The organism is Streptomyces sulphureus DSM 40104, from assembly GCF_000381025.1.
GTDB lineage: Bacteria > Actinomycetota > Actinomycetes > Streptomycetales > Streptomycetaceae > Streptomyces > Streptomyces sulphureus.
Genome location: NZ_KB905825.1, coordinates 1 through 56,479, shown reverse-complemented (window position 1 = coordinate 56,479; position 56,479 = coordinate 1). Strand labels below are relative to the sequence as shown.

Genomic DNA, 56,479 nt, shown 5'->3' with positions numbered 1-56,479 from the left:
CCCGTTCCGCGAGCACCCGGTCCCCCGGCTTCACCGTGGGGTCCATGGAGTCGGTCGGCACCGTGTACGGCTGGTAGAGAAGAGCACCCCAGACGAATCCGCCGAGGAAGAGGACGCAGCCGAGCGCCACGGCGACGCCCGAGAGTATGCGTCCCACGGGAGATATCCCGGCCCCGCCCGCCGCCTCGGCCATGCCCGCCCCTGATCGCTCACGCGCCACGGCGGCCGCCAACCCCGGCGCCTCCCGGTGCGCTTCGGAAGATCCGGAGCGCACACTACCCGGCGGTACGGGCGGCGTCAGCCCCGTTACACGGCCTGGCGGACCCGTGCCCTGCGGCGCCAGAGGACGAACGGGACAGCCCCGGCGAGCCCGAACGCGCCCGGGACCGCGGTGGAGGCCGCACCTGCGAGACCCTGACTGCTGAAGGTGTCGGGAACGGAGAGCGCGTCCCAGCGGTTGACCGGCCAGGCGATCACGACGGCGCGACCGACGACGTTCTCCTCCGGCACGAAACCGCCTCCGGGCTGCGTCTCGTGGTACCGCGAGTCGAGCGAGTCCTGACGGTGGTCACCCATGACCCAGAGCTTGCCGTCCGGCACCTTGATCGGGCCGAACGGCTTGTCGTTGCAGGGGGTGTTGCCGGGGAAGAGGTACTCCGACTCCTTGAGCGCCTTGCCGTTGACCCGCACCGAGCCGTTCTCCTTGCACTCGACGGTGTCGCCGCCGACCGCGATCACGCGCTTGATCAGATCCTTCTCATTGCCGGAGGGCATCAGGCCGACAAAGCTCAACGCCTTCTGGACCACGTTCTCCTCGACCTCGACCTCCGGCAGCCAGCCGCCCGGATCGTGGAAGACGACCACCTCGCCCCGGTCCGGCGTCGAACCGAACCAGGGGGTGAGCTTGTCGACGAGGACACGGTCGCCACGCTGGAGGGTGTTCTGCATCGAGTCGGACGGGATGGAGAACGCCTGGAGCAGGAAGGTCTTGATCAGCAGGGCGAGCACGAGCGCAACGACGATCAGCAGCGGCAGTTCTTTCCAGAACGGGCGCTGGTTCTTCTCGGAGCGCCCGTCGCTCTCCGCCTTCTCCTGCTCCCGGTGGCTCACGCCGCTCACTTCGCTCCCGTCTTCCCGCTCAGTCGATTCCACCGGAGGCGCGGGCGGTTGCTCGGCACCGGAAGGGGCCCGGTCATCGTGCTCCCCACCGTCGTCCGAGTCCCCGGAACCCGACCGTGCGCCGACCGCCACATCCCCCACGTTCACTCCTCACGCTGCGCTGCCGCCTGACCGTCAACCGGTGCAGGCCCACCACTCCCATAACGAGCGGGAGTTCCGCAGAGAACGGGAGTGGGGTGACCCGATTGTCGTCGGACCCGGCGGACGCCGGGGAACCCGCGGCGTCCGGTACTGAAGCATAGGTCTCCGGCTCCTCCAGTCTCCGCCAGTGGTCGAAGGGCCAGGCGATCACGACGGCGCGGCCGAGCACCAGGTCCTCGGGGACCGTCCCGCGACCCGGGTCCCGGAGGTGATACCGGGAGTCGGCCGAGTTGCCGCGGTGGTCGCCCATGACGAACACGCGGCCGATCGGCACCTCGACGTCGAACTTCACCCGGGACGGCTTGTCACCCGGATTGATGTAAGGCTCCTCCAGCGGCTGACCGTTGACGGTCACTTTGCCCTCGCTGTTGCAGCACTTGACGGTGTCCCCACCCACGGCGACCACACGCTTGATGAGGTCCTGCTCGTCGTCGGAGGGAAGCAGGCCGATGAAGGTGAGCAGCTCCTTGCCCTGCTTGATGCCGGGCGGATCGTCGGCCGGCTCCGACTGCTCCTGCTCCAGCCAGCCGCCCGGGTCCTCGAATACGACGACGTCCCCCCGCTCGGGACGGCTGCCGAACCACGGGGTCAGCTTGTCGACGAGGACGCGGTCGCCGATCCGGATCGTCTGCTCCATCGACCCCGACGGGATCACGAACGCCTGCACGAGGAAGGTCTTGAGGAGCAACGCGATCAGCAGCGCCACCCCGACGAGTATCGGCACCTCCTTGGTGGCCGAAAGCCGTCGCCTGCGCCTGTTCCGCTTCGCCCGACGGCGCCTCACCGCGCGTCCCTCGCCCGGTGGCGGCAGCGGAGTCGGCTCGGCGACGCTCTCGAGGAAGGCGTCGGCTCGGCGGTCGGCCGCCTCGGGGTCCTCCGGCGGTACCCCGAAGTCCCGCCCGTTGAAGGTCTCTTGCGGGTAGGGCTGCGCGCCGTACGGCGGAGACGGGTCGATACCCGGCGGGGGCGCGCTCGCGCCGTAGGCGCCCGGTGCCTGCGCAGGCGTCCCGTTCGGGCCAGGCGGCGCCCACGGGGCCCCGGGCTGGACGGGCCGAGGGCTGCCGTAGTCGAACGGCTCCGAGTAGTCGTACCGGCCGGGGTGGCCGTAGCCGCCCTGCGGGGGCGGCGACGAGGGTCGCCGACCGTACGTCGGCCCCTCACCGTCAGCCACGGTCGCCGCCGGCTGCCGCGGGTACCGTGGTCCATCGCCCGACGGGCCAACCGATCCAGTCCGCGCGGCCGATGACGCGGTCGAGCGGTACGGTGCCGCCGCCCGGGCCGCCGAGGTGGTCGCGCGAGTCACTGGAGTCGGAGCGGTGGTCCCCCATCACCCACAACCGTCCGTCCGGGACCTCGATGTCGAAAGGCACCGTCGACGGTGCGTCGCCGGGATGCAGGTACGCCTCGTCGACCGGCTCACCGTTCACCTCGATCCTCCCCCGCTCGTCGCAGCAGGCGACGCTGTCCCCGCCGACCCCGACGACGCGCTTGACGTAGTCGGAGCCCGAGGCGTCGGACAGTCCGACCGCAGCCCCGGCCCGCCGCAGCAGCGCGGCGAGACGGTTGCCCTCCGGTTCCTCGTCCTCGAACGAGCCGGCGCCGTCGAAGACGACGACATCGCCGCGGTCGGGACGGTCACCCGAGGTGTAGGCCAGCTTGTTGACCAGCACCCGGTCACCGACTTGCAGCGTGGGCTCCATCGAGGAACTCGGAATCAGAAAAGGCTGCACCACAAAGGCGCTGGTCAGCAAGAGCACAATCAGGAGGCCGCAGAGGGGGGTGCCCCAACGCACAGCGCGCGACCGCCGCTTCCTCCCCTGCTCGGAGACGGAAGGGCGATCGCGCTGCTGGTTCTGCTCGGATACGTCGTCCACGGTGTGTGCGACCGGGGCACCGCACCGGGACGAGCCCTGTCGGGCCGTTCGACGCGGGCCCGCGGGATCAGTTCTCGCGCTTCTCCTTGATCTTGGCGGCCTTGCCGCGCAGACCGCGGAGGTAGTAGAGCTTCGCCCGGCGGACATCACCGCGGGTCACAACCTCGATCTTCTCAACGATCGGGGTGTGCACGGGGAAGGTGCGCTCGACACCCACGCTGAAGCTGATCTTGCGGACCGTGAAGGTCTCGCGGACGCCGTCGCCCTGGCGGCGGATGCAGACGCCCTTGAACTGCTGCACACGCGAGCGGTTGCCCTCGATAACGCGCACGTGCACGTTGAGGGTGTCGCCCGGACGGAACGCCGGGATGTCGCTGCGCAGCGAGGCCGCGTCGACGGAGTCGAGTACGTGAGACATAGAAGTCCGCTTCCTCGTCGATGCCACAGGTCATCGACGGAATGCTCGTGATTCTGAAGGGGTTCCGAGGTCTGGAGAACCCGGATGCTCGCCGGGTGGGCGTCGGTCCCCCTGTGGCAGGGTCGCCACTCCCACGCGAGCGACGGCCCATTCTTCCACGCCGTCCCCGGCGGGCAAAATTCAGGGGTCCGCAGCCGCCGGACCTTCGACCGGACGAAGCCGCTGAGCTCCGCCCGGGGCCTCGGGCGGCTCCTCCAACTCCCAGCCCAGTTCCCGCAGGACGCGCAGGTCCGCCGCGTCGAGCGCGGTCGGCTCCGTGCGTCGTACGAGGTCGGGGCGGAAGGCGCTGGTGCGCCGCCACGCCTCGTCCCTGCGCCACCGGGCGATCCGCCCGTGGTGACCGCTGAGCAGCACCTCGGGGATGCCGCGGCCGCGCCATTCCGGAGGCTTGGTGTAGACGGGGCCCTCCAGCAGGTCGGCCATGGGCCCCGGCGCGAAGGAGTCGTCCTGGTGCGAAGCGGAGTTGCCCAGTACCCCGGGGACCAGCCTGGCCACGGCCTCCACCATGACGAGGACCGGTGCCTCTCCCCCGGCGAGCACGTAGTCCCCGATGGAGACCTCTCGCACGTCGAAGCGGTCGGCGTACTCGTCGATCACCCGCCGGTCGATCCCCTCGTACCGGGAGGGCGTGAAGACGAGCCACGGCGCCTCCGCGAGCTCGCCTGCGAGCTGCTGCGTGAACGGGCGACCGCTCGGCGTCGGCACGACGATCACCGGCGGCTCGGCCGGTTCCGGGCCGATCACGGTGTCGAGCGCCTCTCCCCAGGGCTCGGGCTTCATCACCATGCCGGGGCCGCCGCCGTAGGGGGTGTCGTCGACGGTGTGGTGGCGATCGTGCGTCCAGGCGCGGAGGTCGTGGACGCGGACGTCGAGCAGGCCGCGTTCACCGGCCTTGCCGAGGAGCGAGAGCCGCAGAGGCTCCAGGTACTCGGGGAAGACGGTGACGACGTCTATCCTCACGCCTGCCCCTTCCCCTCGTCGGCGTCGAGGAGGCCAGGGGGCGGATCGACGACGAGGCGCTGCTCGTCGAGGTCGACCTCGGGGACGATCTCCGTGACGAACGGGATCATCACCTCGCCCCCCTCGGGCGTCCCGACGATGAGCAGGTCCTGCGACGGCAGGTGCGCGACCTCCGAGACGCGGCCGACCGCGACACCCTCGACGGTGACCACGTCGAGGTCGGTCAACTGGTGGTCGTAGAACTCCTCGGGGTCTTCCGGCTGTTCGTCCGGATCGACCTCGGCGACGAGGAGGGTGTTGCGGAGCCCCTCGGCCGCCGTGCGGTCGTTGACGCCGGCGAACCGCAGGACGAGTCGGCCGCTGTGGACGCGGCCCTGCTCGATGGTGAGCGGGCCCGCCTCGGGCGGGTCCGTGGCGAGTACGGCACCGGGTCCGAGGCGCAGCTCCGGTTCGTCCGTACGCACCTCGACGGTGACCTCGCCCTTGATGCCGTGGGCACGGCCGATCCGCGCGACGACTAGTTGCACTCTCGTGCCCTCTCGAAATTGCCGGCCGCGATGTGCGGCTGAAACTGCTGCCGTCGACAACGGGCCGGGGACGGCTGCTGCCGTCCCCGGCCCGTGCCGGTGCTCATCTCCCGCTGCTCAGCGGACCTGGTCCACGTCGACGAGGTCGACGCGGACTCCCCGGCCCCCGAGCGCCCCGATGACGGTGCGCAGCGCCTTGGCGGTGCGGCCGTTGCGGCCGATCACCTTGCCGAGGTCGTCCGGGTGGACCCGGACCTCCAGCACACGGCCGCGACGCAGGTTACGCGCCGCGATCTGCACCTCGTCGGGGTTGTCGACGATGCCCTTCACAAGGTGCTCGAGGGCCTCCTCGAGCATCCTCAGGCTCCGGTCGACTCGTCAGAGGACTCGGCCTTGGCCTCGTCCGCCTTCTTCTCCGACTTCTTCGCCTTGGGGGTGATCGCTTCGCCCTTGGCTTCCTCGCCGGTGTCCTTGGCCGCGGCCTCGAAGACGGCGCGCTTGTCGGCCTTGGGCTCGGGGAGCTTCATCGGCTCGGGGGCGGGCAGGCCCTTGAACTTCTGCCAGTCACCGGTGACCTTGAGGATGGCCTGGACGGGCTCGGTCGGCTGGGCGCCGACGCCGAGCCAGTACTGCACGCGCTCGCTGTCGACCTTGATCCGCGAGGGGTTCTCGGTCGGGTGGTACTGGCCGATCTCCTCGATCGCACGGCCGTCGCGGCGGGTGCGGGAGTCGGCGACGATGACGCGGTAGTGCGGGGCCCGGATCTTGCCCAGACGCTTCAGCTTGATCTTGACTGCCACGGGTGTGGTGTCTCCTGGTCTTGACGTGGGTGGACACTGCGGAATCCACGTGGGGTTGCGGTCCTGGTGTCCGGTGGACGCGTCAGCCGGAGGAGAGAGGGGTCCTGTGCGGCTGTCGGGTACAGCGGCCAATGATGCCACACGGGCGCAACGCGGCCGAACCGCCCCAGGAACCGGTCCGAGCGGCTGGAGCCGCCCTCCCCGAGGCTCCGGAGGGCGGCTCCCGCGGGCGGACGGCGGCCGCTGTCCTCAGCCGACGGCGGCCACGGGCTCCGGCGCACTCGACTCGGCGGGGATGCGGAACGGCTTGCCGCACGCTCCGCACATGATCGGCGCCTGCGCCAGCACCGAGGGGACGACCCGGACGTTCCGCCCGCAGTCGCAGACGGCCTTGACGCGCACGCCCCCGCCCGAGGAGCCGTGCCGGGCCGCGGGGCCGCGGAAGCTCCTTCCGGTGTCGGACGTCGTCGCCGCGCTGTACGCCTTCAGCGCGCGCTGGAGGCGCTCCATGGTCGGGCGGTAGCGGCGTCTGGTCTCCGGGGTGAGGATCACCAGCGAGAAGCCGCTGCTGGGGTGCGGCTCCTCCGGGTGGTCCAGCCCCAACTCCTCGGCGATGCCCAGGAATCGGCGGTTGTGGTAGCGGCCGGCCCGCGAGGTGTCGCGGACTCCGCGCGCGGCGGCGATGCCGTGCACGGCCTCGTGGAGCAGCCGTTCGAAGGAGAGCCCCGTGCCGCAGGCGGACGAGGACTCACCGATGAGCGATTCGGGCGCGGCCAGATCCGGCAGCTCGGGGTGGTGCCGTTGAATGTCGGCCCAGGCGGCTGCCAGTTCGGCGGCGAGTACTGGTGGTGTCGTGCTCACGTCGTTCTCAACGAGTCGGGGTGCCCCAGTGTTCCGATTCCGGGCCATCCCAAATATTTTGCACGTACCAGTCAGTTCTCACCGATGGGTCTGGACGCGGGCGCCTGCGAAGAACTGCGGAGGACCCGTACACCTGTCGCATGCCGGGACGTATCGACGGACAGGCAGTGTGCGGTGGCACGCCTACTGGGACGGTGCGCGCGGCTTATCGGCTCCGCTCGGCCGGTGCTGCGTGGGTGTGCGGCACGTGCTAGCGGCATGAGCCCCTTGCGGCTCGGGACTGGACGCCGATCTTTGAGCTGCCCCTGTCGAGTGAGCGTACCTCGGAGATCGCTTCCCGTACCGAAGAGGCCGCGAGCATCCGCATATGCCCCTTCGCAGTCGGCACCCTGCACCCGCAAATCCCGTTGCGGAGCCGCCTCGTGGCGAAATCTGGTACGACGAGCGCGTGCGTGAGCGGCGAGGCAGCCGGCTCCACGCCGCCGTCAGCCCCTCGGCCACTCCTCGGCGGTGAGTGCGAAGCGCTCGTGGTCGCGCCAGTCGTCGTTGATGTAGAGCATGCGCGGCGAGAAGCCCTCGTGGCGGAAGCCGAGACGGCGGGCGAGCGCGAGGGAGCGCTCGTTCTCCGGCTGCACGTTGATCTCAAGCCGGTGGAGGCCGAGCCCCTCGGGGATCGGGGCGAAGCAGCGGTCGACGATGAGGCGGAGTCCCTCGGTCATGCGGCCGGTCCCCGCGTACGGGAGGTAACTGTCGTAGCCGAGGGAGGCGTTGCGGAACCTCCCGCGCGCGATGTTGGCCACGTTCACCCGCCCGACGAGGCCGTCGTCGCCGCCGTCGAAGATCAGGAAGCTGCGGAGCAGCGGGCCCTGGCGGCGCAGCAGGTCCGGGAGGCCGTCCGGCTCCACCGGGTTCCACGGGGTGAGGTGGTCGGCGGAGCGCAGGACGGCCTCGCTGTACGCCCGTTCGTCCTCGGGCTGCGGCGGGCGGATGTAGACATGCATGCCCACATCATCGTCCTCACACGGACAAGGCTCACTTGGGGGGCAGCATGTCCTTGAATTCCTTGGGGAGTTCGAACCCGCCCGGGCCCTGGCCGGGTCCCGGGATGCCGAAGGCGCTGCCCTGCTCCCCCGACTTGCGATCGGACTCGGCCTGCTCCTGCTGCTTGCGCTTCATCGGGTTGCCCGACTGGCGCTTGCCCTTCGCCTTCTTCTGCTGCTTCGCCTTCTTCTTCGCGGCGCCGCCCGGCGCCCCCGGCATACCGGGCATGCCGCCGCCCTGGGCCATCTTCGACATCATCTTCCGCGCCTCGAAGAACCGCTCGATCAGGTTCTTCACGGCGCTGACGTCGACGCCCGAACCGCGCGCGATGCGCGCCCTGCGCGACCCGTTGATGAGCGTGGGCTCGGCGCGCTCCCCAGGCGTCATGGACTTGATGATGGCAGCGGTGCGGTCGACGTCCCGCTCGTCGAGGTCGTTGATCTGCTCCTTCATCTGACCCATGCCGGGCATCATGCCGAGGAGCTTGGAGATGGAGCCCATCTTCCGGACCTGTTCCATCTGGGCCAGGAAGTCGTCGAGCGTGAACTCCTTGGGGCCCTTCGCCAGTTTGGCCGCCATCTTCTCGGCCTCTTGCTGGCTGAAGGTCTCCTCGGCCTTCTCGATCAGCGTGAGCATGTCGCCCATGCCGAGGATGCGCGACGCCATCCGGTCCGGGTGGAAAGCGTCGAAGTCGTCGAGCTTCTCGCCGTTGGAGGCGAACATGATCTGCTTGCCCGTGACGTGCGCCACCGAGAGGGCGGCACCGCCGCGGGCGTCGCCGTCGAGCTTGGAGAGGACGACGCCGTCGAAGCCGACGCCGTCGCGGAACGCCTCGGCCGTCGAGACCGCGTCCTGACCGATCATCGCGTCGACGACGAAGAGGACCTCGTCGGGGCTGACCGCGTCGCGGATGTCCGCGGCCTGCTGCATCAGCTCCTCGTCGATGCCGAGACGGCCCGCGGTGTCGACGATGACGACGTCGTGCTGCTTCTCCTTGGCGTGCGTGACCGAGTCCTTGGCGACCTCGATCGGGTCCCCGACGCCGTTGCCCGGCTCCGGCGCGAAGACGGCGACGCCGGCGCGCTCGGCGACGACGGAGAGCTGGTTGACGGCGTTGGGGCGCTGGAGGTCGGCGGCGACGAGGAGCGGCGTGTGGCCCTGCTTCTGAAGCCAGCGGCCGAGCTTGCCCGCGAGGGTGGTCTTGCCCGCACCCTGGAGGCCGGCGAGCATGATCACCGTCGGCGGGTTCTTCGCGAAGCGGAGCCGTCGTGTCTCGCCGCCGAGGACGCCGACGAGCTCCTCATTGACGATCTTGATGACCTGCTGGGCGGGGTTGAGCGCCTGGGAGACCTCGGCGCCGAGCGCCCGCTCCTTGACCTGCTTGATGAAGGCGCGGACCACGGGCAGCGCGACGTCCGCCTCCAGGAGCGCGACCCGGATCTCGCGCGCCGTGGCGTCGATGTCCGCCTCGGACAGGCGGCCCTTGCCCCGGAGGTTCTTGAAGGTCGCTGCGAGGCGATCGGAAAGAGTGTCGAACACGGCGGTCGCGGGTCCTTCGCGTTGGCGGTCAAGTGGCAGTCGACCCCCAAGGGTATCCGCCTCGCGGGGTAACGGTCAGCGCCGGGTTTGCGACGGGCGCAGGCGGACCCCGACTACGGCCGCGTCAGCGCTTCCCGGAGCGCGGCGGCGAGCGCGGCGGCGTCGGAGAGCGGCGCTCCCCGCCCGTCCGTCACGTAGAAGGCGTCCACCGCGTTGGCCCCGAGTGTGCTGACGTGTGCGCTGCGCACGCGTACCCCCGCGTCCTCCAGCGCCTTGCCGATCCGGTGGAGCAGCCCGGGGGCGTCCTGGGCCCTGACCTCCAGGACGGTGGCGAGCTCGGAGCCGTCGGGCGGCACCGTCACCACGGGCGGCGGTGCCGGCGCCCCGCGCCTCCGTCCGTACGCCGTCTCGCGCTCCGCGAGGCGTGCGGTGATGTCGAGGGCGCCGCGTAGCGCGCGCTGGAGGTCGGAGCGGAGCCGATCGGCCTGCGGGAGCGAGCCGTACTCGGCGGCGACCCGCCAGGTCAGCAGCAGAACGGGGCGCCTGTCCGCGGCGAGCTCGCCCGGCAGCTCGACGGTGCGCAGGTCGGCGGCGCGCACCGTGAGCCGGTGGAGCGCCAGCACACCGGCCGCGCACGGCAGCACTCCCGGCTGGTCGGGGACGGCGAGGAGCAACTCGACGCCGACGGGCTCGGGTTCGGACTCCTCGCCTCCGGCGTCCGTCGTGTGCGCCGGCGGTTGCGTCCGCGCGCGGAGCGCGAGTACGGGGCCGTCCGTGCGCCGTGCCTCCACGGCCAACCGCTCGGCCTCCGCCGTCGGACGGACGTCCGCGGACAGCGGTGCGGGTGCGCCGGCGAGCAGCGCGTCGGTCCGCTCGACGAGGTCCCCGACGAGCGCGGCGCGCCAGGCGGACCAGGCCGCGGGTCCGGTGGCGCGCGCGTCGGCCTCGCTGAGCGCGTGCAGGAGCTCCAACGTGCCCCTGGTGCCCACGGACTCGGCGACGGCCCGGACCGTGGCGGGGTCGTCGAGGTCGCGCCGGGTCGCCGTCTCGACGAGCAGCAGATGGTGGCGGACGAGAAGGGCGACGGTCGCGGCCTCCGCCTTGGCGAAGCCGATCCGCAGTGCGAGCCGCTCGGCGATGCCCGCACCCTCGGCGGAGTGGTCGCCGGGGAGTCCCTTGCCGATGTCGTGGAGGAGCGCGGCGACGAGCAGGAGGTCGGGACGGTGGACCCGGCGGGTGAGCGCGGAGGCACGGACGGCCGTCTCCACGAGGTGCCGGTCGACGGTGAACAGGTGCACGGGGTTGTGCTGCGGTCGGCACCGCACCTGCTCCCAGTCGGGGAGGAGTTCGGAGATCAGCCCCTCCGCTTCCAGCGCCTCCCAGACCGGCACCGTCGGGACGCCGGCGCCGAGCAGGGTGACGAACTCCTCGCGGGCCTCCTGCGGCCACGGCACCGGCAGCTTGCGCACGGCGGGTGCGAGCCGGCGCACCGACGCGGGGGCGAGCGGGAGTCCGGCCTGCGCGGCGGCCGAGGCCGCGCGGAGCGCGAGCACCGGGTCGCGCTCGGGGCGTGCGCCGCGCGCGAGCACGGCCTCCCCTTCGTGCTCGACGACGCCCTCGGCGAGCGGCGTCCGCTCCGGCGCTCCCGCCCCGGCGCCGGCCGTGCGCCCCGCACCTCCCAACACGCCGCGCCGGCCCGGCCGTTGTGTACGGGACCGCAGCACGCGCCCGACCTCGCGCCACGTCACCTCGCTCGCGTAGGAGACGCGTCGCGCGGCCTCGTAGACGCGGCGCAGCAGCGCGTCCGCGTCGGCGAGGCCGAGGTCGGCGGCGACCTGCGGCTGGTCCTGCTGCGTGAGGCGGTCGGTGGCGCGGCCGGTGGCGAGGTGGAGCGCGTCGCGTACGTCGAGGAGGGCGGTGCGGGAGGCGGCGAGCCCCTCGCGCGGTGCGTCTGCGAGCCAGGAGGAGGCGACGGCGCGGAGCGCGGTGACGTCGCGGAGGCCGCCGCGCGCCTCCTTCAGGTCGGGGTCGAGGAGGTGTCGGAGGTCGCCGTGGCGGCGTGCGCGATCCTCGTCCAGCTCTCTCAACTCCGGGAGTCTCTCGGCGGCTTGGGCACGCCACTGCGCCAGCACCGCGGTCCGCGTCGACGCGGTGAGCTGCGCGTCGCCCGCGAGGTGGCGCGCGTCGAGGAGGCCGAGCTGCACCCTGAGGTCGTCGGCCGCGGTACGCCGGGCCTGTGCGGGGGTGCGCACCGAGTGGTCGAGGTCGAGGCCGGCGTCCCAGACGGGGTACCAGACGCGATCGGCGAGTGCGGCGAGGCGTTGCCCGTCCAGGATGCCGTCGTGGAGGAGGAGCAGGTCGAGGTCGCTCCTGGGCGACAGCTCGCCGCGTCCGTACCCGCCGACCGCGACGAGCGAGGCGCCCTCGGCGTCGCCGAAAAGGGAGGCGAGCCAGCGGTCGGTGAGGGCGGCGAGCTCGGCGCGACGCGGCGCTCCCGGCTGGGAGTCGCCGTGCAGGAGGCGCAGCCGGGCCGCCGCGTAACTGCCGTCGGCTGCGGTCGGGTTGGGGCCTCGCGTGGCTGTCATCCGTTCCCCTGACTCAGTACGCAAGCCGGCGTACGCCCCGGTGAGCACGGGACGTACGCCGGGTGGTTCTAGAGCGCATCGGGACCGCGGTCGCCGGTGCGGACCCGTACAGCGGCCTCGACGGGAACGACCCAGACCTTGCCGTCGCCGATTTTGCCGGTCCTCGCCGCTTCGACGACGATCTCGGTCAACTGCTCGGCGACCTCGTCCTCGACGAGCACCTCGATCCGAGCCTTCGGCACGAGGTCGACGGTGTACTCCGCACCCCGGTAGACCTCCGTGTGGCCGCGCTGGCGCCCGTACCCGCTGGACTCGGTGACGGTGAGGCCCTGGACCCCGAAGGCACGGAGCGCCTCCTTCACCTCGTCGAGGCGGTGCGGCTTGACGACCGCGGTGATGAGCTTCATGCGTCCACCTTCTTGTCCTTCGCCGTCTGCGCGGCGTCCTGGTCGATGCCGGACCCGGTGCGGGAGCGGGAGGAGCCGCCGACCGCGCTGAAGTCGTAGGCGGTCTCGGCGTGGAACGCCCGGTCGACGCCTGCGGTCTCGTCGTCCTCGTCGGCACGGAAGCCGATGGTGACCTGGATGAGCTTGGCGAGGAGCCAGGAGACGGCGAAGGAGAAGGCCATCACGGAGAAGGCGCCGATCGCCTGCTTCCCGAACTGCCCGGCACCACCGACGCCGTCGACGGCGAGGAAGCCGACCATCAGCGTCCCGATCACGCCGCCGACGAGGTGGACGCCGACGACGTCGAGCGAGTCGTCGTAGCCCAACTTGTACTTGAGGCTGACGGCCCAGGAGCAGACGAGGCCGGCGACGACGCCGATGGCGAGCGCCCCCATGGCGTTGACGTCCGCGCCGGACGGGGTGATCGCGACGAGGCCGGCGATCGCGCCGGAGGCCGCACCGAGCGTGGTGCAGGCGCCATGGCGGAGGCGCTCGTAGACGAGCCAGCCGAGGACGGCGGCGCCCGTGGCGAGCTGGGTGTTGAGCGCCATGTTGGCGGTGGTGCCGTCGACGGCGAGCTCGGAGCCTGCGTTGAAGCCGAACCAGCCGAACCACAGCAGCGCGGCGCCGAGGACGACGAGCGGCAGGTTGTGGGGCCGCATCGGCTCCTTCGGGTAGCCGATGCGCTTGCCGACGACGAGCGCGGCGGCGAGCGCGCCGACACCGGCGTTGATGTGGACGGCGGTGCCCCCGGCGAAGTCGATGACGTCGAGCTCGGCGAGCCATCCGCCGTCGGCCCACACCCAGTGGGCGACCGGGAAGTAGACGACGGTGCCCCACAGCGCGATGAAGAGCGCCCAGGAACCGAATTTCACACGGTCCGCGAGTGCGCCGCTCATCAGCGCCGGAGTGAGAATGGCGAACATCATTTGGAAGACCACGAAAGCGAAGACGGGGATGCCGCCCTCTTCCGTGAGGCTCTCGGGTCCTATGCCCTTCAAGCCGACGAAGTCGAGGTTCCCGATGACGCCTCCGGTATCGGGACCGAATGCCAGCGAGTAGCCGTACAGCACCCACAGGACGCCCATGATGCCGAGCGAGATGAAGGACATGATGAGCATGTTGAGGGCGCTCTTGACCCTGACCATGCCGCCGTAGAAGAAGGCGAGCCCCGGTGTCATCAACATGACCAGGAACGCGCTGACCAATACGAAAGCGGTATCCGCGCCGTTCAATGGACGTCTCCTCGAAGTCGCAAGCCGTGCGGGCAGATTCTGCGGGCGGTATGCACCCAGATTCTTTGAGCCGCGTTTCCTTCGGTGCCGACGTCTGTTGCGCGCACGTGAAGATGGCGGGACCGGTGTTACGCCGGGATGAATGGCCCGTGTTTTGCGCACGGGGAGCACTATTCTCCGGGCCGGGTCTCGCGGTGGCGCCGGCGGGCGCGGGCGCCTAGGAGCCGGCCGCGGCGGACCCGGTGATCTGGCGGGGGAGCCGAATCGATTCGACCGGGCCGCCGCAACCGGCGGTTCGGGTGGCGCCGCTCATCCGGCGACGGCGGCCTCCTCGGGCAGCTCCGCCTCGAGCCGGCGGCTCAACTCGACGACGTCGGCGACGTCGCCGAACTCGTGGACGGCCGAAGCCGCCGTCGTCCGGAGCTTGTTGTGGACGCGCTCCGAGCGCAGGAGCTTCGCCAGGTCGATCGCCTCTCCCGCGCAGGAGGCGAACCCTTCCGGCTCCCTCCGCAGCAGGTGCAGGCCGGCCATACCGATGAGGTTCAGCGCGTAGCTCCGGCGATGGCCGCCGCCCTCGGACTCCGCCGCCTCGCGCGCGAAGAGCGCGACGGCGCGCTCCATCGCCGGCTGGGCCAGGGAGGCGTACGTCGGGCTGCGGCCCGAGGCGTAGGCGAGGTCGCGGTAGGAGTGGGCCGTCTCGGCGCAGAGTTCGGCCTCGGAGAAGAAGCGAATCCAGTCGGGGTCGGAGTCGGTATCGTCGGCCTCCTCGAAGGTCGCCTCCGCCATCCGCACCGCGCGCTTGCACTTGCCCGGCTGCCCGAGGTTCGCGTAGGCACGCGCCTCCATCGCGTACAGCATCGACTGGGTACGGGCGGTGGCGGCCTCGCGGCTGCCGTACTGCGCGAGGTGGATCAGCTCCAGGGCGTCCTCGGAGCGACGCAGGTGGATCATCTGGCGGCACATCTTGCTGAGTACGTACGCGCCGAGCGGGCGGTCCTCGGCCTCCTTCGCGGCGTGGAGGGCGAGGACGAAGTACTTCTGCGCGGTGGTCTGGAGGCCGACGTCGTAGCTCATCCACCCGGCCAGCTCGGCGAGTTCGGCGGTGACGCCGAAGAGGCGGCGCTGCATCCGCTCGGGGTGCTCCTCCTCGAGCAGTTCGGTGACCTCGTGGAGCTGACCGACGATCGCCTTGCGGCGGAGGCCGCCCCCGCACTGCGCGTCCCAGCACCGGAACATGACCGTCGTCTGCTCCAGCAGGTCGAGTTCGGGCGCGGAGAGGTCGGGGCGCTCGCCGACTGCCGGCGCCGACGGCTCCTCGGCGGCTGCCGAGGGGTTCGGCACGAGCCACCGCTGCATCGGCTCGACGAGTTCGGGGCCCGCTGCCATCGCGAGCGAATTGCCCAGGAAGCCGCTGCGCCCGAGCATCAGGTCTCCGCGGGTGAACTCGCTGATGAGCGTGACGGTTTGGGGCGCGGCCCACGGCAGGTCGACCCCCGAGGCCGCCGGGGAGCGGTGCGCGCTGCGCAGCCCCAGCTCCTCGACGGGGACGACGCAGCCGAACCGCTCGGAGAAGAGTTCGGAGAGGATGCGCGGAATCGGCTCGCGGGGCTGCTCGCCGTCGAGCCACCGGCGGACGCGTGAGGTGTCCGTGCTGATGTGGTGGGCGCCGAGCTGCCGCGCACGGCGGTTGACCTGCCGCGCCAGCTCGCCCTTGGACCAGCCGCTGCGTACGAACCACGAACTGAGCTGCGCGTTGGGGCACTTGCCGGACTGCACGCCCTCGACCACAGGTCCCCCCTCCGCCCCCGAGCCCGTCGGCGGCGCGTCGGCCGCGTCCGCGGCCCGGGCGCCCGCAGCCGCGGTGCCGTCTACTCCATCCACGAGGTTCACGCCATCCAGGTCATCGATGAGCGCGTGCCCGCAGCGCAACCCCCGCCGCAGGCGCCCCCGCACTGTGCGTACCGAAAGTAATCCTACGATCACGAGTCCCGCGAGAGCGAACCCGTAATCGCCACCATTCGCCACCCCTTCGGATGAACCTTTCGTCACCCACACGCGGTTGACTTGACCACGAAAGCGGAGCACGCCGGGTCCCAACGCCCCGTCGGCGCCCGGGCGTTCACCGTGTGCGACGTCCGCAGCCCCGCGGGCTCCCGCCACCGCGCGCACCCCGGCCGCCGTCCCCGGCGCCGGTTCGCAGCGCTCGTAACCATCCGCGCACGGCACCCGTTGGAGGAGGCATGGGCTTCACGATCGGCTCCATCGGCGGTCTCGGCGCCTTGCGGGAGATCAACCACCTGCGGCCCGGCGGCCGCAGGCGCGTCCGCGCCTCGGTGTGTACCGCGGTCGCCGAGTACACCGGCCTGTGGGGCTGGGCCGTGGTCCCCGGAGCCCACGCCGTCCGCGCCGGAGGAGCCCGCGCGGCATGCTCCTGCGGCGCGCCCGCCTGCCCCGCACCGGGTACGCATCCGCTCGACGCTTCCCTCGAAGTACCGGCCGGCGCCACCCTCCAGGAGGCCACCCGCGCATGGTCGACCGTCCCCGGCGCAGGACTGCTGCTGCCGACGGGCCGCACCTTCGACGTCATCGAACTCGCCGAGGCGGCAGGGCGCTCGGCGCTGGTGCGGCTGGAGCGGATGGGCCTGCCGCTAGGGCCCGTGGCCCTCACCCCGCAGGGCCGCGCCTGGTTCTTCGTCGCGCCGGGAGCCGCCGCCGAACTCCCGCACCTGCTCTACCGCATGGGCTGGGACGACGCCCGGCTCGATCTGCGCGGCCTCGGCAAGGGCGAATACATCACCGCACCGCCCTCCGATCGCGCCGGGCTCGGCCCCGTCCGCTGGCTCCGCGGCCCCTCCCCCGACGGCGTCTCCCGGCCACCCGAAGCCCGGCTCCTCCTCGGCACCCTCGCGTACGTGGCGCACAGGTCGACGCAGCGCTGAACGCTGCCCCACCGGCCGGGGCCGCGGCCCGTGCGGACCGCGGCTCCGCTTCCTCCCGGATGCGGTCGGACGCCCAACGGCTCGACGACCGCCGGCTGTTCGGGCGCCCGACCCGGGCAGCTCACCACCCCTCCCCGCCGTGGCACGCGCGGGCGCCCGTCACTCGCCCTCGACGAGCGCGTCGACGAACGCCTCGGGCTCGAAAGGCGCGAGGTCGTCAGGACCCTCGCCGAGCCCCACGAGCTTGACGGGAACGCCGAGTTCACGCTGCACGGAGACGACGATGCCGCCCTTCGCCGTGCCGTCCAACTTGGTGAGCACGATGCCGGTGATGTCCACCACCTCGGCGAAGACGCGCGCCTGGACGAGCCCGTTCTGCCCGGTCGTCGCGTCGAGGACGAGAAGTACCTCGTCGACCGGCCCCTGCTTCTCCACGACGCGCTTGACCTTGCCGAGCTCGTCCATGAGCCCCGTCTTGGTGTGCAGGCGGCCCGCGGTGTCGACAAGCACGACGTCCGCGCCGGCCTCGGTGCCCTGCTTGACGGCGTCGAACGCCACCGAGGCCGGGTCCCCGCCCTCCGGCCCGCGGACCGTGCGGGCGCCGACGCGCTCACCCCACGTCTGCAACTGGTCGGCGGCGGCCGCACGGAAGGTGTCGGCCGCGCCGAGGACGACGGACCTGCCGTCGGCGACGAGGACACGCGCGAGCTTGCCCGTCGTCGTGGTCTTGCCCGTGCCGTTGACGCCGACGACGAGAACGACGCCGGGGCGGTCGACGGGCCCCTGGGTCTCGGTGTGGACGGTGCGGTCGAGGTCGGGGCCGACGAGGGTGAGCAGCTCCTCGCGGAGCAGCGCGCGCAGTTCGTCGGGCGTACGTGTGCCGAGGACGCGGACGCGCTCGCGGAGCCGCTCGACGAGCTCCTGGGTGGCGCTCACACCGACGTCCGCGGTGAGCAGCGTGTCCTCGATCTCCTCCCAGGTGTCCTCGTCGAGGTGCTCCCGCGAGAGCAGCGTCAACAGGCCCTTGCCGAGGGAGTTCTGGGAGCGCGAGAGCCGCGCGCGGAGGCGGACGAGGCGGCCGGCGGCCGGCGCCGGCGTCTCGATCTCGGGCTCGACGGGTGCGGGGGCCGGCACTGCGGGCGCCTCGGCCTCCGCCTCGGGGAGCCCGACCTCCTCGATGGTTCTCCGCGGGGCTTCGGTGGTCTCGGCTTCCTCCCCGACCCGCGGTTCGGTCGGAGGCGCCTCGGTCGTCTCGACTGGCGCCGCGGTCTCCTTCGGCGGAGCGGCCCGCTTGCGGCGGCCGCTCACCACGAGTCCGCTGAGCGCGCCGAGCAGAATCACGGCGATGACTACAACAAGGATGACGGTTTCCATAGCCCGACCAGTATCAGCCACCGCTCCGCGATCACCGTCCAACCCTCCCCCGCCGGATGTCCCGGCCGCGGGTCAGGCGAGCCGCTGGCTGATCACCTTCGAGACGCCGTCGCCCTGCATCGAGACGCCGTAGAGGGCGTCGGCCACCTCCATGGTGCGCTTCTGGTGCGTGATGACGATCAGTTGGGAGCTGTCCTTCAGCTCCTCCATGATCCGGATCAGGCGCTGAAGGTTCGTGTCGTCGAGCGCCGCCTCGACCTCGTCCATCACGTAGAAGGGGCTCGGTCGCGCCTTGAAGATCGACACCAGCAGCGCCACCGCGGTGAGCGAGCGCTCCCCGCCGGAGAGGAGCGAGAGCCGCTTCACCTTCTTGCCCGGAGGCCGCGCCTCGACGTCCACGCCCGTGGTGAGCATGTCGTCCGGGTCCGTGAGCACGAGGCGACCCTCACCGCCGGGGAAGAGGCGCGCGAAGACGCCCTCGAACTCCCGCGCAGTGTCGTGGTACGCCTCGGTGAAGACCTGCTCGACGCGCTCGTCGACCTCCTTCACCACCTGGAGCAGGTCCGCCCTGGTCTTCTTGAGGTCGTCGAGCTGCTCGCCGAGGAAGCGGTGGCGCTCCTCCAGCGCCGCGTACTCCTCCAGCGCCAGCGGGTTGATCTTGCCGAGCTTCTGGTACGCGCGCTCCGCTGCCTTGAGCCGCTTCTCCTGCTCGGCGCGGACGAACGGCTTCCCCTCGTCCTCCGCCGGCTCCTCGACCTCCGGCACCTGTGCAGGGTCGTCCACCTGCGGAGGCGCGGCGTCGAGCGGGGGCGCCGAGGGCACGGGCCGGTCCGGGCCGTACTCGCGGACCAGCGCCTCCGGCTCGACGCCCAGCTCCTCCAGGGCGCGGCCCTCCAACTGCTCGATCTTCAGGCGCTTCTCGGCACCGAGCACCTCGCCCTTGTGCACGTGGTCGGTGAGCTTGTCGAGCTCCTCCTTGAGCTCCCGGCCGCTCTCCCGCTCCTGCCCCAGCTCCGCCTCGCGCTCGGCCTTCGCCCGCTCGGCGCCGCTCCGCTCCTCGTCGGCCCGCCCGACGGAAGCCTCCACGTATACGAGAAGCTGCCGCGCCCCGTCGGCGACCGCCTGCGCCACCTCGGCCTCCCGGCGCAGACGCGACCGGCGCTCCTCCGCCCGCGACCGCGCCTCGCGCTCCGCGCGCGCCCCGCGGTCGAGCGAATCGGCGCGCCCCGCGAGGGACTTGACGCGCTCCTCGTGCGTACGGACCTGGAGCCGGGCCTCCATCTCCGTCTGCCGCGCGTTGGCTCCGTCGGCCGCAAGCCGGTCGCGGAGCGAGGTGTCGGGCTCCTCGTCGTCCTCCTGCGCCTCCTCGGCGACGGCGAGGCGCTCTGCGGCCTCGTCCGCCTCCTCGCGCGCCCGCGCCACCGCCTCCTCTGCCTTCACGACCGCGCCCGCAGCCCGCTCGGCCTCACCTTCCGCCGACCGCGCCTGTCCCGCGAGCCGTCCCAACTCCCCGGCGTGCCGCGACCGTTCGCGCTCGGCCGCACTGCGCCGCGCGGCCAGCTCCTCGACCTCGGCGGCACATGCGCGCCGGCGCTCCTTCGCTCGTTCGCGCTCCCCCGCGAGCTCCTCGCACCGCACCTCCAGGCCGGCGAGCTCCTCGGCGGCCTCGTCCACGGCCGCCTGCGACTCCAACAGGCTCGGCGCCCCCGCCGAGCCCCCCTGCGCGAAATGAGCGGCGAGCAGGTCCCCTTCGGCGGTGACGACGGTGGCGCGCGGCCGCCGCCGCAACACCTCCTCCGCCTCCTCCAACGTCCCCACCACGACCGTCTCGCCGAGCAGCCGTGCCAGCGCGGGCCGCAGCTCCTCCGGGGCGCGCACCAGGCGCGCAGCGTCGACCGGCTCACCCGCCACCGCCGACGGCCACTCCCCCGACGCCGCCGAACCGGCCGGCTCCTCCGCGCCCCCGCCGACGAGGAGCGCCGCACGCCCCGCCTCGTCCTTCCGCAGGAGCCGTAGCGCCTCGACGCCCGTCCCCGCGTCGGCGACGGCCACCGCGTCGGCAGCGGCGCCGAGCGCAGCCGCCACGGGGAGCTCGAACCCCGGTGCCACGGTGAGGAGTTCGGCGGCCGGACCGAGCACGCCGGAGAGGCGGTCCGCCGCCGCCAGCAGTGCGCCGCTTCCGTCCTTGCGGCGGAGCTGCAGCGCGAGGGCGTCGTGCCGGGCCGAGACGGCGGCACGCTCCCGCTCCGCTGCCGTCGCCGCCTCCGCCGCGGCGGTGAGCGCCTCCTCGGCCGCGGCGAGCGCCTCCTTGGCCGCCTCGTGCTGCTCGGCGAGCTCACCGTCGTCGCCGTCGAACCCCTCGACCTCGGCGCGGAGCTTCTCGTGCTCCGACGCGGCCTCCACGGCACGACGACGCGCCTCGTCCCGCGACACCGCGAGCCGTTCGACCTCCGCCTCCGCCGAGGCGACGCGGCTGCGCGCGGCGCCCGCCTTGCCGCGGAGCCGCTCCAGCCCCTCCCGCCGGTCGGCGAGCGCCCGTGAGGCGTCCCGCAGTCTGCGCTCCTCGTCGCCCAGACGGCGCTCCAACTCGGCGCGGTGCGCCACCGTGTCGTCGAGCGCCGTCGACGCCGCCTCCAACGCGGCCTCCAGCTCCGCCTCCTGCTCGCGGACGCGCTCGGCCTCGCGCTCCATCTCCTCCGGGTCGCGCCCTCTGCGCTCCTCGGCGGGCGGCGCGGAGGCGTGCTGCACACGCTGGTCGGCGAGGCCGACGGTGCCGCGTACGCGCTCGGCGAGCTGGGAGAGCCCGTACCAGGTCTGCTGAGCGCGCTCCAGCCTCGGCGCAAGGGTGCGCACCTGCTGCTCCAGCGCCGCCTCCCGCCGCAGCGCCTCCTTCAACCGCCCCTCCACCGCCTCCTTCCGCTCCCGCAACGCCGCCTCGTCCGCGACTTCGGCGCTGAGCGCCTTCCGCAACTTGACGAGATCGTCGGCGAGCAGCCGGAGCCGCACGTCGCGCAGCTCGGACTGGATCACCTGGGCCCGCCGCGCGGCCGCGGCCTGGCGCCCCAACGGCTTGAGCTGGCGGCGGAGTTCCTCGGTGAGGTCCTGGACGCGCGAAAGGTTGGTCTGCATCGCGTCGAGCTTCCGCAGCGCCTTCTCCTTGCGCTTGCGGTGCTTCAGGACGCCGGCCGCCTCCTCGATGAACGCCCGGCGGCCCGTGGGGTCGGCGTGCAGCACCCCGTCCAACTGCCCCTGTCCGACGATGACGTGCATCTCGCGCCCGATCCCCGAGTCGGAGAGGAGCTCCTGCACGTCCAGGAGGCGGCACGTGTCGCCGTTGATCTGGTATTCGCTGCCGCCGTTGCGGAACATGATCCGCGTGAGGGTGACCTCGGCGTACTCGATGGGCAGCGCACCGTCGGAGTTGTCGACGGTGAGCGAGACCTCGGCCCTGCCCAGTGGCGGGCGCCCCGTGGTGCCCGCGAAGATGACGTCCTCCATCTTGCCGCCGCGCAGCGACTTGGCGCCCTGTTCGCCCATCACCCACGAGAGGGCGTCGACGACGTTGGACTTCCCGGAGCCGTTGGGGCCCACGACACAGGTGATCCCCGGCTCCAGGCGGAGCGTCGTGGCGGAGGCGAAGGACTTGAACCCCCGCATGGTCAGGCTCTTGAGGTGCACGCGTCCGGACTCTACTGGCGTTCGTCCCGAGATGTCGCGCGGACCTCGCGGCCGGCCGTCTCCCGCTGGTTTCGCCTCTCGGGGGCGGGGGCAGATCAGACGGTAGGCAAACGGGCACCGTCCGCGGTCGACGTGCCGAGAGGGGCAGAAGCGCAGCCCGGGCGGGGAGCGGAGGCGGTGGAAACGACGAAGGGACGCCGAAGCGTCCCTTACAGATGTGCTCGGCGGCTGAGCGCCTGATCACCCGACGACCGAGGGCCCGATGGCTCGGGCCCCGCGCCGTACGGGACTGCCGGTGCTCCTGCCGTGGAGACAGGGGCGACAGGACGGAAGCGACGGAGAGCGAACTCACGAAAGGCGTACGCCTCCGGGCGTCGAGGACGCGCGAAGAACGAGCGCACGGCCGCAGACAGAGCGGCCCTTCCGTGAAAGCGGTTGTCCGACGGCTCCCGGCCCGTGTACTCCGGATCAGCCCCGAGGACGATCAGGTCAGCGCAGGCTCCGCCGTGGCGACGTCGATACCTTCGAGCACCCGGTCCTCGTTGCGAGATGCGGCGGACAGAGCGTCGTTCTCGGCCTGGATACGAACGAGTTCGGATTCCAGGTCCTCTACGCGCTGCTGCAGCCGTCGCATCTCGGCGAGAACGCGGGGGTCGGAGCCGCCGACGTAACCGAGAAGCGCCTTTGCCATGATGGATGGTCCTCCACACTGAGTGACCGACCGAAGCGGTGGTGGGTCTAGAGGGGATCGCACCCGCTGTGTCTGCTCTGGACTTTTGTCAGGTTCTCAGGAATCAAACAGGTCAGGTGCGCAGGGTGTTTCCAGAGTCTCACCAAATGGTTTGACGGTCAACACGATCACGCCCCACGTCACGGCGAGGCCCTGCCTCGACGGCGCTCTGCGCCGGAGTCGGCCTCCCGCGGGGCGTCTCCCCTGCTCCCGGAATCCCTGGTCGGCACGGTCGGGCCGCTTCTCCCGATCCGTTGCGGCAGCCTCGCACGCCCGCAGGCGAATGGCAACCGCTTTGGATCATCGGATGGCGAACTCCGTGTACCCCCCTCGGGGTTGGTCGAAGAGCTCGGTGACGCCTTCGACGCGGCCGGGGGTGTCGCCGCCACGCAGCCACTCCAGGATGCGCTCGCATCCGGCGCGCGGCCCCTCGGCGACGATCTGCACCCTGCCGTCGTCGAGGTTGGAGACGTATCCCACGAGGCCGCCGATCCGCAGCACCGCGGCGCGGGTGAACCAGCGGAAGCCGACGCCCTGCACCTCGCCCCTGACCCAGGCCGTCATGCGTACTCTGCCCGCCGCGTCGGCGGTGGTGCGCGGCGGCGACGGGGCGGCCTCGCCGGTCTCCTGGCTCTCGGCACGGTCCGTCTCGTCGGGTCCGCCGGCGTGCGGAGTCATTGCTGCCATGCCCCGCACGCTATCCGGACATTTCTCGGGTCGGCACATCGGCCTCCCCTGTGATGCCGTACATTGCCCGTCAACATGCCTCGCCCGTACGGGTGACGGCGGTGCAGATCATCGACGCCGAGCATTGTGAGGACAGCAGAGATGGGCCGTCATCGACGCGCTGACCCGGCTGCCGCTCCCGTGGATTCCGCGTCCGGCAGATCCAGGCCCGCAGCCCGCCACCGCGGCGGAGGCCACCGGAAGCGGAGTGCGGCCCCCGTGCGCACCGGGCTGCTGGGCGCTTCGGCAGCCATGGCGATGGGTGCGGTCGCCGTCGCCTCCGGGCTGGTCCCCGGCCCGGGCGGCCTCGGAGGAGGCCAGCAGAACGACCGCGTGCAGGCCGACTCCCCCAGCGATCTCGACGACGGCGGTCTGCCGGCGAGCGTCTCCCCCACGCCCTCCAAGACCGACTCCCGCTCGGAGAGCGGCCGTTCGGCGGACGAGCGGGACACGGCCAGCCGCGACAAGGAGCGGGAACGGCCGGAGAAGGACGAGTCGCGCGGCAGTGAGAGCGCGAAGCCGACGCCCTCGCCTTCGCAGTCCGAGTCCAGCGAGGAATCCGAGGGCTCGTCGGGGCGCAGCGAGAGCTCCTCCTCGCCCGAGGGGTCGGGAAGCTCACAGGGCGGCGGCTCCCAGCAGGCGCAGCCGGGGAGCACCAAGTCCGCGCAGACCTCCGACGCGCAGACGGCCGCCGAGACGGAGGTGCTCCAGCTCGTCAACCAGGAGCGCGCGAAGGCCGGGTGCAAGCCCGTCACCGCAGACACGCGGCTCGGTGCACTCGCCGACGACTTCAGTGCCGACATGGCGAAGCGCGGCTACTTCAGCCACAACTCCCCCGACGGCCAGACCCCCTGGGACCGCGCCGATGCCCGCGGGATAGACAACCTCGGCGGCGAGAACATAGCCAGGGGACAGGCGAACGCACAGTCGGTCATGGACTCCTGGATGAACAGTCCCGGGCACAAGGCCAACATACTCAACTGCGACTACCGCACCCTCGGCGTCAGCGCGCACTTCGGTGAGGGCGGCCCGTGGTGGGTGCAGGAGTTCGGGTTCTGAGCCTCGGCGCGCCGCGGCCTCACACGCCCGCGGGCGCCCGGGCAGGGGTACGGGGCCGTCGCTGGCAGCGCGGGCAGTAGTAGCTGGATCGGTTCATCCAGGCGCTGCGGCGCATCGCGGTGCCGCAGCGTCGGCAGGGCTCGTCCTCGCGCCCGTAGGCGTCGAGGGTGCGGGCGAAGTAACCGGATTCCCCGTTGACGTTGACGTAGAGGCTGTCGAAGCTGGTGCCGCCGGCCGCGAGGGCCGCCGTCATCACGTCCCGTATGTGGCCGAGGAGTTCGATGGTGCGGCTCCTGGCGAGCGTCGCCGTCGGGCGGTCGTAGTGGAGACGGGAGCGCCAGAGCGCCTCGTCCGCGTAGATGTTGCCGACGCCGCTGATGAGGGACTGGTCGAGCAGGGCGCGCTTGACTGTCGTGCGCCGGCGGCGGAGGGCGCCGTGGAAGGCCGCCTCGTCGAACCCCTCGTCGAGCGGGTCCCTGGCGATGTGCGCGACCGCGTCGGGCAACCCTTCCGCGGTCTGCGCGTGGACGGAGAGTCCGCCGAAGGTGCGCTGGTCGACGAAGCGCAGCTCGCCTGCGTGCGGGTCGGTGAAGACGAGACGTACCCGCAGGTGCCGCTCGTCGGGAGCGCCGGGAGGCTGCACGCGGAACTGCCCGCTCATTCCGAGGTGCGCGAGGAGCGCCTCGTCGGCGCCTTCCAGCGGGAGCCACAGGTACTTGCCGCGGCGGCGGGCCGGCGCGAACCGCAGGCCGGCGAGGCGTCCGGTGAAGTCGGCGGCGCCTGCGACGTGGCGGCGGACCGAGCGCGGGTGCAGAACCTCGACGGCTGCGATGGTGCGACCCGTGACGAGACGCTCCAGGCCGCGGCGGACCACCTCGACCTCGGGCAGCTCGGGCATCGGGTCTCCGGACGGTGATCGGGGGTGGCGCTCTCCGCCCGAGGCGAAGTCGGGCGGAGAGCCGGGGTCAGCGACCCGCGGGGCTGCTCTCGGACTCCTGGCCCGGGCCGCCCGTCTCGGCGGGAGCGGCACCGTTCGCGGTGCTGCGCTCGGCGACGTCCTCGGAGGCCGCAGCCCTGCTGTCGGCGGCGGCGCGGATCGAGCGCCAGGCCGCCTCTGCGGCCTGCTGCTCGGCCTCCTTCTTGCTGCGTCCTGTGCCGGTGCCGTACGCGACACCACCGACGCGGGCTGCAGCCGTGAAGGTCTTCTCGTGATCCGGGCCCGTCTCGCTGACGACGTATTCGGGCACGCCGAGCGCCTCGGCCGCCGTCAGCTCCTGGAGGCTGGTCTTCCAGTCGAGACCCGCGCCGAGGTTCGAGGACTCCTCGATGAGCGGGTCGAAGAGCCGGTGGATCAGCTCCGAGGCGGCCGACAGCTCCTTGTCGAGGTAGACGGCGCCGATCACGGCTTCGAGGGTGTCGGCGAGGATCGACGCCTTGTCCCTGCCGCCGGTCCCCTCCTCACCTCTGCCGAGGCGGATGAAGGAGCCGAGCTCGAGATCTCTCGCGACACCCGCGAGTGCGCGGGAGTTGACCACCGCGGCGCGCAGCTTGGCGAGCTGGCCCTCGGGGAGGTCGGGGTGGATGCGGTAGAGCGTGTCGGTGACGACGAGTCCGAGCACCGAGTCGCCGAGGAACTCCAGGCGCTCGTTGGTGGGGAGTCCGCCGTTCTCGTAGGCGTAGCTGCGGTGCGTCAGCGCACGCACCAGAAGGGCGGACTCCAGGTGATACCCGAGCCGCCCTTCCAGGAGCGCATGTGACGAGGCCGCCTCTACCAGGTCCGAATCACCTCCGCGCTTGGCGCGGGGGTTCTCGGGTGTGCTGGCGTCTGACATCGAGCCCGTCACCAGCCGATCAGACCTCTAGGACCTGACGCTTGTTGTAGGTGCCGCAGTTCGGGCACGCGATGTGCTGCTGCCTCGGCTCGTGGCAGCGCTCGCACTTCACCAGGGTCGGGACCGCAGCCTTCCACTGCGACCGGCGGTGACGCGTGTTGCTGCGCGACATCTTCCGCTTCGGAACAGCCACGGCTACTTCTCCTGTGGGTCGTCCCCGCCGGAGCGGGGTTCGTTGTCCTGCTCGCCGTCCCTCATGGTGCCGGCGAGTTCCTGCAGTGCCGCCCAACGGATGTCGACGGCTTCTTCGTGCTGGTGGTCCGGGTCGTCGGCGAGACGGGCCCCGCACTGGGGGCACAGACCCGGGCAGTCCTCCCTGCACACCGGCTGGAGCGGCAGCGAGAGCACCACCGCGTCGCGCAGCACGGGTTCGAGGTCGAAGAGATCGCCCTCTAGGGAGTAGGTCTCCTCTTCGGAGTCTTCTTCGGACTCCGCGCTCTCGCGGCCCCGCTCGTCGACGTCCGGATAGGAGAACATCTCCTGGAACTCCGCTTCGCACTGCTGCTCAAGCGGCTCGAGACACCTTACGCACTCGCCGGTGAGCGGCGCACGGGCGGTCCCCGTCACGAGGACGCCCTCCACCACCGACTCCATGCGGAGGTCGATCTCGATCTCGGCGTCGTCCGGCACCTTGATGAACTCGACACCGAGACCACCGGGCGAGGGCACCTTGGTCGACACCCTCTTCATCGCACCAGGACGCCGCCCCAGCTCGCGTGTGTCGAACACGAGGGGGGCGCGGTGGTCGAGGGGGGCGTTCAGGGTGTCCTGCTTTCTACGGTGGTGCCGATGTACGGGTCGGGCAGCAGCCGGGCGGGACCGCTGGACGGTGCACCGATCCGGGCAGCCTGCATCGCGGCGATACGCGTGACCGAGGGGCCAGGATACTTCAGAGGTCGGCGATGGCCCAATCCGGGCTGTCTGACCTCGTATGCGGGGCTGGGGCGACCGCGCAGCCGCTCTCAGCGCCGCTGGTCGTACTGCTCCTCGTACTGCCTGACCTGCGCAAGGTCGATCATGCTCGTGTCGAAGAAGCTCGTCTCGTCGAGCTGGTTGCCGCCCTGCTGGTACTGCTGGGGTGCCGGCTGCTGCTCGTAGTAGCCGGCGAAGTCGCCCTGGTAGGCGACCGGTTGCTGCACGTAGTAGGGGTCCTGCTGCGGCGCGTAGTACTGCTGCTGGTAGGCGTACGGGTCGGGCTGCTGGGCGTAGTACGGGTCCGGCGCCTGGTGCTCGGCGGCGGGCGCGTACTGCGGGTGCTGCTGGGGTACTTGCACGGGCTGCTGCTCGGCCGGGGGCGCCTGCTGAGGCTGCTGCGAGAGGCCGGCGAGGAACTCGTCGTCCGTGGCGTGCAGCGCGCGGTCGCCGGCGCCGTCCTGGGCCGCCATGTGGGCGGCGAGTTCGTCGACCGGCTCGTGGCCCTGGAGCTTCTGCCGGCCGCGGCCGACGGCCTCGAGGGTCTTGGTGAGGACGGCGGAGACGGAGCCGAGGCGGGCGTCGACGTAGCCGTCGGCGCGCTTGCGCAGCTCGTGCGGGTCGGTGGTGCGCTCCGGGGCGTCCTCGGCGTACTCCGCGTTCCACTCCTCGGAGCCCGGGCCGCTGCCGAGCAGCTTCTCCCGTCCGCGCTCGACCGAGCCGACCGTCTTGCTCAGCACCACCTCGAAGTTGGCGAGCTTGCTGTCGACGTATTCGTCGGCCTCGGCGCGGATCTCCTCGGCCTCCCGACGCGCCTCGGCGAGGATGCGGTCGGCCTCCTCCTGGGAGCGACGGGCCACCTCGGTCCCCGAGACCATCGAGCCGCGCTCGGCCTCCGCGGTCTCGACGATCCGCTGGGCCTCCCTGCGCGCCTCCTCGACCATCTGCTCACGGCCGCCGAGGACCTCCCGCGCCTGCGCGAGCGAGCCCGGAAGCGCCTCGCGCACCTCGTCGAGCATGGCGAGGAGCTCGGCCCGGTTGACCACGCACGAGGCGGACATGGGCATCGAGCGTGCGCCGCCGACGGTGGCGACGATCTCATCGAGTTTCTGCTGTACGTCCACGGGGGTGACTGTACGGCGAGCGGACCCGAGTCGACAGCCGGTGCCCCAACCCCGCGCTCACCGCGCGGTGTTCGGCGCTCCGCTCAGCTCTCGGCGAGACGTTCGACGAGGCGCTTGTGCACGGGCTCCGGCAGCAGGTGGGAGACGTCGCCGCCCCAGGTGGCGACCTCTTTGACGAGGCTCGAGGAGAGGAAGCTGTAGGTCGGGTTGGTGGGGACGAAGAGCGTCTCGACGCCGGAGAGGCCGTTGTTCATCTGCGCCATCTGCAGCTCGTAGTCGAAGTCGCTGACCGCCCGGAGACCCTTGACGATCGCGGGGATGTCGCGCTCTTTGCAGAAATCGACGAGGAGCCCGTGGAACGCCTCCACCTCGACGTTGCCGAACTCCTCGGTGACCTCGCGGATCATCGCGAGCCGCTCGTCCACGGTGAAGAGGCCGCGCTTGGACTTATTGATCATCACGGCCACGTGCACCACGTCGTACAGCTTCGAGGCGCGGGCGATGATGTCGATGTGTCCGTTGGTGATGGGATCGAAGGACCCCGGACAGACTGCGCGACGCACTGGCGTTTCCTCGCTCTCGGACGGCTCTGAGGTGGGGGCTCCTCCCCCTGCACTCAACATGACCGGGGGGTAACTTCCCGTTCGGCGGCGCGACCGTACCAAAGCGTCGCCTCCCCGTACCGACGGGACCTCATCGCATCGAACCCCTCCGGCCAGCGGAATTCACCGCCCCTGGTGCTGCGTTCCACGGTGGCCAGCGCGGCGTGGGACAGCCAGCCTCCGGTGCGGAGTGTGAGGAGTGTCTCGCGGAGGGCGTCGTCGGTGACGGCGTACGGCGGATCGAGGAAGACGACGTCGTAAGGGTGCTCGGGAGCGGGCTCCGCCGCGAGCCGGTCCGCCTTCGCCGCGTGCACCTCGGCTCCCGGCAGTCCGAGGGAGCGGACGTTCTCGCGCAGCGTCCGCACCGCTCTTGCGTCGGCCTCGACGAGCAGCACGTGGTCCGCACCGCGGGAGAGCGCCTCCAGGCCGACGGCGCCCGAGCCCGCGTAGAGGTCGAGGACGCGGAGGCCGCGCCAGCCGGCGGCGCCGCCCAACTGCGCCTCCCAGCTCGAGAAGAGCGCCTCGCGGGCGCGGTCCGAGGTGGGGCGTGTGCCGCCGCTCTGCGGCACCGAGAGCCGGCGTCCGCCCGCAGCTCCGGCGATGACACGGGTCATGGGTGCTCCTGGTCGTGGAGAGGAAGGTTCGAGGATTGCACGCGCCCGGCGCGGACCGCGGGTGCGGGCGGATCACCCCTTGTCGAGGAAGGTCTCCCGTTCGGTGTCGAGGAGGGCGGCGAGTGCCGTGCGGAGTTCCGGTTGTGCGGCGAGCTCCGGGTCGGCGGCGACGAGGGCGGTCGCCTCGCGGCGGGCCTCCTCGATGACGTCCTCGTCCTCGATGACGGCGAGCATCCGCAGCGAGGAACGCGCACCGGACTGCGCCTGCCCGAGGACGTCGCCCTCGCGGCGCTGCTCCAGATCGATCCGGGAGAGCGCGAACCCGTCACGGGTCGCGGCGACGGCGTCGAGGCGGGTGCGCGCGGGCGTGGCGGGGGGCATGTCGGTGACGAGCAGGCAGAGGCCGGGCGCTGCACCGCGCCCCACGCGGCCCCGGAGCTGGTGGAGTTGGGAGACGCCGAAGCGGTCCGCGTCCATGATCGCCATGACGGTCGCGTTGGGGACGTTGACGCCGACCTCGACGACCGTCGTCGCCACGAGCACGTCCACCTCGCCCTCCGCGAAGCGGCGCATCACCTCCTCCTTCGCCTCGGCGGCCATCCGCCCGTGGAGCGGCTCGACGCGGAGTCCGGCGAGCGGCCCCGCCGTGAGCTGCTCGGCGACATCGAGGACGGCGAGCGGGGGGCGCTTCTCCGCGTCCTCGTCCCCGCCCTGCTCCGCGCTCCCCGCCTTCGCCGGCTCCTCGTCCCCGATCCGGGGGCAGACCACGTACCCCTGGTGCCCGGCCTCCACCTCCTCCCGCACCCGCTCCCAGGCGCGGCTGAGGAAGTGCGGCTTCTCCTTCGCCGGGACGACGTGGGTCGTCAACGGGGAGCGGCCCGCGGGGAGTTGGTCGAGGACGGACGTCTCCAGGTCGCCGAAGACGGTCATCGCGACGGTGCGCGGGATCGGCGTCGCCGTCATCACGAGCAGGTGCGGCGGGCGTTCGGCCTTCGCGCGGAGGGCGTCGCGCTGCTCGACGCCGAAGCGGTGCTGCTCGTCGACGACGACGAGGCCGAGGTCCTCGAAGGTGACCTTGTCCTCGATGAGGGCGTGCGTGCCGACGACGATGCCGGCCTCGCCCGTCGCCAGCTCCAGCAGTGCCCTGCGCCGCGCTGCGGCCGGCATCGACCCGGTGAGCAGCACGACACGGGTGCCCTGCTCGCTTCCGCCGAGCATGCCGCCCTCCGCGAGGCCGCCCATCATCTCGGTGAGGGAGCGGTGGTGCTGCTGGGCGAGGACCTCGGTCGGCGCGAGCATCGCCGCCTGGCCGCCGCCGTCGACGGTGGCGAGCATGGCGCGCAGGGCGACGAGGGTCTTGCCGCTGCCGACGTCGCCCTGGAGCAGGCGGTGCATGGGGTGCTCGGTGCCGAGATCGGCGAGGATCTCGGCGCCCACCTGCTGCTGGCCCTCGGTGAGGGCGAAGGGCAGCCGTGCGTCGAAGGTGTCGAGCAGGCCGTCCTCCACCGGGCGCCGCGCGACGGCGGGACGGCTCGACTCCTGGGCGCGGCGGCGGGCGAGCGCGACCTGGAGCACGAACGCCTCGTCCCACTTCAGCCGCGTCCGCGCCTCGGCGATCTCGGCCCTCGACTGCGGCCTGTGGACCTTCTCCAGCGCCTCGGCGAGCGGGACGAGGCCGCGCTCGCCGCGCAGCCGCTCGGGCAGCGGGTCGGCGAGCCCGCGCCAGGAGGTCGCCTCCAGCGCGGCGAGGACGGTCGCCACGGACTGCTCGATCGTCCACGAGGAGAGCTGCCGCACCGCCGGGTAGATCGGCAGCAGTTCGGCGGCGAAGCGCTCGGCCTCCTCGCGGCCCGTCTCCTCGTCGAGGAGTTTGTAGTCCGGGTGGGAGAGCTGGAGGCGGCGGTTGAAGACGCCGACCTTGCCGGCGAACATCCCGCGTCTGCCGGGGAGGAGTTCGCGCTGGTGGTAGTGGACGGAGCGGCCGAAGAAGACGAGCTGCAACCGCCCCGACCCGTCGGTGAGGTTCACCTCCAGGCGCTGCCCGCGCCCGTGGTTGAACTTGTGCACCCGCGCGTCGGCGACCTGGGCGACGACGGTGACGTGCTCGTCGAGCGGCAGTTCCGCGAGGCGGGTCAGCTCGCCGCGCTCCGCGTACCTGCGGGGGTAGTGGTGGAGGAGGTCGCCGACCGTGTGCAGGTCGAGGTGGTCGGCCATCGCCTTGGCGGTGCTGCCGCCGAGCAGCTTCCGCAGGGGCTCACCGAGCGGGTCGGGGGAGGGTTCTTCGTCACGCGCAGCCACGGGTCCATCTTGGCGGATACCACCGACAGACGGGGGGCGACGGTACGGCTACTCGACGCCGACGAGGAGCGGCGAGGTGTGCTGCCTCCCCTCGTAGACCACGGTGTCGACGCCGAGGTGCCGGGTGCGCACCCGCCCCCGCAGCCGCTCGCCGAGCCCCGCGGGCGCCTCGGAGCCCGTCACCAGCGTCACCAGCTCGCCCCCCGCGGCGAGCATGCGGTCCACCACCTCGTCGGCGACTTCGGCGATCCCGCCGCCGATCAGGGCGACGTCGCCCTCGACGAGGCCGAGCACGTCCCCCGCCTGGCACACGCCGGCCGTCGTCCAGGAGCGGTGGGCGGCCACGGCGACCTCGCCGTAGCGGGTGGCGCCGGCGGCCGAGGTCATGGCGACCACGTCCTCGTCGAAGCGGAGTTCCGACGCGTGCACGGCGAGCGCGGCGAGGCCCTGGACGGCGGCGCGGGTCGGGATCACGGCGGTCCGGATGCCGGCCTCGCGAGCGGCGGCGGCCGCGCGCGCCGCCACCGTGTGGAGCTCGGTGTCGTTGGGGAGCAGCACCGCCTGCCCTGCGCCTGTGGCGCGGAGCGCGTCGAGCAGCGCGGGTTCGTCGGCCTCGGCGGCGGGGACGACGGCCGCTCCGGCCTCCGTGCACAGTCCGGCGAGGCCCTCGCCGGGCACGACCGCGACGACCGCACGCGGCGCCGGACCGCGCTCGGTGCCCTCGTGCCGGCGTGCGCCGGGGGCCGTATCGGGGGCGCCGCAGCCGGCGCCGAGGTGCGCGATGCGGATGCGCCGGGGACGTCCCGCGTCGAGCGCCGCTTCGACGGCGGCGCCCGCATCGTGGACGTGCACGTGGACGCTCCACAGTCCGTCGCCGCCGCCGACGACTAGGGAGTCGCCGAGCGGGTCGAGCCGGGCACGGAGCGCCGCGACCTCCTCGGCTCCGGTCTCGAGGAGGTACATCACCTCGTACGCGGGTGCGCCTGCGGGAACGTCGGCGTCGGGCGACGAACCGGGCTGCGCGGGGCCGGAGTTCGGCGGGGTCTCCGGCAGCGGCGCCCCGCCGAGCGCCTGCCGGAGGGCGCCGAGGACGGCGAGCAGGCCCGTGCCTCCGGCGTCGACGACCTCGGCGGCGGCGAGGGCGCCCAACTGCTCGGTGGTGGCGGCGAGTGCGGCGGCGGCGCCACGGCAGGCGGCGCCCGCGACGAGTGCGGGCCGTTGGTCCCTGCTCTCCTCCGCCGCGGTGGCGGCCGCCGACGCGACGGTGAGCATCGTGCCCTCGACGGGGTGGGCCACCGCTTCGTAGGCGGCGTCTGCGGCCCGGCGCAGCGCGGCGGCGAGCAAGTGGCCCGGGTCGCCCTGCGGTTGGGCAGCGTCGAGGCCGAGCGCGAGGCCGCGGAGGTACTGGGCGAGGATCGTCCCCGAGTTGCCGCAGGCGCCGAGGAGCGCGCCGCGCGCCATCGCACGCACGGCCTCGGACGCGGTGGCGCCGTCCTGTGCGGGGAGGGCAGCGGCAGCCGCCGCGAAGGTGCGGGCCAGATTGGTGCCGGTGTCCCCGTCGGCGACGGGGAAGACGTTGATCGCGTCGATCTCGGTGCGGGCCGCTTCCAACGCGGTACGGGCGGCGGTGCACCAGCGGCGTACGGCGTCGGGGTCGAGCGGGTGCGGCACGTGGGGCCCTTCCTTCGTCGGCGGTCCCCGGCAGGCTACGTCGGGTCCGCGGACAGGGGCCCCTCGCGGGGGCCGAGGGCGGCCGGTTTCCTCCGGCCTGCGGGGGCGTTGTATGCTTCGGTGGTTGCCCTACTGAATCGGGCACCATCTCCAGTCACCGCCGGTCGTCTACCCGACTCCGCGTGGCCGGGATTGACCGTACGTGCATCTGAAGTCTTTGGAGTGACCCCGTGGCTGCCAACTGCGACGTCTGCGGCAAGGGCCCCAGCTTCGGCAACAACATCTCCCACTCGCACCGCCGCACCCGGCGCCGCTGGAACCCCAACATCCAGCGCGTCCGCACGGTGATCGGTGGGACGCCGAAGCGTGTCAACGCCTGCACCTCGTGCATCAAGGCCGGCAAGGTCTCGCGCTGACGTCCTTCGTGTAACGCAGCGCGGCCACCTCGCTGGTCGCTGTGGAGAGCCGACCCGTCACCGACGGGCCGGCTCTTCTGTCTGTCCGGACGGCCGAACCGTAGGCACCGCGGCCCCGTTGTCCTCTGCACGCGGCTGCTCACTCGCCGCGCAGCCGCCACCCGTGGTCGACGGGCCCGATGCCGGCGCCGAGCCGGAAGCCGGCGGCGATCGCCCCTGCCGTGTACTCCTTCGCCGCCGCGGCCGCTTCGGGGACGGCGTCCCCGTTGGCGAGGCGCGCGGCGAGCGCGCTCGCCAGGGTGCAACCGGTACCGTGCGTGTGGCGGTTGGAGCGGCGCGGTGCACGCAGCCAGTACTCGGCGCGGCCGTCGGTGAGGAGGTCGACGGCGTCGCCCTCGGCGAGATGCCCGCCCTTGATCAGCGCCCACGTCGGCCCGTGGGCCAGCACCGCTTCGGCGGCCTCGCGCAGCCCCTCCTCCGACTCCACGTGGACACCCGTGAGTTGGGCGACCTCGTCGAGGTTGGGGGTGACGACGGTCGCCACGGGGAGGAGCCGCTCGCGTACGGCGTCGAGCGCGTCGGCAGCGAGCAGCGAATCGCCGTGCTTGGAGACGCCCACGGGGTCGACGACGACGGGCGCCTCGACCTCGGCGAGCAACTCACCGACGAGCGCGACGAGTTCGGCCGAGGCGAGCATCCCCGTCTTGACCGCCTGCACCCCGATGTCGTCGACGACGCTGCGGAACTGCGCGGCGACCGCCTCGGCCGGCAGCTCCCAATACCCCTGCACCCCGAGGGAGTTCTGCGCGGTGACGGCGGCGACGACGCTCATGCCGTGGGTGCCGAGCGCGAGCATCGTCTTCAGGTCCGCCTGGATGCCCGCGCCTCCGCCCGAGTCGGAACCGGCGACGGTGAGGACTCGGGGCGGAGTTGCGGCGATCGGTTGAGCAGGCACACCGCCGAGACTACCCGGCGGGCTCGGTGAGTTGGGCCCCGGAGTACGGCGGCGGCGATCACTCGTCGCCGAAGTGGTCCCAGCCGCCCGCCCGGGCCCACGCGGCGCCGTCGACGGTCACCTGCGGCCGGACCGCGGGCGCGAGCACCTCGCCGATGCGGCGCCACCGCGCCGGCAGCTTGCGCCCGCCGGGGAAGGTGGCGACGATCGCGTGGTCCTCGCCGCCGGTGAGGACCCACTGGAGCGGGTCGACGCCGACGGCCTGGCCGATGTCGTGCATCTGCGCGGGGATGTCGAGTTCGGACGATTTCACGTCGATCCGGACCCGGCTCGCGCGGGCGATGTGACCCAGGTCGGCGACGAGTCCGTCGCTGACGTCGATCATGGCGGTGGCGCCGAGCTCGGCCGCCGCGGGACCCGCGTGGTACGGCGGTTCGGGCCTGCGGTGCGCCTCGACGAACGCGCGAGGCGAGCGGAACCCGCGCGAAAGCACCGCGTGCCCGGCCGCCGACCAGCCGAGCCAGCCCGTGACCGCCACCGTGTCGCCGGGGAGCGCGCCGGAACGCGTGACGGGTTCGCGGTTGCGGAGGTCGCCGAGGGCCGTGATCGAGACGGTGATCGTCTCGCCCCGTGCGGTGTCCCCTCCGACCACCGCTGCGGAGGCGACGGCCGCCTCGTCCCTGATGCCGTCCATCAACTCCGTCGGCCAGTTGGCGGGGAGTTCGGCGGGGACGACCAGTCCGAGCAGGAGCGCGGTGGGTGACGCGCCCATCGCCGCGATGTCGGAAAGGTTCTGCGCCGCCGCCTTGCGGCCCACGTCGTACGCCGTCGACCAGTCGCGCCTGAAGTGCCGGCCCTCCAGCAGGATGTCGGTCGTCGCCACCACCCGGCGGTCCGGTGCGGCGACGACGGCGGCGTCGTCGCCCGGTCCGACGCGTACGGCCGGCGTCGAGGTGAGCCGGGAGGTCAACTCCCTGATCAGGCCGAACTCCCCGAGTTCGCCCACCGTTCCGGGATTGCGCCCCGCGGCGTAGCCCTCGGCTGCGCCGCCCCCGCTCAGTTCCTGCATGTCGTCGCCCCTTCGTTGCTCGTCGAGTGTGCCCGTGCGCCGCCCCGCCGGAGCGCTACGGGCCGCCTTTGCGCGGGCCTCCCCCTGCCGCACCGCGCGCGGTACCGTGTCTGCCTCGCCCCGCATGATCCTCGTCGCCGCCCTGGAGGTTCCGTGGTACAGGCGTACATCCTGATCCAGACCGACGTCGGAAAAGCCTCGGCGGTTGCCGAGTTCATCGCGGAGATGCCCGGAGTTCTCCAAGCAGAGGACGTCACGGGGCCGTACGACGTCGTCGTGCGCGCGCAGGCGGAGACGGTCGACGACCTCGGCCGCATGGTGGTGGCCAAGGTCCAGCAAGTGGACGGCATCACCCGCACTCTGACCTGTCCCATCGTCCATCTCTAGGCACCCGTATGCTCGCCGCGTGAGCATCCCGCACCGCAGCACAGGCCGCACCCGCACGCCCCGGGCGGCGCTCGGCGCTGCGCTGCTCCTCGCGGCCGTCGCCGGCTGCGCGATGACGGAGAGCGACGCGAGCCCCGCGGCCCCCAGCCCCTCGGGCAAGGCCGCGACGGTCTGCCGCGGCCTCCACGATGCGCTGCCGGGAAAGGTCGAGGGCGAGGAGCACAGCACCGACGCCACCGACTCCCCCTACACCGCTGCTTGGGGCGACCCGGCGATCGAACTCCGCTGCGGGGTCGACCGGCCGGCGAAGCTGACACCAGGCACAGAAGAGTACAACCCGACGTCGGAGGCGGCCGAGGTGAACGGCGTCTCCTGGCTGATCGAGGAGCAGGACGAGGGCTACCGGTTCACGACGACCGACCGCGCCGCGTACGTCGAGGTCACCGTCCCGGAGGCGTACGCGCCCGAGATCGGTGCCCTCACCGACCTCGCCGCGTCGGTGCGCGCCGAGGTGCCCCGCACGCGCTAGGCCGTCAACCGCCCTGTGGACGCCGCAGGTTGGGGGTTCAGCGCAGGCCGGTGGAGCGCCGCAGCGCGGCCTGGATCAGGCGGTCGACGAGTTCCGGGTACGGGACGCCCGTCTCCTGCCACATCCGCGGGTACATCGAGATCGGTGTGAACCCGGGGAGGGTGTTGATCTCGTTGATGACGAACTCGCCGTCCGCGCAGAGGAAGAAGTCGACGCGGGCCAGGCCCTCGCAGGAGAGTGCGTCGAAGGCGCGGACGGCGAGTTCGCGGACCTTCGCCGTCTCCTCCTCGGTGAGCGGGGCGGGCACGCGGCCGGAGGCGGAGTCGATGTACTTCGCCTCGAAGTCGTAGAAGTCGTGCTCGCTCACCGGCGGGATCTCGGCCGGCAGGCTCGCCCGGGGTCCGTCCTCGAACTCCAGCACGCCGCACTCGATCTCGCGCCCGCTCAGCAGCGCCTCGACGATGATCTTCGCGTCGTGCCTGCGCGCTTCGGCGACGGCCTCGTCGAGCCCGGCGAGCCCTTCCAGCTTGGTGATGCCGACGGAGGAGCCGGCGCGCGCCGGCTTCACGAAGACCGGCCAGCCGTGCTCGGCGGCGAAGTCGACGATCCTCGCGCGCGCAGCGGCCGGGTCCTGCTCCCAGTCGCGCGGGCGGACGGTGAGGTACGGGCCGACAGGAAGCGCGAAGGACTCGAAGACCCGCTTCATGTACTCCTTGTCCATCCCTACGGAGGAGGCGAGCACACCGGCGCCCACGTAGGGCACCCCGGAGAGTTCGAGCAGCCCCTGGAGCGTCCCGTCCTCGCCGTACGGGCCGTGCAGGACGGGGAAGACGACGTCGATCTCGCCGAGGGTCTTCGGCACCGCGCCCGGCTCGGTGTAGACGACCTCGCGCTCGCCTGCGTTGAGCGGCAGGACCACGCCCCCTTGCTCGGACTCCGCGACGTCGGCGACGGCGGGCAACTTCCGCCCCTCGATCGCCATCCGCTCCGGAGCGTCCACAGCGGGCATCCAACGGCCGTCGGCGGTGATGCCGATCGGTAGCACCTCGTACTTGTCGCGGTCGATCGCGGCGAGGACCGCGCCGGCAGTCACCACCGAGATCGCGTGCTCGGAGCTGCGCCCGCCGAAGACGACGGCGACGCGGGGCTTGGGAGAGGGGCTGTGGCTGCTCATATCGCTGCGACTTTACCCGGTGGGCCAGTTCGAGTCAGCGGGTGAGGGCGCGAGTCCCTTCCGGTGCCGCGTGCGGCCGAAGCCGCCGGTACGCGCGGGCCGTTCACCGGCTCCGGCGCGTCAGACACGCTCCGGCTTGGCGCTGCGGCCCATCAGTTCCTTGAGTGCGACGTGCGGCGGCTTCCCCTCGTGGACGATGCCCGCGACCGTCTCCGAGATCGGCATCTCGACGGCGTGCCGCTGCGCCAGGGTCCGCACCGACTCGCAGGACTTGACGCCCTCCGCCGTCTGCTTGGTGACGGCGACCGTCTCCTCCAGCGTCATGCCCCGGCCGAGGTTGGTGCCGAAGGTGTGGTTGCGCGAGAGCGGCGACGAGCACGTGGCGACGAGGTCGCCCATGCCGGCGAGCCCCGCGAACGTCTGCGCGTCGGCGCCCATGGCGAGCCCGAGGCGCGCCGTCTCGGCGAGGCCGCGGGTGATGAGCGACGCCTTCGCGTTGTCCCCGAGGCCCATGCCGTCCGCGATGCCGACAGCGAGCGCGATCACGTTCTTCACGGCACCGCCGAGCTCGCACCCGACGACGTCGGTGTTGGTGTACGGCCGGAAGTACGGCGTGTGGCACACCTGCTGCAACCTCGTGGCGACGGCCTCGTCCGCGCAGGCGGCCACGGCGGCGGCCGGCTGCCGCGCGGCGACCTCGCGGGCGAGGTTCGGCCCCGTGAGGACGGCGACCTGCCGCTGCGGCACGCCGGCGACTTCCTGCACGACCTCGCTCATCCGCTTCGCCGTGCCGAGTTCGACGCCCTTCATGAGCGAGACGAACACCGCCTGGGACGGCAACAGCGGTTTCCAGGCAGCGAGGTTGGCGCGCAACGTCTGCGAGGGGACGGCCAACACTGCGAACTCGGCGCCGGATGCGGCCGAGGCCGGATCGGTCGTCGCGGTGATGCCGCTCGGCAACTCGACGTCGGGGAAGTACTCGGGGTTGCGGCGGGCGCCGTTGATCGCGTCGGCGACCTCCGTGCGCCGCCCGCACAGCGCCACCTCGCACCCGGCGTCGGCGAGCACCATCGCGAAGGCGGTCCCCCACGAACCGGTGCCGAATACCGCTGCCTTCGTCACGCGTTCTCCCCCTCGGCCGCCGGGGCGGCACTGTCGTTGCGGTGTGCGGGCTCCGCGCCGAGCGACGGCTGCCTCGGCTGCGGAGCGGCGCCCCTGCGGTGGCGGAAGCGTTCCGCCGGCGGCTCCTCGTCCCTGACCTGCGCGAGCTGCTCCGTGACCGCGTCCATCATCACCTCGGTCGCCGCGCGCAGCACCTCGCTCGTCGGCTCCTTGTCGTAGAACTCCGAGAGGTCGACGGGCGGTCCGGCCTGCACGACGAACGTCTTCCGCGGGAACAGGCGGAGCTTCTTCTCCTTGGCGTAGGGCGGCATCGCGAGGTTGGCACCCCACTGCGCGACGGGGATCACCGGCGCCTTGGTGAGCAGCGCCACCCGCGCCGCGCCCGTCTTGCCCACCATCGGCCACATGTCGGGGTCCCTGGTGAGCGTGCCCTCGGGGTAGAACGCCACGCACTCGCCCCGCTCGACGGCGTCGACGGCCGCGCGGAACGCGCCCACCGCGTCCGCCGACTCCCGGTAGACCGGGATCTGGCCCGTGCCGCGCATCACGGCACCGACGAAGCCCTTCTTGAAGAGCCCGACCTTGGCGAGGAACCGCGGCACGCGCCCGGTGTTGTACTGGTAGTGCGCGTAGGAGAGCGGGTCGAGATACGAGTTGTGGTTCACGACGGTGAGGAATCCGCCGTCGTTCGGAATGTGCTCCGTCCCTCGCCAGTCACGCTTGAAGAACAGCAGGAGCGGCGGTTTCGCCAATACCGCAGCAAGGCGGTACCAGAAACCGACTTTGTGGCGGGACACCCGGACACCATCTCCTCTTGGCCCGTATCGACAACCGCGTGGGATCTCCCCCGGAGCGCATCGGGTTGCGTCTCCCCGCTCGGCGCGCGGACCTCTCGGCGGGGCCGAGGGAGTACGGGAGTGGGCGGCTCCCCTGCGGGCGGGAAGAGACCTCCCCGGCGAAGCACAGGGCAGTGTTGCGCGGCCCATGCCGCCCTGTCGAGCGTGTACTCCGCTCCGCTGCGCCGACCACACCGTAACCCGGGTCCGTTCCACGGACGCGGGGTGCGGGCGAGAATGGCGGCGATGCATCCGTCCGAACCCCCGGCCCGCTGGAGCCTCGTGGTGCCGTTGAAGCCTCTGGCACGCGCCAAGACGAGGCTGACGCCGGCGGCGCGGGGCGGCCGTATGCCCGCGCTCGTGCTCGCCTTCGCCAAGGACACGGTGAGCGCCGCGCTGCGCTGCCGGCTCGTCGCGAGTGTGGTCGTTGTCACGGACGACGCCTACGCCTCGGCGGAACTCGCGGCGCTCGGCGCGAGGCCGGTCCCCGACGCTCCGGCCGCCGGCCTCAACGCCGCGCTCGCGTACGGCGCTGCCGCGGCCCGCGCCGCAGCGCCCGCCGCTCCCGTGGCGGCCCTCAACGCGGACCTGCCCGCGCTGCGCACCGCGGAATTGGCGAGGGCTCTCACGGCTGCCGGCCAATTCCCGAGGGCTTTTCTCGCCGACGCCGAGAAAAAGGGAACGACCCTGTTGTCCGCCTTGCCCGGAATGGAACTCGCCCCCGCATTCGGCGTCGAATCGCGTACGGCGCACGGCGCTTCGGGCGCTGTCGAGCTCACACTCGGCGGCGTGGAGAGCGTCCGCAGGGACGTCGACACGGCAGCGGACCTGGAGGCGGCCGCCGAACTCGGCCTGGGGCCGTGGACGGACGCCTGGCGGGCGGCAGGCGCCGGCCCGGCCGCGCGCCCCGCGGCCCGGTAGGCTGCGCGCCATGCAGGCCACCGCGTACACCTTCGACGACGCGTCGCGCACCGGCAGCGTGCTGCTCGACGACGGCACCCCGCTCGACTTCGGTGCAGCGGCCTTCGAGGCGGGCGGCCTTCGCCTGCTCCGCCCGGGGCAGCGGGTCCGGGTCGACGTCGAGGGAGAGGACGAGAAGCGGCGGATCACCCTCGTCACGCTGCACACCTGGTGAGCCGCGGCGGGCACCGGACCGCGCGCATCGGCTGAGCAGACGCTCAACACGCTTGCGCCGCAGGCTCCTCCGGCCGGGCGCACCCCGCCACACGAAAAGACCGCGGACGCACAAGCCGCGGGCCGGGCTCCCCCGAGGGAGCCCGGCCCGGCGCTTCGCTTCGTCCGCGGCCCGGAGTTGACCGCTCAGCGCCTGCGCGCGGTCGACTTCTTGGCGGTGGTCTTGCGTGCCGCCGTCTTGCGCGCCGGTGCCTTCTTGGCCGTGCTCTTCTTGGCGGGCGCCTTCTTCGCCGTCGACTTCGAAGCGGTGCTCTTCTTCGCCGCCGTCTTCTTCGCAGGGGCCTTCTTCGCCGTCGACTTCTTCGCCGTCGACTTCTGGGCGCCCTTCCTCGCCGACGTGCTCTTCTTGGCCGTGGTCTTCTTCGCCGCCGTCTTCTTGGCGGGGGCCTTCTTCGCCGACGCCTTCTTGGCGGTGGCCTTCCGCGTGCTGGTGCCGCTGGAGAGGCTGCCCTTGGGGGCCTTCTTCACCGCTACGTCGTTCTTCGGGAGCTTCTTCGCCCCGCTGACGAGGTCCTTGAAGCCGGCGCCCGCACGGAAGCGCGGGACCGAGGTCTTCTTGACCCGCACCCGCTCACCGGTCTGCGGGTTGCGCGCGTAACGCGCCGGACGGTCGACCTTCTCAAAGGAACCGAAGCCGGTGACCGAAACCCGCTCGCCCTGAACGACGGAGCGGACGATCGCGTCGAGCACGACATCGACGGCGTCGGCCGCCTGCTGTCGTCCACCGAGCTGGTCTTGGATGCTTTCGACAAGCTGTGCCTTGTTCACGTCTTCCCCTTCGGAGACATTGCCGGAACGAATCTGTTCAAGCTTTTTCGCACGCTAGGCAGATATATACCGCAAATCAAACACGAAACGGGCGAATCACCCTTGTGCCGCAACGAACTCGACCTTCACGGCGTTCCGTCAGCGCGCACGTCTCCCCGCGCGTTGGGGAATCGGCCCTCGTCGATGTCGACCATCAGACGCTCCAGGCGCCTTTCGGCATCGGCCAGATCGTGCTTGGAAGCCGCCGTGATCACGAGCAGCTTCCGGAACAGCGCCAGTCGAACTTCGTCCGACACACGCAACGAACGGACGCGCCCGTTGGCTTCCTTGAGTCGGGCGGCGAGCCGGTCGTAGAGCTCCAGTTGACCGTCGCGTTCCATGCGGTGATTGTGCCATCTGCGGTGAGTTGTGACTTCCAGCGGGGTGCGCCGCGCGTCCTGCGTTGCGCGTGCGGCAACGGGTGCCCCACCACGAACGCGACCCAACTGCCCTGCGTGCCCGGCTAGTTGGAGGTGCCATCCGACGCACGGAGCAGAACCCCGGGCGGCTCCGCGACAAGCGGCGCTCCCTACTGTGAACTGATACGACGCTCAAGAGTATTTCAAGTCATTCCGCGCCTGCCAGGGAGGCAGGTCTCGGACACGGCAAGGCCGTTGCCCGAACGACTCCCCAAGACCGTTGCAGGGAAGGCCCGATGAGGCACCGCGCCACACCGGAGACCCACCCGAAGGGTACGAACTCGTCGGCGCACACAGCACGAAGCGCGCCCCCGCCGGTGTGGCGGGGGCGCGCTTCACCGTCCTCTCGGAAGGCACCGGTGCAGCCAACTGCCGCTGCTGCGACCGGAGATCGGCCGACGTCTCATCGTCCGGCTCACGCGAGGGTGCGCGGCTTGAACGTCGCACGCGAGGACTCGTACGCGGCGATCGCGTCCTCGTTCTTCAGCGTGAGGCTGATGTCGTCGAGCCCTTCCAGCAGACGCCAGCGGGAGTTCTCGTCGAGTTCGAAGGACGCCTCGACGCCCGGGGCGCGCACCACGCGCTCCTGGAGGTCGACGGTCACCTCCGTCGCCGGATCGGCCTCGACCAGCTCCCACAGCCGCTCGACGGTCTCCTGCGGGAGCACCACCGTCAGCAGGCCGTTCTTGAGGGAGTTGCCGCGGAAGATGTCGGCGAACCGGGGGGAGATGACGGCCTTGAAACCGTAGTTCTGGAGCGCCCAGACGGCGTGCTCGCGCGAGGAGCCCGTGCCGAAGTCCTCGCCCGCGACGAGCACCGTGGCGCCCTGGTACGCCTCCTGGTTGAGGACGAACTCCGGGTCCTTGCGCCAGGCTTCGAAGAGGCCGCCCTCGAAGCCGTCCCTGGTGACCTTCTTCAACCAGTGGGCGGGGATGATCTGGTCGGTGTCGACGTTGCTGCGGCGCAGCGGTGCGACCCGGCCCGTGTGCGTGGTGAAGGCTTCCATGATCAGCGGACTCCTGCGGTCTCGTGGGCGTCGGCGAGGTCGGAGGGCGAGGAGAGTCGGCCCAGCACCGCGGTGGCGGCGGCCACCTGCGGCGAGACGAGGTGGGTGCGGCCGCCCTTGCCCTGCCTGCCCTCGAAGTTGCGGTTGGAGGTGGAGGCCGCCCGCTCCCCCGGGTCGAGCTGGTCGGGGTTCATGCCGAGGCACATCGAGCAGCCGGCGTGCCGCCATTCGGCACCCGCCGAGGTGAACACCTTGTCCAGCCCCTCCTCCACGGCCTGGAGCGCGACACGTACGGAACCCGGTACCACGAGCATGCGTACATCCCCCGAGACCCTGCGCCCGTCGAGCACCTGGGCCGCCGAACGCAGGTCCTCGATACGGCCGTTGGTGCAGGAACCGACGAAGACGGTGTCCACGGGGACCTCGCGCAGCGGCTGCCCCGCGGCGAGCCCCATGTACTCCAACGCACGCTCGGCCGCGAGCTTCGCCGACTCGTCCGCGAAGGAGGCCGGGTCGGGCACGGAGGCCGAAAGGGGCGCGCCCTGGCCGGGGTTGGTGCCCCAGGTGACGAACGGGGCGAGCTCGTCGGCCTCGATGACGACCTCGTGGTCGTAGACGGCGTCGGCGTCGGTGCGCAGCGTCTTCCAGTAGGCGACGGCGGCGTCCCACTCCTCGCCCTCGGGCGCGTGCTCGCGGCCCTGGACGTACGCGAAGGTGGTCTCGTCCGGAGCGATCATGCCGGCGCGGGCGCCCGCCTCGATGGACATGTTGCAGATGGTCATCCGCGCTTCCATCGAGAGCTTCTCGATGGCCTCGCCGCGGTACTCGATGACGTATCCCTGGCCGCCGCCCGTGCCGATCCTGGCGATGATCGCGAGGATGAGGTCCTTCGCCGTGACATCCGCAGGGAGTTCGCCGTTGACGGTGACCGCCATCGTCTTGAAGGGCGCGAGCGGAAGCGTCTGGGTGGCGAGTACGTGCTCGACCTGGCTCGTGCCGATACCGAAGGCGAGGGCACCGAACGCGCCGTGGGTCGAGGTGTGGCTGTCCCCGCAGACGACCGTGGTGCCCGGCTGGGTGAGTCCCAACTGGGGGCCCACGACGTGGACTACGCCCTGCTCGACGTCGCCGAGCGGGTGGAGCCGGACGCCGAAGTCGGCGCAGTTCTTGCGGAGCGTCTCCAACTGGGTGCGCGAGACGGGGTCGGCGATCGGCTTGTCGATGTCGAGCGTCGGGGTGTTGTGGTCCTCGGTGGCGAGGGTGAGGTCGGTGCGGCGCACCTCGCGGCCGGCCTTGCGCAGGCCGTCGAACGCCTGCGGGCTGGTGACCTCGTGGAGCAGGTGCAGATCGATGAAGAGAAGGTCCGGCTCGCCTTCCGCGCGCGTGACGACATGGTCGTCCCAGACTTTCTCCGCGAGTGTCCGTCCCATCGCTATCCCTCCGGCCGGCGGCGGTGCCGACCACTTCTCGAGACCAGTTGCGCCACCCATTTCCGCCCGCGGCGGTGGCTCGTATTCGCCTCCGGGGTGGCTGCCGTCACTACAGATTGGCGCTTTCCGTAGAAGCGTGAACTTGCGTTTCATACTTTGAGACGCGAGTATCGTTTCATGGACAACTCTAGTGGCGTCGGTGTTCTCGACAAGGCAGCTCTGGTTCTGAGCGCTCTGGAGTCCGGTCCGGCAACCCTCGCGGGTCTCGTCGCCTCGACCGGTCTTGCGCGCCCCACAGCGCACCGGCTTGCGGTGGCGCTCGAGCACCACCGCATAGTCGCGCGCGACATGCAGGGCCGGTTCATACTCGGACCCCGGCTCGGCGAACTCTCCGCAGCAGCCGGCGAGGACCGGCTCCTCGCCTCGGCAGGCCCGGTGCTCACGCACCTGCGCGACATCACGGGCGAGAGCGCCCAGCTCTACCGCCGCCAGGGCGAGATGCGCATCTGCGTCGCCGCGGCCGAGCGCCTCTCCGGACTCCGGGACACCGTGCCCGTCGGCTCGACCCTTCCCATGAAGGCGGGTTCGGCCGCCCAGATCCTCATGGCCTGGGAGGAGCCCGAGCGGCTCCATCGCGGGCTTCAGGGCGCGCGATTCACCGCCACCGCGCTCTCCGGCGTACGCCGCCGCGGCTGGGCGCAGTCGATCGGCGAGCGCGAGCCGGGTGTGGCCTCCGTCTCAGCGCCCGTACGCGGGCCCTCGAACCGGGTCGTCGCCGCCGTCTCGGTCTCCGGACCGATCGAGCGGCTGACGCGCCACCCCGGGCGGATGCACGCGCAGGCGATCGTCGACGCCGCCGCGCGGCTCAGCGAAGCGCTGCGACGCACGGGCTGACGGACAGCGCGGGGCGTGCGACGCACACGCCCCGCGCCCGGCAACCGGAGGCCGTGCTTACGCAGTTGGGAGCGTCAGGTCTCGGCCCGGCCGGCGCGCAGTCGCTCAGCGGCGCGCTCGCCTCTGCGCTGCACCGGCTGGGTGCCGTGCGCGGCGCCGAGGCCGTAGCGGGGCATGTCGGTGTAGACGCACTCGTAGCGCCCCGGAGGCACCAGATACGTCTCGTGCCAGATGCCGACACATCCTTGCGCCTTGCGTGCCCGGCGGTTGAAGTCCGTCCAGGCGGGGCGGTGCCCGCGGTCGGGGGCCGCCGCGTAGGCGTAGAGCTTCTCGCGCGACTCCCAGTACTGGACGACCACGAACTCGCGCGGACCGGCGAGGTGTATACGGGCATCGAGCAGGCCCGAGGACGGATCGGCGGAGAGTTCTTTGAGCATCTCCGGCATCACCTTGAACACCGGCAGCCAGTGGCGCAGCGCGCGCAGCCGGTTGATCCGCATGCCGACGAGGAAGACGACGACGTCCCCTTCGGCGGCCGTCGTCCGACGTCCTTGCTCCACCGCTGCCGCCATGGTGCTCCCCCTTGCAGACGTTGTGCAGATACTGGATAGTGCGGCTATCCCGCACACTTGGATAGTCCTACTCTCCAAGGTTGTTGGCAAGGGGGTTTACCGAACTTGCGCACTGCGGGGAGGTGTCCGTCGATCCACGGTGCGGTGAAGGGTTCTCAGGGTGCGACTTTCGGAGTTGAGCGAGCGGAGCGGAGTGCCCGTCGCGACGGTCAAGTACTACCTGCGGGAAGGGCTGTTGCCGGCGGGCGAGCGCATCAGCACGACCCGGTCCGAGTACGGCGAGGAGCACCTGCGGCGGCTCGGTCTGGTTCGCGCGCTCGTCCAGGTGGCGAAGATGCCGATCGCCACCGTCCGCGCCGTACTCGCTGCGGTCGACGCCCCGGGGAGCACGCTGCACTACCGCCTCGGGGCCGCGGTGAGCTCGCTGCCGGACGGGGTCGGGATCGAGGCGGACGGCATCGACCCTGCGGTCGAGCGGACCGTTACGGAGCTACTGTCCCGGCTCGGCTGGGAGTTCGGCCTTTCGGCCGGCGAGGGGTACCCGCCGTACCGCATGCTGCTGCGGGCCGTCGCCACGCTCCGGGATCTGGGCTACCCCTGCGACACGGAGACGCTGTTGCCGTACGCACGGGCCGCCACGACCGCGGCCGAAGCCGACCTCGACCTCATCCAGGGCGCCGGAGGCAGCGAGAAGCGGATAGAGGCCGCCGTGCTCGGGACGCTGCTCTACGAACCGGTACTGCTGAGCCTGCGGCGCATCGCCGACGCCGAGGAGTCCAACCGCCGGTTCGGCGGGGAGAGTTGAGGGGCACGGGGGGCGCACGAAAAGACCCCCGCTTCCGCGGGGGTCCTTGGGTCGAGTACCCCCGACCGGATTCGAACCGGCGCTACCGCCTTGAGAGGGCGGCGTGCTAGGCCGCTACACAACGGGGGCATCGATCACACAGAGTGTGTGTAAACCGAGCTGGGCTACCAGGACTCGAACCTAGACTAACTGAACCAGAATCAGTCGTGCTGCCAATTACACCATAGCCCACCATGCTCAACTCCCTTGGGAGTCTTGCTTGATGATCACCCGGGCTCTCGGCCTTCCGGCCTGTCCCCCTCGGCGACAGATAGAACATTACCCGATCGCGGACGGTGCGCCAAAACGGGTTGGAGGTGGGAGCCAAGATCCCGGCAGCGTGCACGGCCACGCGGCAGCCTGTGCCGTCTATCACCCAGCGTGAGGAATCTGTCACCAACAAGCAGTCGTGATCCAGGTTCCGCGGCCACTCCCCCGGGAGCGGCCACAGTTGTATGCGAGCGCTCACCCACGGTTACGGACGCCACCCGGTGCGCCCACCAGCAACGGCGTCAAGCCTCAGCCGTCTTGGGCTCCGGAGAGCGGTGAGACAGCGGAGAAAGTCCCCCACACTGCTTGATAGGCGCGAGGCATACGCACCCTCTGATCCCGAGGGCGTGAACGCGCCCTCCAAGCTTACGCATCGGCTGCACGACCACGTTGCTGTGTACCACAGAGGGCGCGGTCGCCCCCCGCGGTGACGAAGTCGCGGCGAATGCGGCGTCCCGGAAGTCCGGCTGTGGACTGCTGATCGCGGCGCCGTTGGCCGAAAGCTGGGGCGTCGGGTGGCGGACGATCGGCGGGACGTGTGTGCGCGCGTCACGCCCACCGGTGTGCGAAGAGCCGGCCAACCACCGCTCGCCCGTGCGCACTTCGGGCCCCGGAGCAGCAGCCCCGGGACCCGAAGCAGGTCACTCCGCCGGCTGTTCCGCGAGCTTCGCGAGGGCCGCGTCGATGCGGGACAGGGTGCGCTCGCGGCCGAGTACCTCCAGGGACTCGAAGAGCGGGAGGCCGACGGTGCGGCCCGTCACCGCGACGCGGACGGGGGCCTGGGCCTTGCCGAGCTTGAGGCCGTGGGCCTCGCCCGCGGTGAGGACGGCCTCCTTGAGCAGCTCCGCCTGCCATGCGGTGGTGACGAGCTTCTCCCGTGCGGTGCGCAGGAGTTCGCCCGCGCCCGGCTTCATCGCCTTCTGCCAGGACTTCTCGTCGAAGACCGGCTCGTCGAGGAAGAGGAAGTCGACGTTGTCGGTGATCTCGGAGAGGACGGTGACGCGGCTCTGCGCGAGCGGGGCGAGTGCGTCGAAGGCCGCCTGGTCGAAGTTGTCCGGCGGCCACGGCGCGAAGGGGGCGCGGAGCCACGGTGCGCAGCGGGCCGCGAACTCCTCGACGGGGAGCTCGCGGACGTGCGTGGCGTTGATCGCCTCGCACTTCTTCAGGTCGAAGCGGGCCGGGTTGGCGTTGACGTCGCGGACGTCGAAGGCGGCGACCAGCTCGTCGAGCGAGAAGATGTCGCGGTCCTCGGCGAGCGACCAGCCCAGCAGCGAGAGGTAGTTGAGCAGCCCCTCGGGGAGGAAGCCGCGCTCGCGGTAGAGGTTGAGCGAGGACTGCGGGTCCCGCTTGGAGAGCTTCTTGTTCCCCTCCCCCATGACGTACGGGAGGTGGCCGAACTCGGGGACGATGCCCTTGCCGACGCCGAGGTCCGCCAGCGCCCGGTAGAGCGCGATCTGGCGGGGGGTCGAGGAGAGGAGGTCCTCGCCGCGCAGGACGTGGGTGATCTCCATCAGCGCGTCGTCGACCGGGTTGACGAGGGTGTAGAGCGGCTTGCCGTTGGCCCGGACGATGCCGTAGTCGGGGACGCTCGTGGGCTGGAAGGTCATCTCGCCGCGGACGAGGTCGGTGAAGGTGATCGGCTCGTCCGGCATCCGGAAGCGGACGATGTGGGTGCGGCCCTCGGCCTCGTAGGCGGCGATCTGCTCGGGCGTGAGGTCGCGGCAGGCGCCGTCGTACCCGGAGGGGCGGCCCTCCTTGCGGGCCTGCTCCCGGCGGGTCTCCAACTCCTCGGTCGTGCAGTAGCAGGGGTAGGCGCGGCCGGACTCCAGCAGGCGGGCGGCGACGTCCTGGTAGAGCTCGGAGCGGAGCGACTGGCGGTAGGGGGCGTGCGGGCCGCCCTCGCCCGCGCCGGTGGCGACGTCGAAGGGCGCGGGGCCCTCGTCCCAACTGAGGCCGAGCCAGCGCAGGGAGTCGAGGAGCTGCTCGTAGGACTCCTCGGAATCGCGCGCCGCGTCCGTGTCCTCGATGCGGAAGACCAGGGTGCCGCCGGTGTGCCGCGCGTACGCCCAGTTGAAGAGGGCGGTACGGACGAGGCCGACGTGCGGGTTGCCGGTCGGGCTGGGACAGAAACGTACGCGGACGTTGCTCGCGTTAGTCACGCTTGATCACCTTGTTGGTGAGAGTGCCGATGCCTTCGATGGTGACGGCGACCTCGTCGCCGACGCGCAGGGGGCCGACCCCTGCCGGGGTGCCGGTGAGGATGACGTCGCCGGGCAGGAGCGTCATCGCCTCGGTGATGTGGACGATCAGGTCCTCGACGGAGCGGACCATGTCGCTCGTGCGGCCGAGTTGGCGCTGTTCACCGTTGACGGTGCACATCAGGCCGAGGTCCGACGGTTCGAGGTCGGTCTCGGTCCAGGGGCCGAGCGGGCAGGAGGTGTCGAAGCCCTTGGCGCGGGCCCACTGGTCCTCGCTGCGCTGGACGTCGCGCGCGGTGACGTCGTTGGCGCAGGTGTAGCCGAGGACGACGTCCCGCGCGCGCTCCTTCGGGACGTCCTTGCAGAGTCGGCCGATGACGACGGCGAGCTCGGCCTCGTAGTGCACCTCGGAGGAGAACGACGGGTGGACGATCGGGTCCCCCGGGCCGCTCACCGAGGTGGAGGGCTTGAAGAAGACGACCGGGACGTCCGGCACCTCGTTGCCCAACTCCCTGGCGTGCTCGGCGTAGTTGCGGCCGACGGCGACGACCTTGTTGGGCAGGACCGGCGGAAGCAGGCGGACCTGGGAGAGCGGGATCTTCTTGCCCGAGCGCTCGAACTCGGCGAAGGGGTGCCCTTTGATGATGTCGAGGACGGGGCCGCCTTCGGTCTCCGCGTCCCCTTCGACCACTCCGAAGCCGACGGTGCCGTCGAGGGAGAATCTGGCGATGCGCACGGGGGTGTCCTTCACTGGCCTGCGGAACTGACGCTCCAGCCTATGACACCTCGCCGCGGGCTCGCGCGGGCGGCCGCACCGGCCGCGGCAGCCGCCGGGGAGCTATCCGGCGGCACACTCGGGACGGGGCTGGAAAGCGTGCGGCCGCATGCCCGGAGGCGATGCGGCCGTGACACGTCGGGGTTGCGCTGTTGCTCAGCGCAGTCGAGCCATGAGGGCGTGCTCGACGAGGGTGATCAGCGCGCTCTTGGCGTCGGAGCGGTGGCGCGCGTCCGTCGTGATGATCGGCGCATCGGGGCCGATCTGGAGCGCCTCGCGGACCTCCTCGGGGCCGTAGGGCTGGTAGCCGTCGAAGCCGTTGAGGGCGATCACGAACGGCAACCCCGAGTTCTCGAAATAGTCGACCGCGGGGAAGCAGTCCGCCAACCGCCGCGTGTCCACCAGCACGACCGCACCGATCGCACCCCGCACCAAGTCATCCCACATGAACCAGAAACGGTCCTGCCCCGGCGTACCGAACAGATACAGAATCAGGTCCTGGTCGAGGGTGATGCGACCGAAGTCCATGGCCACCGTGGTGGTGGTCTTGTCCGCCGTGTGCGTGAGGTCGTCGATCCCGGCCGACGCCGAGGTCATCACCGCCTCGGTGCGCAGCGGGTTGATCTCCGAGACCGCGCCGACGAAGGTCGTCTTGCCCACGCCGAAACCGCCCGCCACCACGATCTTCGCGGAGGTGGTCGAACGGCCGGAACCTCCCACTGTTCCGCCGCTAGAGCTTGCGAAGTCCACTGAGCACCCTTTCGAGCAATGTCACGTCTGGCTGGCCGTCGACGTTGGTCTCGTCGCCGCCGGGCTGATGGATGGCGACGAGGCCCGCCTCGGCCAGGTCGGCGACGAGAATCCGGGCGACGCCGAGCGGAATGGACAGGAGTGCGGAGATCTCGGCGACCGACTTGATCTCGTAGCACAGGCGGCAGATCCGCTGGTGCTCGGGGAGTTGACCCTGGAGCTGAGCGGTGGCTGCCGTGGTGTGCACCAGCGCCTCGATGGCGAGCTGGTAGCGGGGACGGGTCCGGCCACCCGTCATGGCGTAGGGGCGCACCAGGCGTTGCTGGGCGGTGCGGCGCTTGCCCTGCTCGGCGCCCGGTTGGGGGGCCGGCGGCGGCGTCGGCTCGATGCGCGGGGGTGGGCCCTCCTCATAGGGCGCGGGCGGGCCCTGGGGGAACGGCTGTTGGGGAGTGCCCGGGTAGTGCGGTTGCTGCGGGGGGCCCGGCTGGTGCGGGCCGTTCGGGCCTGGCCAGCCCGGGCCCTGCTGGCCCTGCTGCCACTGGCCGGTCGCCTGATCGCTCGGCGACGAGGGGAAGTTGAAGCGGTTGGGGAACGGCGCGTCCGCTCCGGAGATCGGCGTCTGGCCGCCCTGCGACCGCTGGTCATAGCCGTCGCCGTACGGCGACGGGCTTCCTGGGGGCGTTGCCACTTTCTCCTCCTCCGACTCACGGACGTGCGGACCGGTTCTCCCACCGCGACCTCGGATCGTCCCCCCGAATCGCGACTGCAGTACCGCAGCGCGTCCCCGCACTGTATGGCGCCGGGGCGCAATACGCACTGCCTGTCTACCGGTTGAGAGCTCGGCCTCATTTAACGGAACGCATGGGAGACGCTGCTGGTTCGCCGGACACGCGACGATTTCGGGTGTATCTGTGCGGAAGCTGTGCAGGTCCGGCGTCCACCGGTGCAGAACGGTCGGTGCGCGTATCCGGTGCTGCGCCGCTTCGCCCGGCTGCGTAGCCCCTCCGGTCTCGATCCCACGTTCCCCCTTCCTCCGCCCGCTAGTTGAGGAGGCTGCCCTGAAGCTCGGCGCGCAGGTCGGGCGTGAGAACGGTCCCGGCGCGGTCGACGAGCAGGGCCATCTCGTACCCGATGAGGCCGATGTCGGCCTCCGGGTGCGCAAGGACGGCGAGCGAGGAGCCGTCCGAGATCGACATGATGAAGAGGAAGCCGCGCTCCATCTCCACCACCGTCTGGTTGACCCTGCCGCCTTCGAAGATGCGGGAGGCGCCCGCGGTGAGCGAGGTGAGACCCGATGCCACCGCCGCCAACTGGTCGGCGCGGTCGCGCGGGAACCCCTCGGACATCGCAAGCAGAAGTCCGTCGGCGGAGACCACCACCGTGTGCGACACCCCTGGGGTGTTGTCCACGAAGTTGGTGATCAACCAGTTCAGGTTCTGCGCCGCCTGGCTCATCGGGCTCACACTAACGCTCCTGATCGTAGGTGCTGCCGGGGCCGAAGCCCTGTCGGTCATTCTGATTCGCATCGCCCGCCGTGCGCCCCCTGCGCACGCCCCGATGCAGGTTACTCAGCCTGCCCCGGACGTCCTCGGGAGCACGAGAGACCGACGGCCCCTCCTGCGGATTCTGCTCTGCCGTGCCCTCCACCAGGTTGGCTCGGGGCACTCTGCGCGGCAGGCCGGAGTCGGTGACACCACCGACCTGCGGTGCGCGCAACTGTCCCGCCTTGTTCCAGCGGTCGTCGTTGGGCGTCCGCCAGTCCGATCCGGCCTCCGACTGCTGCGTCCCCTGCTGGGGCTGCTGCGGTGGGACCGACGAGTCCTGCGCGGGCTGCTGCGCACCTTGACCGCTCTGCCCTCCGTTGCCCGGACGCCGCCCGGTCTCGCGGCGCGGAAGGCCGGCTTCGGTGGTGGAGCGGTAGGTGCTCGGTAGCGGCCCTTGGTGATCAAAGCCTACGCGGTCACCCGGGGTGTTCGAAACGCTAGGTTCAGCTTCCGCTTCCGGTCCGCCCGGGGCGTACTCGCCCTGGAACAAGGGTTCTTGAGGGGGGTTCAGTTGACCGTACTGGTATCCGCCAGCAGGCTGCTGCGGCTGCTCGCCGCCGAACTGCGGTTGATCGGGCTGCTGTTGAGGAACCTGCGGGCCCTGCAAGCCGGACGGGTCGCCGTAACCGTGCGGCATGCCCTGGTGCTCGCCGGGGCCCATCGCGCCCTGCGCACCATCGAGTTGGGCGGCCCCGCCCTGCGGGAGACCCGGCTGCTGTCCGTACGGCTGCTCGCCGGTGACAGCGGGGTCATGATGCCCCTCCAGCGCGGCCCGCCGCTCCTCACGGTAGAGCGAGCGGCTCACCGGGTCGAGCGACGACGGATCGGCGGGGACCTCGTAGCGCCCGTCGTCGAAGCCGAGTTCGCCGGCCGAGCGCGCGGCCCCGCCGTAGTCGGGCTCGACGGTCCGCTCAGCCATGATCCGGGAGACGGTGAAGTCCTCCTCGGCGCCCGGCTGCTCGCCGCCGCCACCGTGGGTGATCACGTCCGGGAGCATGACGAGCGAGGTGGTGCCGGCCTGCTCGCCCGAGGGGCGGAGCTGGACGCGGATGCCGTGCCGGTCGGCGAGACGCCCGACGACGAAGAGGCCCATCCGCTGCGAGACGGCGACGTCGACGTGGGGCGGGTTGGCGAGCTTGTGGTTGATGTCCGCGAAGTCCTCGGCCGTGAGGCCGATGCCCTTGTCGTGGATCTCCACCATGACGCGGCCGTCCGGCAGCCGCGTGGCGGTGACCCGGACCTTCGTCTGCGGGGAGGAGAACGAGGTGGCGTTCTCCAGCAGTTCGGCGAGGAGGTGCACGAGGTCGTTGACGACCTGCCCGTGGATCTCCGTCTCGGGGAAGCCCGAGAGTTCGATCCGCTCGTAGTGCTCCACCTCGGAGGAGGCGGCGCGCAGGATGTCGACGAGCGGGACGGGCTCCGCCCAGCGGCGGCCCGGCTCCTCGCCGGCGAGGACGAGGAGGTTCTCACCGTTGCGCCGCATGCGCGTCGCGAGGTGGTCCATCCGGAAGAGGCTCTCCAGTTGGTCCGGATCGGCCTCGTTCTCCTCCATGTCCGTGATCATGTTGAGTTGGCGCTCGATCAGCCCCTGGTTGCGGCGCGAGAGATTGGTGAAGATCGCGTTGACGTTGCCACGCAGCAGGGCCTGCTCGGCGGCGAGGCGGACGGCCTCGCGGTGCACCTGGTCGAAGGCGCGGGCGACTTCGCCGATCTCGTCTCGGCTGTCGATGGGCATCGGCTCGACGCGGGTTTCGACGCTGCCCGGGTCCGTGCGGGAGAGCTGGTCGACGAGGGTCGGCAGGCGCTGCTCGGCCACGTCGAAGGCGGCGGTGCGGAGCGTGCGCATCTGGTGGCTCATCGAGCGCGCCATCTTGCCGGCGATGACGAACGCGAGGAGCAGCGCCAGGAGGACGAGGGCCGAGTTGGCGATGGCGTCCCGCTTGGCATCCGAGGCGATCTGGCTCGTCTCCTCGACCGCCTCGATGGAGAGTTGGTGCTCGATCTTCTCGTAGGCCTCGAAGGTACCGGAAGCCGTCCGGAACCAGGTGTCGGCCGTGATCCCCTGGCTGCGCAGCTTGTCGGCGCCGGCACCCGTCCCGATCGCCGCAATCATCTTCTTGCGGTCGGGCGGGGTGACGAAGGGGGCGCCCTTGGAGCGTGCCTCCCGCCGTGCCTCGGCGACCTTCTTCTTGCCGTCCCGCTCAGCTTTGGCCGTCTCCGACTTGAGAAGCCGCATGTCCTCGGGACGGCCGCCCGAGGTGTACTCGCCGAGGGCGATGTTCTCCAGGTACGCGTACGAAGCGAACGCGGTGAGCTGCTGCTTCTTGTCGGCGGCCGAGGGGCCGGGCTTGACGAGGAGGTGGGTGCCGATGGACCGCGTGAGCGAACCGGCCGCTTTGGCGAGCGAGATGGCGTAGACGGTGCGACCGTAGGAGGTCACGTTGCCCGTGCCGAGGCCGAGTTCGTTGGCGAACTCCATCAGCGGGTGCTGGATGGTGGTGTAGCCCTCTTCGGTTTCCGTACCGCTGAGGCTGGAGGTGTAGGCGGCCTGGCGGAGACGGCTCAGCTTCGGCTCGTGCGCCTCGAAGGCGGCGAGGCGGCGCTTGAGGCCGGGCTTGTCCGGCATGTTGTCGACAGCCTTGTGGAAGTCGCGGGCCGCCTGGTCGGTGGTGTTGCGCAGGTTGTCTATCTCGGATGCGTTGCGGTCGCCCTTGAGGAGCGGCTGCGCCGTGCGGTCGCGCTCGTTGATGAGGGCGTTGCCGTATTCCGAGGCCGCCTGCACCAGTTCGGCGGTGCGCTGTGCCTCCTCGGCCTCGCGCCACGTCTGCATGGAGTCGTTGACGCGGAATGCGCCGAGCACCAGCGCCACCAGGACCGGAAGCAGCAGGATCGCGTTGAGCCGGGTGGCCACGCGCCAGTTGCGCACGGACAGGCGGCTGCCCTTGCCGCCTCGCCCCCCGTCGCCTGCCGGGGTGTTCGCCTGGGGTGTGCCCGAAGACCTGCCGGAGGGCGTCGTGGTGTACGACGGCGGGGTGAAGTTCCCCCGCGTCTTCGCCCGGGCCTGCGGCTCAGGCCCCGCCTTGCTTCGCCTCACTCGACTTCTCACCTCTCGGCGCCCAGCGCTCCCGTGATCAGCAGCGCGCCGTCACTACTGCTGAGTTCACGAATTCCAGCACGTCACGGCTGCGCATTCCAAACAGTCGGTTCGCCGACCGGGAAGCGTTCACGGAGCTCCGGAAAACCGGGCATTGGGGCCGTGCACGAACAAAAGGTGAGCGGATCGTGCGCAGAGGGGAACACTCCGCTCGCCACCAGTGTTCAATGGTGCTGCGTTTCACTATCGAAACGTTATGAAGGTGAGGCCGAGGATGGCCAAGACCACGTTCCGCGTACCGCCGTGGTCCGCCGATCTGCACAACTACGTGCAGCGGACGGCAACTTGCTCGTTGTTCGGCCACTCGATCTGCACATGCGGTGCACACCGACGGACCACGGCGGGTGGTTACTGCAGCCGGGCGAGGAGCGCGTGCTCGACGAGGGTGATGAGACCGCTCTTGGCGTCGGCACGGTGGCGCGCGTCCGTCGTGATGATGGGGGCGCCCGGGCCGATCTGGAGTGCTTCGCGGACCTCTTCGGGACCGTAGGGCTGATGACCGTCGAAGCCGTTGAGGGCGATCACGAACGGCAACCCCGAGTTCTCGAAATAGTCGACCGCGGGGAAGCAGTCCGCCAACCGCCGCGTATCCACCAGCACGACCGCACCGATCGCACCCCGCACCAAGTCGTCCCACATGAACCAGAAACGGTCCTGCCCCGGCGTACCGAACAGATACAGAATCAGGTCGTCGTCGAGAGTGATACGACCGAAGTCCATCGCGACCGTGGTCGTCGACTTTCCTGCGGTGTGGGTGAGGTCGTCGATCCCGGCCGACGCCGAGGTCATCACCGCCTCGGTGCGCAGCGGGTTGATCTCCGAGACCGCGCCGACGAAGGTCGTCTTGCC

The 56,479-nt window shown here is 71.4% G+C and carries 55 protein-coding genes and 2 tRNA genes (1 of these 57 cut by a window edge); 9 read left to right on the top strand and 48 right to left on the bottom strand.

The annotated features are described in order from the left end of the window. The 16 genes from lepB (F603_RS0127395) to nsdA form a co-directional block, all read right to left on the bottom strand. Window positions 1–193 carry the 5' portion of a signal peptidase I gene (lepB, locus tag F603_RS0127395; RefSeq protein WP_026328764.1) on the bottom strand. It extends 536 nt beyond the left edge of the window, so the window shows 193 of its 729 coding nt (coding positions 1–193); it begins with the start codon at window positions 191–193; its stop codon lies beyond the left edge, outside the window. 113 nt (window positions 194–306) lie between these two features. Further along, window positions 307–1,251, bottom strand: coding sequence for a signal peptidase I (lepB, locus tag F603_RS0127390; protein WP_019549128.1), 945 nt, complete (start codon window positions 1,249–1,251; stop codon window positions 307–309). Next, window positions 1,193–2,275, bottom strand: coding sequence for a signal peptidase I (gene lepB / locus F603_RS33060; protein ID WP_425427025.1), 1,083 nt, complete (start codon window positions 2,273–2,275; stop codon window positions 1,193–1,195). Before lepB (F603_RS33060) ends, lepB (F603_RS0127390) begins: the two co-directional genes overlap by 59 nt. A 208-nt stretch (window positions 2,276–2,483) precedes the next feature. Then, window positions 2,484–3,194: a signal peptidase I gene (gene lepB / locus F603_RS0127380; RefSeq protein ID WP_211231131.1), complete on the bottom strand. Its 711-nt coding sequence runs from the start codon at window positions 3,192–3,194 to the stop codon at window positions 2,484–2,486. A 67-nt stretch (window positions 3,195–3,261) separates the two neighbouring features. Beyond that, entirely contained in the window at window positions 3,262–3,612 is a 351-nt protein-coding gene (gene rplS, locus F603_RS0127375) for a 50S ribosomal protein L19 (RefSeq protein ID WP_016909878.1), read from the bottom strand. Between the two features lie 180 nt (window positions 3,613–3,792). Further along, window positions 3,793–4,632 carry a tRNA (guanosine(37)-N1)-methyltransferase TrmD gene (gene trmD / locus F603_RS0127370; RefSeq protein ID WP_019549126.1) on the bottom strand — a complete coding sequence of 280 codons (840 nt, stop codon included), beginning with the start codon at window positions 4,630–4,632 and terminating at the stop codon, window positions 3,793–3,795. Beyond that, window positions 4,629–5,159, bottom strand: coding sequence for a ribosome maturation factor RimM (rimM, locus tag F603_RS0127365; protein WP_019549125.1), 531 nt, complete (start codon window positions 5,157–5,159; stop codon window positions 4,629–4,631). The genes trmD and rimM overlap by 4 nt, the downstream gene beginning before the upstream one ends. 117 nt (window positions 5,160–5,276) lie before the next feature. Then, window positions 5,277–5,516 (bottom strand): RNA-binding protein, encoded by a 240-nt coding sequence (locus tag F603_RS0127360; RefSeq protein WP_016909881.1) that lies wholly within the window; start codon window positions 5,514–5,516, stop codon window positions 5,277–5,279. 2 nt (window positions 5,517–5,518) lie between these two features. Beyond that, a complete protein-coding gene (gene rpsP / locus F603_RS0127355) occupies window positions 5,519–5,959 on the bottom strand; it encodes a 30S ribosomal protein S16 (RefSeq protein WP_016909882.1) in 441 nt (146 codons plus the stop codon). A gap of 249 nt (window positions 5,960–6,208) precedes the next feature. Then, on the bottom strand, window positions 6,209–6,868 hold the full coding sequence (locus tag F603_RS0127350; protein WP_211231130.1) for a hypothetical protein: 660 nt from the start codon (window positions 6,866–6,868) through the stop codon (window positions 6,209–6,211). Window positions 6,869–7,305: 437 nt separating this feature from the next. After that, complete coding sequence (locus tag F603_RS0127345; protein ID WP_211231129.1) at window positions 7,306–7,821, bottom strand: GNAT family N-acetyltransferase; 516 nt, start codon at window positions 7,819–7,821, stop codon at window positions 7,306–7,308. Window positions 7,822–7,852: 31 nt separating this feature from the next. Then, the gene (gene ffh / locus F603_RS0127340; RefSeq protein ID WP_019549122.1) at window positions 7,853–9,400 is read right to left on the bottom strand and encodes a signal recognition particle protein; all 1,548 of its coding nucleotides are present in this window, start codon (window positions 9,398–9,400) and stop codon (window positions 7,853–7,855) included. A gap of 113 nt (window positions 9,401–9,513) precedes the next feature. Continuing rightward, a complete protein-coding gene (locus F603_RS0127335) occupies window positions 9,514–11,985 on the bottom strand; it encodes a [protein-PII] uridylyltransferase (protein WP_019549121.1) in 2,472 nt (823 codons plus the stop codon). Between the two features lie 68 nt (window positions 11,986–12,053). Then, window positions 12,054–12,392 (bottom strand): P-II family nitrogen regulator, encoded by a 339-nt coding sequence (locus F603_RS0127330; protein WP_019549120.1) that lies wholly within the window; start codon window positions 12,390–12,392, stop codon window positions 12,054–12,056. Continuing rightward, the gene (locus tag F603_RS0127325) at window positions 12,389–13,666 is read right to left on the bottom strand and encodes an ammonium transporter (protein WP_026328763.1); all 1,278 of its coding nucleotides are present in this window, start codon (window positions 13,664–13,666) and stop codon (window positions 12,389–12,391) included. Before F603_RS0127325 ends, F603_RS0127330 begins: the two co-directional genes overlap by 4 nt. A 309-nt stretch (window positions 13,667–13,975) precedes the next feature. Further along, window positions 13,976–15,454 carry a transcriptional repressor NsdA gene (gene nsdA / locus F603_RS0127320; protein ID WP_019549118.1) on the bottom strand — a complete coding sequence of 493 codons (1,479 nt, stop codon included), beginning with the start codon at window positions 15,452–15,454 and terminating at the stop codon, window positions 13,976–13,978. 452 nt (window positions 15,455–15,906) lie between these two features. Here nsdA and F603_RS0127315 point away from each other — a divergent pair, with 452 nt between their 5' ends. Continuing rightward, the gene (locus tag F603_RS0127315; protein WP_019549117.1) at window positions 15,907–16,605 is read left to right on the top strand and encodes a bifunctional DNA primase/polymerase; all 699 of its coding nucleotides are present in this window, start codon (window positions 15,907–15,909) and stop codon (window positions 16,603–16,605) included. 159 nt (window positions 16,606–16,764) lie between these two features. Here the strand turns inward: F603_RS0127315 and ftsY are convergent, their stop codons facing one another. From ftsY to F603_RS33055, 4 genes are all read right to left on the bottom strand, one after another. Continuing rightward, entirely contained in the window at window positions 16,765–17,979 is a 1,215-nt protein-coding gene (ftsY, locus tag F603_RS0127310; RefSeq protein ID WP_019549116.1) for a signal recognition particle-docking protein FtsY, read from the bottom strand. A gap of 72 nt (window positions 17,980–18,051) precedes the next feature. Then, the gene (smc, locus tag F603_RS0127305; RefSeq protein WP_019549115.1) at window positions 18,052–21,657 is read right to left on the bottom strand and encodes a chromosome segregation protein SMC; all 3,606 of its coding nucleotides are present in this window, start codon (window positions 21,655–21,657) and stop codon (window positions 18,052–18,054) included. A gap of 484 nt (window positions 21,658–22,141) precedes the next feature. Further along, window positions 22,142–22,348 carry a hypothetical protein gene (locus F603_RS0127300; protein WP_016909893.1) on the bottom strand — a complete coding sequence of 69 codons (207 nt, stop codon included), beginning with the start codon at window positions 22,346–22,348 and terminating at the stop codon, window positions 22,142–22,144. A gap of 339 nt (window positions 22,349–22,687) precedes the next feature. Beyond that, window positions 22,688–22,951, bottom strand: coding sequence for an acylphosphatase (locus F603_RS33055; protein ID WP_026328762.1), 264 nt, complete (start codon window positions 22,949–22,951; stop codon window positions 22,688–22,690). A gap of 381 nt (window positions 22,952–23,332) precedes the next feature. Between F603_RS33055 and F603_RS0127290 the strand changes: the two genes are divergently transcribed. Further along, window positions 23,333–24,172 carry a CAP domain-containing protein gene (locus F603_RS0127290; protein ID WP_019549113.1) on the top strand — a complete coding sequence of 280 codons (840 nt, stop codon included), beginning with the start codon at window positions 23,333–23,335 and terminating at the stop codon, window positions 24,170–24,172. Between the two features lie 19 nt (window positions 24,173–24,191). Here F603_RS0127290 and mutM read toward each other — a convergent pair whose 3' ends face one another. The 9 genes from mutM to F603_RS0127245 form a co-directional block, all read right to left on the bottom strand. After that, window positions 24,192–25,070, bottom strand: a complete 879-nt coding sequence (mutM, locus tag F603_RS0127285; protein ID WP_019549112.1) for a bifunctional DNA-formamidopyrimidine glycosylase/DNA-(apurinic or apyrimidinic site) lyase — start codon at window positions 25,068–25,070, stop codon at window positions 24,192–24,194. Window positions 25,071–25,137: 67 nt separating this feature from the next. Next, window positions 25,138–26,004 (bottom strand): ribonuclease III, encoded by an 867-nt coding sequence (gene rnc, locus F603_RS0127280; protein ID WP_078503767.1) that lies wholly within the window; start codon window positions 26,002–26,004, stop codon window positions 25,138–25,140. 19 nt (window positions 26,005–26,023) lie between these two features. Then, window positions 26,024–26,197: a 50S ribosomal protein L32 gene (gene rpmF, locus F603_RS0127275; protein WP_026328761.1), complete on the bottom strand. Its 174-nt coding sequence runs from the start codon at window positions 26,195–26,197 to the stop codon at window positions 26,024–26,026. A 2-nt stretch (window positions 26,198–26,199) separates the two neighbouring features. Continuing rightward, complete coding sequence (locus F603_RS0127270) at window positions 26,200–26,754, bottom strand: YceD family protein (RefSeq protein ID WP_019549110.1); 555 nt, start codon at window positions 26,752–26,754, stop codon at window positions 26,200–26,202. 272 nt (window positions 26,755–27,026) lie between these two features. Next, on the bottom strand, window positions 27,027–28,100 hold the full coding sequence (locus F603_RS0127265; RefSeq protein ID WP_019549109.1) for a hypothetical protein: 1,074 nt from the start codon (window positions 28,098–28,100) through the stop codon (window positions 27,027–27,029). 83 nt (window positions 28,101–28,183) lie between these two features. After that, window positions 28,184–28,663, bottom strand: coding sequence for a pantetheine-phosphate adenylyltransferase (coaD, locus tag F603_RS0127260; protein ID WP_019549108.1), 480 nt, complete (start codon window positions 28,661–28,663; stop codon window positions 28,184–28,186). A 53-nt stretch (window positions 28,664–28,716) separates the two neighbouring features. Beyond that, a complete protein-coding gene (gene rsmD / locus F603_RS0127255) occupies window positions 28,717–29,316 on the bottom strand; it encodes a 16S rRNA (guanine(966)-N(2))-methyltransferase RsmD (protein ID WP_019549107.1) in 600 nt (199 codons plus the stop codon). Window positions 29,317–29,388: 72 nt separating this feature from the next. Then, window positions 29,389–31,614, bottom strand: coding sequence for an ATP-dependent DNA helicase RecG (recG, locus tag F603_RS0127250; RefSeq protein WP_019549106.1), 2,226 nt, complete (start codon window positions 31,612–31,614; stop codon window positions 29,389–29,391). 48 nt (window positions 31,615–31,662) lie between these two features. Continuing rightward, window positions 31,663–33,285: a DAK2 domain-containing protein gene (locus F603_RS0127245; RefSeq protein ID WP_019549105.1), complete on the bottom strand. Its 1,623-nt coding sequence runs from the start codon at window positions 33,283–33,285 to the stop codon at window positions 31,663–31,665. Between the two features lie 230 nt (window positions 33,286–33,515). Here F603_RS0127245 and rpmB point away from each other — a divergent pair, with 230 nt between their 5' ends. After that, entirely contained in the window at window positions 33,516–33,701 is a 186-nt protein-coding gene (gene rpmB / locus F603_RS0127240; protein ID WP_016909905.1) for a 50S ribosomal protein L28, read from the top strand. 139 nt (window positions 33,702–33,840) lie between these two features. On the opposite strand, the gene thiD is transcribed toward rpmB, so the two are convergent. Both thiD and F603_RS0127230 read right to left on the bottom strand, forming a co-directional pair. Continuing rightward, window positions 33,841–34,656, bottom strand: coding sequence for a bifunctional hydroxymethylpyrimidine kinase/phosphomethylpyrimidine kinase (thiD, locus tag F603_RS0127235; RefSeq protein ID WP_019549104.1), 816 nt, complete (start codon window positions 34,654–34,656; stop codon window positions 33,841–33,843). Between the two features lie 58 nt (window positions 34,657–34,714). Then, complete coding sequence (locus F603_RS0127230) at window positions 34,715–35,725, bottom strand: thiamine-phosphate kinase (protein WP_051096402.1); 1,011 nt, start codon at window positions 35,723–35,725, stop codon at window positions 34,715–34,717. Between the two features lie 153 nt (window positions 35,726–35,878). Here F603_RS0127230 and F603_RS0127225 point away from each other — a divergent pair, with 153 nt between their 5' ends. Beyond that, window positions 35,879–36,112 (top strand): Lrp/AsnC family transcriptional regulator, encoded by a 234-nt coding sequence (locus F603_RS0127225; RefSeq protein ID WP_019549102.1) that lies wholly within the window; start codon window positions 35,879–35,881, stop codon window positions 36,110–36,112. Window positions 36,113–36,131: 19 nt separating this feature from the next. Further along, window positions 36,132–36,641, top strand: a complete 510-nt coding sequence (locus tag F603_RS0127220; protein ID WP_019549101.1) for a DUF3515 domain-containing protein — start codon at window positions 36,132–36,134, stop codon at window positions 36,639–36,641. Between the two features lie 37 nt (window positions 36,642–36,678). On the opposite strand, the gene F603_RS0127215 is transcribed toward F603_RS0127220, so the two are convergent. The 3 genes from F603_RS0127215 to F603_RS0127205 all read right to left on the bottom strand — a co-directional run bounded on the left by F603_RS0127215 (window position 36,679) and on the right by F603_RS0127205 (window position 39,734). Further along, window positions 36,679–37,815, bottom strand: coding sequence for a D-alanine--D-alanine ligase family protein (locus F603_RS0127215; RefSeq protein WP_019549100.1), 1,137 nt, complete (start codon window positions 37,813–37,815; stop codon window positions 36,679–36,681). Window positions 37,816–37,935: 120 nt separating this feature from the next. Beyond that, window positions 37,936–38,937 (bottom strand): NAD(P)H-dependent glycerol-3-phosphate dehydrogenase, encoded by a 1,002-nt coding sequence (locus F603_RS0127210; protein ID WP_019549099.1) that lies wholly within the window; start codon window positions 38,935–38,937, stop codon window positions 37,936–37,938. Next, a complete protein-coding gene (locus tag F603_RS0127205) occupies window positions 38,934–39,734 on the bottom strand; it encodes a lysophospholipid acyltransferase family protein (protein WP_019549098.1) in 801 nt (266 codons plus the stop codon). Before F603_RS0127205 ends, F603_RS0127210 begins: the two co-directional genes overlap by 4 nt. Before the next feature lie 276 nt (window positions 39,735–40,010). Here F603_RS0127205 and cofC point away from each other — a divergent pair, with 276 nt between their 5' ends. Then, window positions 40,011–40,694: a 2-phospho-L-lactate guanylyltransferase gene (gene cofC, locus F603_RS0127200; protein WP_019549097.1), complete on the top strand. Its 684-nt coding sequence runs from the start codon at window positions 40,011–40,013 to the stop codon at window positions 40,692–40,694. A gap of 10 nt (window positions 40,695–40,704) precedes the next feature. Further along, on the top strand, window positions 40,705–40,908 hold the full coding sequence (locus tag F603_RS0127195) for a hypothetical protein (protein WP_019549096.1): 204 nt from the start codon (window positions 40,705–40,707) through the stop codon (window positions 40,906–40,908). 185 nt (window positions 40,909–41,093) lie between these two features. Here the strand turns inward: F603_RS0127195 and F603_RS34390 are convergent, their stop codons facing one another. The 4 genes from F603_RS34390 to leuC all read right to left on the bottom strand — a co-directional run bounded on the left by F603_RS34390 (window position 41,094) and on the right by leuC (window position 44,629). Continuing rightward, window positions 41,094–41,735 carry an HU family DNA-binding protein gene (locus F603_RS34390; protein WP_019549095.1) on the bottom strand — a complete coding sequence of 214 codons (642 nt, stop codon included), beginning with the start codon at window positions 41,733–41,735 and terminating at the stop codon, window positions 41,094–41,096. A gap of 125 nt (window positions 41,736–41,860) precedes the next feature. Further along, window positions 41,861–42,115, bottom strand: a complete 255-nt coding sequence (locus tag F603_RS0127185) for an SCO5555 family protein (RefSeq protein WP_019549094.1) — start codon at window positions 42,113–42,115, stop codon at window positions 41,861–41,863. Between the two features lie 493 nt (window positions 42,116–42,608). After that, window positions 42,609–43,199 (bottom strand): 3-isopropylmalate dehydratase small subunit, encoded by a 591-nt coding sequence (gene leuD, locus F603_RS0127180; protein WP_019549093.1) that lies wholly within the window; start codon window positions 43,197–43,199, stop codon window positions 42,609–42,611. A gap of 2 nt (window positions 43,200–43,201) precedes the next feature. Beyond that, a complete protein-coding gene (gene leuC, locus F603_RS0127175) occupies window positions 43,202–44,629 on the bottom strand; it encodes a 3-isopropylmalate dehydratase large subunit (RefSeq protein WP_019549092.1) in 1,428 nt (475 codons plus the stop codon). 177 nt (window positions 44,630–44,806) lie between these two features. On the opposite strand from leuC, the gene ndgR reads away from it, so the two are divergent. Next, window positions 44,807–45,523 carry an IclR family transcriptional regulator NdgR gene (ndgR, locus tag F603_RS0127170; protein ID WP_026328758.1) on the top strand — a complete coding sequence of 239 codons (717 nt, stop codon included), beginning with the start codon at window positions 44,807–44,809 and terminating at the stop codon, window positions 45,521–45,523. Window positions 45,524–45,597: 74 nt separating this feature from the next. On the opposite strand, the gene F603_RS0127165 is transcribed toward ndgR, so the two are convergent. After that, on the bottom strand, window positions 45,598–46,095 hold the full coding sequence (locus F603_RS0127165) for a DUF4188 domain-containing protein (RefSeq protein WP_019549090.1): 498 nt from the start codon (window positions 46,093–46,095) through the stop codon (window positions 45,598–45,600). A gap of 160 nt (window positions 46,096–46,255) precedes the next feature. On the opposite strand from F603_RS0127165, the gene F603_RS0127160 reads away from it, so the two are divergent. After that, window positions 46,256–46,900 (top strand): MerR family transcriptional regulator, encoded by a 645-nt coding sequence (locus F603_RS0127160; RefSeq protein WP_026328757.1) that lies wholly within the window; start codon window positions 46,256–46,258, stop codon window positions 46,898–46,900. Between the two features lie 56 nt (window positions 46,901–46,956). Here F603_RS0127160 and F603_RS0127155 read toward each other — a convergent pair. From F603_RS0127155 to F603_RS0127115, 9 genes are all read right to left on the bottom strand, one after another. Continuing rightward, a tRNA-Glu gene (locus F603_RS0127155) sits at window positions 46,957–47,029 on the bottom strand. Between the two features lie 30 nt (window positions 47,030–47,059). Next, window positions 47,060–47,131: transfer RNA gene (locus F603_RS0127150), tRNA-Gln, on the bottom strand. 719 nt (window positions 47,132–47,850) lie between these two features. Beyond that, window positions 47,851–49,368, bottom strand: a complete 1,518-nt coding sequence (gene gltX / locus F603_RS0127145; RefSeq protein ID WP_019549088.1) for a glutamate--tRNA ligase — start codon at window positions 49,366–49,368, stop codon at window positions 47,851–47,853. Next, complete coding sequence (locus F603_RS0127140; protein WP_026328756.1) at window positions 49,361–50,143, bottom strand: fumarylacetoacetate hydrolase family protein; 783 nt, start codon at window positions 50,141–50,143, stop codon at window positions 49,361–49,363. Before F603_RS0127140 ends, gltX begins: the two co-directional genes overlap by 8 nt. A gap of 195 nt (window positions 50,144–50,338) precedes the next feature. Further along, entirely contained in the window at window positions 50,339–50,932 is a 594-nt protein-coding gene (locus F603_RS0127135) for a GTP-binding protein (protein WP_026328755.1), read from the bottom strand. Continuing rightward, window positions 50,913–51,620, bottom strand: a complete 708-nt coding sequence (locus tag F603_RS33045; protein WP_019549085.1) for a DUF742 domain-containing protein — start codon at window positions 51,618–51,620, stop codon at window positions 50,913–50,915. Before F603_RS33045 ends, F603_RS0127135 begins: the two co-directional genes overlap by 20 nt. Window positions 51,621–51,972: 352 nt before the next feature. Then, complete coding sequence (locus F603_RS0127125) at window positions 51,973–52,386, bottom strand: roadblock/LC7 domain-containing protein (RefSeq protein WP_019549084.1); 414 nt, start codon at window positions 52,384–52,386, stop codon at window positions 51,973–51,975. A gap of 10 nt (window positions 52,387–52,396) precedes the next feature. Continuing rightward, a complete protein-coding gene (locus tag F603_RS0127120; RefSeq protein ID WP_026328753.1) occupies window positions 52,397–55,570 on the bottom strand; it encodes a nitrate- and nitrite sensing domain-containing protein in 3,174 nt (1,057 codons plus the stop codon). 408 nt (window positions 55,571–55,978) lie between these two features. Further along, the coding region (locus F603_RS0127115) for a GTP-binding protein (protein WP_019549082.1) at window positions 55,979–56,479 on the bottom strand (501 nt) is incomplete at its 5' end.

Bases quoted from the DNA above. Each gene is read 5' to 3' on its own strand.
- F603_RS33055 (WP_026328762.1), bottom strand. From the start codon at position 22,951: ATGACGGCCTGGGTCAGGGGCGAGGTGCAGGGCGTCGGCTTCCGCTGG.
- F603_RS0127125 (WP_019549084.1), bottom strand. From the start codon at position 52,386: ATGAGCCAGGCGGCGCAGAACCTGAACTGGTTGATCACCAACTTCGTG.
- F603_RS0127330 (WP_019549120.1), bottom strand. From the start codon at position 12,392: ATGAAGCTCATCACCGCGGTCGTCAAGCCGCACCGCCTCGACGAGGTG.
- F603_RS0127195 (WP_019549096.1), top strand. From the start codon at position 40,705: ATGCAGGCCACCGCGTACACCTTCGACGACGCGTCGCGCACCGGCAGC.
- ftsY (WP_019549116.1), bottom strand. From the start codon at position 17,979: ATGGAAACCGTCATCCTTGTTGTAGTCATCGCCGTGATTCTGCTCGGC.
- rnc (WP_078503767.1), bottom strand. From the start codon at position 26,004: ATGTCAGACGCCAGCACACCCGAGAACCCCCGCGCCAAGCGCGGAGGT.
- F603_RS0127350 (WP_211231130.1), bottom strand. From the start codon at position 6,868: ATGGCCCGGAATCGGAACACTGGGGCACCCCGACTCGTTGAGAACGAC.
- F603_RS0127335 (WP_019549121.1), bottom strand. From the start codon at position 11,985: ATGACAGCCACGCGAGGCCCCAACCCGACCGCAGCCGACGGCAGTTAC.
- F603_RS0127270 (WP_019549110.1), bottom strand. From the start codon at position 26,754: ATGAAGAGGGTGTCGACCAAGGTGCCCTCGCCCGGTGGTCTCGGTGTC.
- leuC (WP_019549092.1), bottom strand. From the start codon at position 44,629: ATGGGACGGACACTCGCGGAGAAAGTCTGGGACGACCATGTCGTCACG.
- F603_RS0127345 (WP_211231129.1), bottom strand. From the start codon at position 7,821: ATGCATGTCTACATCCGCCCGCCGCAGCCCGAGGACGAACGGGCGTAC.
- rsmD (WP_019549107.1), bottom strand. From the start codon at position 29,316: ATGACCCGTGTCATCGCCGGAGCTGCGGGCGGACGCCGGCTCTCGGTG.
- F603_RS0127185 (WP_019549094.1), bottom strand. From the start codon at position 42,115: ATGGAACGCGACGGTCAACTGGAGCTCTACGACCGGCTCGCCGCCCGA.
- leuD (WP_019549093.1), bottom strand. From the start codon at position 43,199: ATGGAAGCCTTCACCACGCACACGGGCCGGGTCGCACCGCTGCGCCGC.
- F603_RS0127300 (WP_016909893.1), bottom strand. From the start codon at position 22,348: ATGGCAAAGGCGCTTCTCGGTTACGTCGGCGGCTCCGACCCCCGCGTT.
- F603_RS0127215 (WP_019549100.1), bottom strand. From the start codon at position 37,815: ATGAGCAGCCACAGCCCCTCTCCCAAGCCCCGCGTCGCCGTCGTCTTC.
- cofC (WP_019549097.1), top strand. From the start codon at position 40,011: ATGGCGGCGATGCATCCGTCCGAACCCCCGGCCCGCTGGAGCCTCGTG.
- F603_RS0127315 (WP_019549117.1), top strand. From the start codon at position 15,907: ATGGGCTTCACGATCGGCTCCATCGGCGGTCTCGGCGCCTTGCGGGAG.
- ndgR (WP_026328758.1), top strand. From the start codon at position 44,807: ATGGACAACTCTAGTGGCGTCGGTGTTCTCGACAAGGCAGCTCTGGTT.
- F603_RS0127230 (WP_051096402.1), bottom strand. From the start codon at position 35,725: ATGCAGGAACTGAGCGGGGGCGGCGCAGCCGAGGGCTACGCCGCGGGG.
- rplS (WP_016909878.1), bottom strand. From the start codon at position 3,612: ATGTCTCACGTACTCGACTCCGTCGACGCGGCCTCGCTGCGCAGCGAC.
- mutM (WP_019549112.1), bottom strand. From the start codon at position 25,070: ATGCCCGAGCTGCCCGAGGTCGAGGTGGTCCGCCGCGGCCTGGAGCGT.
- F603_RS0127360 (WP_016909881.1), bottom strand. From the start codon at position 5,516: ATGCTCGAGGAGGCCCTCGAGCACCTTGTGAAGGGCATCGTCGACAAC.
- F603_RS0127165 (WP_019549090.1), bottom strand. From the start codon at position 46,095: ATGGCGGCAGCGGTGGAGCAAGGACGTCGGACGACGGCCGCCGAAGGG.